The following is a 57671-nucleotide window of genomic DNA, read 5'->3' on the forward strand; positions in this document are numbered from 1 at the left end:
AAATTTCAAAGTCTTAAGGCGCCCACTTCATACAGACGTGGGCGTTTTTATTTGTATCATTTGTTGTTATTCTTTTTTAGTTCGAGTTGTTTGGCTATAGCGCCGGAAAGATGGTCTAATAAATGGGCGTGTTTTTTATGGATAACATGCACTAACTCGTGCTCTACAAGCGGGATATATTCTATTCCTGATTGCTCAAAAATAGCTTTTTCTGAATAGTCACTGGGTAAAATTGCGTAATCAAACCTGCCATTTAATAATAAATTGATGACATGATTAAAGTCATCGAACTCGAAGATATTAGCGCTAAGTTCATCTGGGTTCACATGCATATTGAAGAAAAAACGCGTGGTCACGGCTATTGCTTTATCTGGGGCTTGAATCACGCTTTTATCGCACTGTGCCCCTCTAATACACAGCAAAAAAGATGCACCATGGGAAAGAGCTGGTGGAACAATAATAATATTGTTGTCAGGCTGTGAGACGACGTCATAACGAATAACATCTGCATCCGTCATTCCTTCATTTAAAAGTCGAAGCCCTCGTTCACCACCAACTTTTTCAAATGTAACTTCTATACCAATATCACGATAAGCGCGTTGTATTAACGGTTTATAGAAAGCAGACACGCGAGGGTGGTTGAGTTCGCCTACGATGAAATTTTGTCCATTATCATGAGCTAAGGTACAAAACGGCAAAGATAACGATAAAACTAAAAAGAAAAAGAGAGAGGAAACGCTTTTATTTATTAAAACTAGCGCCTTTATCACAGCACAGATCCTTTCGTTAAGAGATGAGGTTAACTAAAGGATAGAGCACGAATTAAACAATGGAAAGAGAGCGAGCCAGTGATTTGAGTAAATACAAAAAAGCCCTGTCACTAAAAGTGGCAGGGCTTTTTATCAATATTACTGCACGGTTACGTTTTACGCAGCGTTCTGACCGCCATCAATCGCTTTAAGCGTTTGCGACGCTGGAACAAGCTCCATATCGAACGTGTATTCGTCTACACGAACTGCTAGCTTACGCTTCTCGTTGTAGTCGTGAAGCTTAGCTGCTTCATCAGCAGTTACCACACCTTTTTCTTGAAGCTTGTTAAGCGCGTGTTCAAAAGAGATGAACGGCACTACAGGCTCTTTGCGAAGTGCTTTTTGCACTTTACCAAGAAGGTGCGCTACTGCGTGTTTCGCTTTAAACGCTTGCTCGTTAATGTCGTTACCATCACCAGGGCTAACACGTACAAGGTGCGTAAGCTGGTCTTTCACGCTGTTATCTTGCATAGACGCAATTGATAGCTCACGTACTAAGTCGTCGCTAATACCCGCTACACTGTTTGTATAGGTATTGGTAAGAAGGCGCATTAGACCGCGTGTTGCTGTATTCGGGAAATTGTTGATGAAGTTAACAATTGCCTGATCAGCTTGTTGTAGAGACCATTGCATAGCGTACTCAAAGTACGGAAGTGCAAGCTTTCTATCTTCAATGCGCTGCTCGTAAAAACGAATTGCTGCCATTGCGCCGTATAGGTAGCTCATAACGTCACCTAGACGGGCTGATAAAAGCTCAGCTTTCTTAAGGTCACCGCCTAGTACCGCAAGCGATAGGTCAGCAAGTGGCGCTAGTTTTGCTGAGATGCTGTTCACACGCTTCTCGTACTTACGAACTTCTGGCAATGCCGACTCACTCTCACGTAGGAAAGGAAGGTAGCCCTTACCTAAGCTGCGGAACGCATTTTTAACACTGAAGCCTACAGTTTTACGAAGTACCTTGTTGAACTCTGCATCCGCTGAACTTTCGTTGCTGTGGATTAGGTCAACCATGTCTTTCAGGTAAGGGTGACAACGCATTGCACCTTGACCAAAGATCATTAGGTTACGAGTAAGAATGTTCGCGCCTTCAACCGTGATTGCAATTGGAAGTGCAGCATAACCGCCCGCCAATGTATTTTGAGGGCCACGTTGAATCGCCTTACCCGCCTGGATATCCATCGCAGAGTTCATAACGTCACGACCTAGCTCAGTCATGTGGTATTTAGCAATTGCTGTCACTACCGATGGCTTAACGCCTAGACCAAGACCTTCAGTTGTTAGAACACGCATCGCTTCAAGTAAGAATGTCTTACCCGCGATGTCAGCCATTTTTTCTTGAATACCTTCGAAGCGACCGATTGGAAGACCAAACTGCTCACGTACGAATGAATACTCTACTGTGCCTTTGAATGCAGATTGTGCTGTAGCCACACCCATTGCCGGAAGTGAAATACCACGACCTGCACCTAGACAGCTAACTAGCATCTGCCAGCCACGACCGATGTTCTTTTGACCACCAATGATAAAGTCCATAGGAATGAACACGTCTTGACCACGAGTAGTACCGTTGTAGAAACGTACGCCCATTGGGTCGTGACGGTTACCTAGCTCAACACCTGGGTGCGACTTAGGAAGAAGGGCACACGTAATGCCTAGCTCTAGTTTGTCGCCAAGTAGTTGGTCTGGGTCAAATACTTTAAATGCAAGACCAAGTACAGTTGCAATTGGCGCAAGCGTAATATAGCGCTTGTCCCAGCTTACACGAAGACCAAGAACTTCTTCACCGTTGTATTCGCCTTTAGTAACGATAGCTGCATCAGGAATAGCACCTGCATCTGAACCTGCTTCTGGGCTGGTTAGCGCGAAACAAGGAATGTCGCGACCATCCGCAAGGCGAGGTAGCCAATAGTCTTGCTGCTCGTTTGTGCCGTAGTGCATTAGAAGCTCACCCGGGCCTAACGAGTTAGGTACCATCACAGTTACCGCAATTGCACCGCTTTTCGCCGCGATTGTTGCAACAATAGTCGAGTTTGCATAAGGACTGAATTCAAGACCACCAAATTTCTTTGGAATGATCATAGAGAAGAAACGGTTCTTACCAAGGAAGTCTAAAACTTCTTGAGGAATGTGCTTACCGTTACCAAGCTCGAAATCATCGATCATATTTAATAATTCAGCTACTGGACCGTCCATGAATGCTTGTTCATCCGCACTCAGTTTTGCCTGAGGGATATCACGCAATGCCTGCATGTCAGGCTTACCCTGATAAATAGAGGATTCAATCCATACGTCACCCGCGTCTAGGGCTTCTTGCTCTGTGACTGAAATTGGGGGTAGTACTTTTTTTAAGCTAGTTCTGATACTCATAATAACTCATCCGCTCATCTGACCAGTTGTTTTAGATAATACTACACCTTATTCACAAAAGATCAAAAAAAATCGCTAATCTTAACGTTAATAAGTGTTAATGTTGCGGTTTATCATATATTTATCAGATAAACCGCTACGTGTTGCATCAACAAAATATACGTAGGTGCGGTTATTTTTGATGATTAAATTTTTGTGTGGGTTATGTTAATTGCTGTTTTCAATGTAAAATTTCGTTATACAAAATCAAGGATACTGTGATGAGTCACACACCTAGCAGCGCGCCAGTAGCAATAAGATTCCCTGTCATAACGCTAATTTTAGTCCTAGCGGTCACAGCCATTTCTCTTATCGGAGCTCAAAACTTATATTTCCGTGGGGACTATAAGGTATTTTTCGAATCTGACGATCCACAACGGCTTGCATTTGAAGAAATGCAGAACATTTTCAATAAAAGCGAAAATGTTGCATTTATGGTTGTGCCTAGCGACGGTCAAGTACTGAAGCCGTCCACGCTTACGCTAGTAAACGAATTAACAGAAGCTGCATGGCAACTACCTTTGTCTACAAGGGTTGAATCTATATCTAATTATCAAAATACCTTCGATGACGATGGCGATTTAATTGTTGAAGATTTAATTACTGCAGAGAAGCTCTCTAGAGAAGGTATTGCGAACATCGCTCAAGTACTTTCTCGCAGTCCAGAAGTCTTCGGTCGACTCATATCAAGAACAACAGATGTTACCGTTATCGATACGACAATTCAGCTACCTGATGGCGATCAAACCCAGCAAGTAATTGAAATAGCCGAAGCTGCAAAACAAATAAAATCTCACTTTGAGAGTAAATATCCCGACCATGACATTTACTTAAATGGCATGGTGATAATGAACGATGCGTTCGCCGTGGCTGCACAGCAAGATGCCGAAACATTAATACCCTTAATGTTTTTGTTAATTTTTATCGCGATTGCTTTGATCGTAAAGTCACTTTGGGCCGCGGTATTCACATTAGTGGTAGTGATTTTTTCCGTAGCGATTACTGTAGGTCTGACAGGCTGGCTTGGAGTTTATTTAAGCACTGCCACTGTAAATGCACCGACTATGATTACAACGCTTGCTGTTGCAGACTGTATTCATATCATAGTTGGAGTGAAGTACTACCTAAACCAAGGCTTCACTAATAAAGATGCTATTAGAAAGAGTATTGAGGTAAATAAAAAGCCTATATTCATTACCAGTATAACTACTGCTATAGGGTTTGTTATGCTAAATTTTTCTGCTGTACCGGTTCTTTCCCACTTAGGCAATATGACAGCGGTTGGTGTAATGCTGGCTTGTGTCTTTTCACTCACGGTATTACCGTCACTTCTAACCCTGCGACCTCTCAAGCCGTCTGTTTCGGTAAATAATTCAGTATTCTCGAAGTGGGCAACCTTAGTTAATCGGCACCATCGGATATTGCTGCCTATTTCGCTCCTCGTCATTGTGGTAATTAGCCTATTTGCTACAAATAATGTTTTAAACGATGTTGCGGTTAAATATTTCGATGAACGTAGTGCGTTTAGGCAAGCTGTAGAAGTAAACGAAGATAAGCTTGGTGGAATGTCAAATATTGACTTCGTAATTTACACGGACCAATCATACGGTGTCACAGACCCTGTCTTTTTAGCGCAGATAGAGGAGTTTTCTAAATGGTTACGGGCGCGAAGTGAAGTTAACCACGTTTTAACTTTTACTGATACGCTTAAACGCTTGAACCGAAACATGAATGGCGATGACCAAAGCTTTAATGTAATACCCGCCGACGGCGAGCTCGCATCCCAGTATTTATTATTATATGAAATGTCTCTGCCATTTGGGTTAGACCTTGGTAACCAAATTGATATAGATAAGTCAGCACTTCGAATAATTGCACTTACTAAAAACTTGGGAAGTCGCGATATAACGACGCTTGAGAGAGAGGCAAAAGATTATTTTGCGAGTCTGTCGGACGATTATAGAATTGAAGCGGCAAGCCCACCGTTGATGTTTGCCCACATCGGTGAGCGAAATATGAAAAACATGGTGTGGGGAAGTGTTTTCGCACTTGTCTTAATTTCCATACTCATTTTATTTGCTTTGAGGTCGATAAAGCTTGGTGGCATAAGTTTAATTACAAACCTACTGCCTGCCGCGATAGGATTTGGAGTATGGGGAATTATCTCAGGTGAAATAAATATGGCACTCTCTGTCGTTATAAGTATGACGATGGGAATAATAGTTGATGATACCGTTCACTTTTTGACGAAATATCAGACCGCTAGAGAGCAAGGTTTAAACGCAAAAGAAAGTGTCGTTTATGCCTTTGAAACTGTCGGAATGGCTTTAACGACGACTACAATTGTCCTTACCTTAGGGTTTGCCGTGTTAGCATCATCAAGCTTTGTCTTAAATGCACATATGGGGATGCTGACAATCATTATTATCGTAGCCGCATTAATTGTTGATTTTATCTTCCTGCCTGCGTTGCTTGCATGGCTAGAGGACACTAGAACGGCCCAGAAGGAGTCTTAATATGAATTTTCTCTCGCGAATAGTGTTGATTGCAACATTAGGTTGTACCGCTAGCTACGGTTTAGCTTCAGAGATAAAGGGTGATGAAAAGGCCATCGCTATAGCAAAGGAACGCAAGGCTAGGGATACTGGTTGGGGCGCTAACGAGGCAAAAGTTCTCATGCTTTTGAAAAACTCGCAGGGAAAAGAAGCGACGAGAAAACTTGAAGTTAAGTCTCTGGAAGTAAAAAATGACGGAGATAAAGCACTTACCGTTTTTGAGTCTCCTAGAGATGTAAAGGGGACGGCATTTTTAAGTTTCTCGCATGCGCTTGAAGCTGATGAACAATGGATATTCTTGCCAGCGTTGAAGCGTGTAAAGCGTATATCATCGCAAAGCAAAAGCGGCCCTTTCGTAGGTAGTGAGTTTGCATTTGAAGATATGACATCGTACGAAGTGGAAAAGTTTTCGTACACATTCTTGGGAGAAGAAGAAATAAACGGGGAGGCCTGTTTCGTTTTAAAGCAGGTTCCAGAATATGATTTTTCAGGATACTCTTATCAAAAAGTTTGGATAGATAAATCACATTATCGTGTTCAGAAAGTTGAGTTTTTTGACCGTAAAGAGTCGTTGTTAAAAACGCTTTATTTGTCTGATTACAAACAATACAAAAACAAATTTTGGCGTCCTATGAAAAGCTTGATGCGAAATGTACAAACTAAAAAGTCGACGTCTTTGATTACCGAAGAATTAACTTTCGACACAGATTTACAAGAAAGTGACTTCGACAAAAACAGATTAAAGAGAGTTCGATGATTAGAAAAGCGGTTGCACTGTTACTAATTATTAACTTTACCTCTTTCGCCAATTCTGCAGAATTCACCGGCTCTGCAGGCCTTGATTTGCGTTATTATTTGCAGGATTCGTTGTATCCGCAGCAAGAGCGTACGTATGCTTCAGCGTATCTCTCTCCCGAAATCTATGCTGAGTTCAACGATGGCCAAGATACGCTGATTTTCAATCCTTTTTATCGTGTGGATGAGCACGATAGTGAACGCACACATGGCGATATTAGAGAATTGCAGTGGGCGCATTACAGAGATACTTGGGAAACTAAGGTTGGCATAGGTAAGGTGTTTTGGGGGCAAACTGAGTCTGTGCACCTCGTGGACATTATCAACCAAACCGATTCGGTAGAGTCTGTAGATGGTGAAGCCAAGTTAGGCCAACCAATGGTGAACGTTTCATATTTTACGGAGTATGGGAATTTTTCAGTTTTCGTTTTGCCCTATTTCCGCGAGCGAACGTTTCAAAGTACTGAGGGAAGGCTTCGCCCGCCATTGGCGATTTCAGATGCTATTTACGAATCATCAAGTGAAGAGAGTAACCTTGATTACGCACTTAGGTGGCAATCTTCGATTGATGACTGGGAAGTAGGGCTTTCGTATTTTTCTGGTACCACAAGGGAGCCTGAATTAATTACGCAAATTTCCGATTCAGGAGAACTGTCCATAAACCCATATTATGCTCAGATAGAACAAGTAGGTGTAGATCTACTTAAGGTTAGCGGAGCATGGCTACTCAAACTGGAAAGTATTTACAGACAAGGGCAGTCTGAAGACTTTGCGGCACTGGTTACGGGGTTCGAGTACACTCAGGAAGGTGTATTTGGCAGCAGGTATGGGCTCGGTTATTTAGCAGAATATCAATATGATGAGCGGGACGATAATTTTTTTGCTATAGCTCAGAACGATATGATGCTTGGTTTGCGAATTATGGCTAACGATATTGCCGGTAGTGAAATACTTGTGGGGTTCGTAAAAGACTTAGATGCTACGTCAACGTACTCTGCCTATATCGAAGCAAGTAGTAGATTGTCAGCGAACTGGCGATGGTCGTTAGATGGGTATTTTTTCTCATCTGACGACCAAGATGACCCCTTCTTTTTCTTAAGAAGAGATGACCATATACAATTTTCACTAGAGTACTATTTTTGAGGGAAAAAAATAGATGAATCGTTTTCTATGGATGCTTGGTGCGGTGACGCTTGGAGTTTCTCAAGCGAATGCTGCACCTAAAACTTACGGATTAGCTACGGTAGCTTATAACGACTTCGAAACATCAACCACAAGCGAAAGCGAATTTGCTTATAGCCTCGCCTTTGGTAAACAAATACATAGGCAGTGGTACGCAGAAGCTGGCTATATCAGTCTTTTAGATTATGCAAAAAATGAGAACGAAAATAAAGGCGATGCCCTCTATCTCGCGCTCCTAGGTAAGGCAAGTGGTGGTACAGGGGAGTTATTCTACAAACTGGGTATTGCTAAAGTAGATGTGGATATTTCTTCAGAGTGTTCTGACGCTGGGGTTGTTACGCAATGCCGAACTTCGGAAAGCATTGCAGCTGGAATCGCTGGTTTAGGGTTTGACTATTATGTCGGCATTAGATCTATGGTTCGCTTAGAATATGTTCATATGACGGGTGAAGATAGCTTTTCTACAAATATGGTTAACGTCGGTTTCAGATATAACTTCAATTGATCTTTAGTATTTTAAATCCAAAACCCGCTTGTTGATGTAAAAGTAAGTAAATTCACAACTATGGATTTACAATGAAAAACGAATTAGACAGCAAGTTCTTACTTCAAGTTTTCGATAAGATTCGCCAACATGGTGCCAAAGAAAACGAGCAGTATAAGCTTAACGGGATAACTGCTTTTACTGACCATGACGGGTATACGCTGTACATTGAAGACGTTAACGTGAAGCTCCAGTTTGGTTTTCATAATCAGTATCACTTTGATTATGATTCAAAAGATCAGTACGAATCTTTTGAAAAAAAACTAAAGGAAATTGATAAAGAATACTGATCAAGGCTCCTTTTATTCTTGCTACAGCAAGTTAAAAACAGGCGGTTATGTAAACGCATAGGCAAGGTGGTGATATTTAGCGAATTGTATAATCCTGTCACTGCCTGCTTCATGTCTGTTTTCATCCCTTTTATCCTAAACATTCTATTGGTCAACTGGCCCAATTAGCCCAGCTAAAAACCTTCTGCTACAATGCCGCCCACTTCACTTAATAGGAAAGATACATTGGCGGCGGCAATTAAAGCTCCTAAGTTTAAATTGGCATTCCTTGGCCCTAAGTTCTGGCCCGTTTGGCTGGGTGTTTTTATTCTATACGCTATTACTTGGCTACCTTTACCTGTTATCCGCACTATAGGGGGCGGTGCAGGAAAGCTAATTGCTCTTGTAGTGCCTAAACGAGCGAAAGTTGCAAAACGAAATTTACAGCTTTGGAATCCGTCGTTGTCTGAAAGTGAAATTGAAGCACTTTATAAAGAAAACATACGCAGAACGGGTATGGCACTGTTCGAAACCGCTATGGGGTGGTGGTGGCCTGACTGGCGGGTTAAACGCGCTATTGAAATAGAGGGCACTGAACATGTTGAAGCTGCCCTTGCCGAGGGCAAAGGCGTTTTTGGTATGGCACTACATAATATGAACTTAGAGTTTGCGTGTCGTGGCATTGGTTTTTATCACCCGAGCATTGCCTTTTATAGGAAGCACAATAACCCGTTAGTGGATTACCTTCAGTATCACGGGCGCAACCGCTCCAATAAATACATGATTGATAAACGTAATGCTAAGGCGCTTATTGCAGCACTTGATGATAAAGAACTATGCCTGTATTTGCCTGACCAAGACTACGGCCCTAGACAAAGCATTTTCGTGCCATTTGGTGGCGTAAAAGAGACGGCTACAACAACGGCGACGCTTATGTTTATTAGGCGCACAAACTCTGAGCCTATGATCATAACGTCTCAATACACCAAACGCGGCTATAAGATAAAAATATATCCCCCACTTTCTGAACTTGGCGCAATGGAAGATGCAGAGGCTTTAACCCTCTTGAATCAGCACGTTGATAGCGCCGTGAAAGAGCAACCAGAGAGCTACTTATGGATGCACAAGCGTTTCAAGACTCGCCCTGAGAGTAATCCTGAATCGCTTTATAAATCATTATAAGCGCTAAACTGAAAGCCAATTTAACGAAGAAAGTGCGTGAAGTGATTGAGCGTAATTAGAGCGGGAGATTTGTCAACATTTGGCAGAGTGTTGAGTATTATAACCTGGCAGTAGGTGACTAATACGCATAAACATTGCTTATATCGTGACTGGCCGCAACCTGTTTGCTCTTACAAAAATAGATAAATAGAATAAAGGCGCATTAAAGCCAATTCGTCTAATATAAATAAACAGAGGTTGGTTCGAGCTGCGACAAAAAAGCGTCGAATTTCTTTTAGTTTATTCACAGATTGGTAGGTTATGGGACAGACGAGTTATTCAAGCTCTTCATTTTGGGCAAAGCAAATTGCTATCGCTGTGGTACTTGTTATCGCTGCGGGCGTTTTGATTTATATGTTACAGACACACGAGCAGTCACCCACACCCGCGTCACAGAAAGAAGAGAAGTCTGTATCGAAAGGCCTTAGCGAGTTTTACCGTGACTTTCGTATGTCTTCCACTGACCCATTAGAGGATGAACAGGGTGATTTCGTGCTCGATATTGCCGGAGTAGATCCTAATCTAGACAGCAAGTTAGCAAAGATGTCCAGTCAAACGCGTCCGGTAGAAAAGAACTGGACTGGCGAACACAAGTACCGAACCTTCAAAGAAGGCAACACGCTTCGCGAGGCTATATCACAGTATGCTCAAGCGGAAGGTATGCAGTTAATTTGGAATTTGGAACAAGACTTTGTTATTAAGCATCAATTTCAATTAGACAACACAGTCGCAGGTTCTTTAGCTAAGATCGCAAGCGCCATCGACAGTAGTTTCGAAGGCGAAGTTCAAGCTTATTTATGTGCAGAGCAGCGCTCTTTAGTTGTAACGGCTCATGAAACCGATTTCTTAAAAAATCAATGTCGCCGGGTTCGCGGGTAGCTCGTTACAGGCTCAGTCACTGAGCCTGCCAAATAATGTATCCCAATGCTGCCTCACTTGCTCGCGTATAATATCTAACTCTTCACTTTGATCAGCGTACTTTGTGTCTGCCAGAGTGAGGTGGTGATATTGCTCACGAAGCCGCAAGTAGGCCTTTTGGAGTTTTTGAGCTGTTGGCGTATCAATGATGTTCGCACTGGCTGCAACATCGAAAATTCTAAGATTATCTGGGTACTCAGTCATTGCTTTCACAGTACAAGCGTGTGCTAATACAAGGTATTGCGCAATAAACTCAATGTCAGTAATACCGCCTTCACACTGCTTCAAATCTACTTTTTCATTATTTTTAGCCAGCAGGTGTTCACGCATTTTCATGCGCATTTTGCATACATCTTGAGACAGTGTTTTAGGCTCTCTAGATTGACTGAGAATTGAATGCCTAACCTGCGAAAAGTCATCCAAAAGGGAAGCGTCGCCGCAGATAGCTCTTGCTCTCACCAATGCCTGGTGTTCCCATGTCCAAGCTTCCTCAACTTGATATTTCTCGAAACCGTTTATATGACAGCACAATAGCCCAGCGTTGCCAGAAGGGCGCAAACGTAAGTCAGTTTCGTAAAGCTGACCAAACAATGTTTTAGTATTGAGGAGGTGCATAATGCGTTGGGCCAATTTAATATAAAACTGTTGTGCCTCAATCGATTTTTTGCCGTCTGTACTGCTTGAACGGGGCGCATTGTGTATAAAAACCAAATCTAAATCTGAGCCGTACCCCAGCTCATACCCGCCTAATTTACCGTAGCCAATAACGGCAAAGCCCTTATCATTACCCTCAAGGTGCGAAGGAACGCCGAAGCGCTGTCGCATTTGCATCCATGCTGCGTTAACGACGTGCTCTAAGATAACTTCTGCTAGAACGGTGAGTTTATCGCTTACATTATTAATGGGGAGAGATTCACTAATATCACTGGCAGCGATACGAAGCTGTTGGCAAAGTTTGAACTGCCTAAGTCCATCCATCAACATTTCCACGTCGTCTTGCTCTATACGGAGCATAGTCTCGCGTAGCTCGGTCTGATATTCCTGCTTGCTGGTTCTAATGTCAGTATTCTGCTGTCCTAGATAGAGTGGGGTGAGCAGTTCATCTAACAATAGCGGGAATCGTCTAATTTCCTGGGCTATCCAATCGCTTCTCTCGCAAAGCCTTACCAACTGCTTAAGCACATCCGGGTTTTCAAGCAAAAGATCAAGATACGTTGTGCGGCCTGTAATTGCTTCAATCACGCCTAGTAATCGGCTCAAAACTTGTGCTGTGTAATTAGGGTGCTGCTTAATTAATACGTATAAAATTTCTGGAAGAAGTTTGTTAAGGGTATCTTCTCCTCTTTGACCTATGCGGTAGTTTCGTTGCTTGTCTTTAAAGGCGACGAGAATGGTGTAGATTTGACTACTTTCTTTACCGGAAAGATTGTCACTAAACGTTTCAGTAAACTCATCTTCTTGCAGTGAAAGGCGCCATGCATCTTGGCACGCAATAAAAAGCTGATCTTCGTCTGAATGTGTGTCATGGCATTCCTCAACTAATTCGTTGAAATGACCGTGAATGCGACTCATGACTTCGTCTAAATGAGTTAAAAAGTCGCTATAAGAAGCAAAATCCATAACATCAATCAGCGCATTTTGTTGCCAAGGCTCGTCGGGTAATGTTTGAGTTTGACGGTCTTGGCTTTGCTGTAATGTATGTTCTACTTTTCTTAAGAACAGATAGTCTTGTTTAAGCTGCTTTGTTACTTCGCTTTCTACAATATCTAATTCGCTCAAAACATCTAACGTGTGGAGCAAAGACTTACTTTGTAGCGCTGGCTCACGACCGCCATGGATAAGCTGAAAACTTTGGGCAAAAAACTCGACTTCTCGAATACCGCCAGCACCCAATTTAATATTGTTGCTTAAACTTCGCCTGCGAATTTCGGTAGCGATAAGCTTTTTCATATTGCGCAGCGCATCTAGCGTGGTGAAGTCTAAATAACGCCTAAACGTAAAGGGGTGAAGAATGCCTTTTAACCACTCAGAGTTATCTGAATGATCATCATTAATGACCCGTGCTTTGACCATGGCAAAGCGTTCCCAGTGCCTGCCCTGATCCTGATAGTAGTCCTCAAGTGCAGCGAAATGCATGACTAAGGGGCCGGAATCCCCGAACGGGCGTAAGCGCATATCAACGCGGTAGACCTGCCCATCGTTGGTTACTTTGTTCAGCGCTTGAATAAGCTTTTGGGCTAGCTTGGTAAAAAACTGTTGATGCTCTAGCGCTTTCTTGCCTCCGCTAGTTTCCCCTTTTTCCGGGTAAGCGAATATCAAGTCAATGTCGGACGAAAAGTTAAGTTCTCGCCCACCGAGCTTGCCCATACCAAGAATATACATGTGCATATCTTGGTTGTTGCTCTTCGGAGTTCCATAGCGGTGACCCAAGTGCTGGTAAATCCAATGGTAAGCGCTAGTTATCAGCGCATCCGCCAATGCCGAAACTTGAACGAGTGAATCTTCAATACTCTGTTTATTGAGCACATCTAAGAAGGTGATACGCGCCATTTCTTGATTGCGGTATTCACGAAGGACCTTTAGTAATTCGTCTTCGCTTTTGAGTGTTTCAAGCTTTGTTTTTAATTCAGTGCTGAAGTGAGTAATGGTTGATTCAGACACAGTTAAATCAGACACAGGCTCGACGACTCTGGAAATAAACGCAGGCTTTTGTACCAGTGTTTCAGCTATGAAAGCGGAGCGAGCAAAAGCGCTTAAAAGGGCTTCGCGATGGTTTTCTGCAATGACTTGGTCGGTTTCGGTTAAGGCGGGTGAATCTAGCAACTGCTGCCATAATTTTCCGGCTTGCTCTACGTTTGTCATGCTATTTTCGTTGTCTATTGGCATAATGCTCGCGTCTTAAGAGATAACATCTGTGTAAAATAATGAATACTCACATCTTTATTGCAAGTATTCATAGCCTGCTGAGTTTTACCGCCTTGGTTAATGACGGTGACTTTTTCAGGTCCTTATTAAAATAAATCTGAACAAGTTCGCTGTCATCCTTGTACCAATTTAGCAAGGATAGATACTGATGCCCTTATCGATATCACTACAACGATACCGATTGAAGAATAGCGATCAGGAAGGAACTTTGTATGTTCAAGGAGCAAAGATAACGTGGAAGCCTTACTAAAACTAGTACCTCTAACGCAGGAACTTTTAATTTACCTTGCCATGGATGTGGCAATAGCGTTAGTGCTACTGATGATTATGAAATGGCTGACTGGTGCATTTAGAAAGTACTCAGTAACTGAAGAACTTGGTGTTAAAGATAACTTTGCGTTTGGCATAAGCATTGCCGGGGGCATGTTGTCTTTATGTATTGTACTGAGTTCAGTAGTAGGACGGCATATAGGGGTAGGGTACCAAGAAGCGGCCATTGGCATGGTTACTTTTGGTTTTGTGGGGATCATGCTAGTGAAGTTTGGTCGCTTTGCTCACGATAAGCTGGTACTTAACAAATTAGACACTCACACAATGATTGCTGAAAGAAGCGTTAGCGTTGCACTTGTTGATGCTGCGAGCTTAGTAGCCAGTGCGATAGTACTTCGCAATATTATGATTTGGGTAGACGGTAGCGACATGAACGCGCTGATTGCCATAGTAACGGGCTTTACCGTAGTTCTGACCATGCTGCTAGTAATGACACGAATTTTAGAGTTCAGATACGCACGGGACAATCAAAATGACTCGTTTCAGGGGGCATTAGAAAAAGGCCAGTTAGCGCTCGCTATCGAGCATAGTGGTAATTTGCTTGGCACGGCTATGATAGTTTCAGCAGCGAAAAACTTACTTATCTACAATCCATCAGGCTATGTGAGTAATGTAACGGGATGGTTGATTGTGAGTGTGGGTTTGGCTATCGCACTTCACTTATTGGTTCTGGTGAATAAAAAAATCATACTTTTTGGCATGAACTTCCGCCGAGAAGTGGACCATCAACATAATGTAGGTGTAGCGGCGTTAGGTTTTACGTTAAGCATCGGTAACGCCATGATCATCAATGGTGTTTTAGGTGGTTAGATTAGCAACTTGGAAGCTATTCTCAGTCCTGGTTTTCAAGATACTCTACCTTTAGCGTTATCATGAAATGATATTTGGCGACAAATATGTCGCCAATTACTCAGTCCTCAAACGCTGACTTTACACATGGCAAATCGTTGAGCCGCTTCTTTTGAATAACGCTGTTCTTCTGAGTGCGGCTCATTTGCTTAACCGCATATTCAAGCTTTGCCGCTTGCGCTTTGTCGGCAACTTCAAATACAGCTCTAAAAATTAAAGGAGACTTGCCTTTAAGCGCCTTTGCGCCTCCTTTTAGTATTCCCCTATGCTGGGCAATACGACGTTTAGGATCGGTAGTAATACCCGTATAAATTTGCCCGAGCTTGTTCTCGACCATATAAAGATACCAAAGTGTATTTGCCTTTGGTTGGTGGGTATTGCCTGTCTTGGCTGTTATACTCTGTGCCAATGTACTCAATGTTTAAAAAATTACTCTCAGCATGATATTACCAGATTTTAGTAAAGCAAAAGTGCTTATTGTTGGCGACCTTATGTTAGATCGTTATTGGAGCGGTGGTACAGGGCGTATATCACCCGAGGCGCCTGTGCCAGTAGTGAATGTTAATAGTTCTGAAGACCGAGCTGGTGGTGCCGCGAACGTTGCAGTAAATGTAGCAACGTTAGGTGCAGAGGTAACCCTGCTGGGAATGTGCGGTAAAGACGAAAACGCCAACATATTAAAAGAGCGATTAGAGACTCACGACATTCGCTGTGAGTTCTTTGAAGTTGATGGCTTCGATACTATTACAAAGCTTCGAGTAATGAGCAGAAATCAGCAGCTTCTACGCTTAGATTTTGAGAAGAGCTTCGAGGAGACAGACAAATCAGCATTGGAACTAGCTTTCGATAAGGCGCTAGATAATGCTGACGTTGTTATTCTAAGCGACTACGCAAAAGGTTGTTTGAGCAATCCACAAGCATTAATTGAAAAAGCGCGCAGTAAGAACAAGCGCGTGGTAGTAGATCCTAAGGGCAGTGATTTTGGTAAATACGCTGGTGCCACATTAGTTACACCGAATATGGACGAGCTTCGCGGTATTGTCGGCGAGATAGATAGTGAGCAAGTGTTGGTAGAAAAAGCGCAGTCCTTAAAAGAGTCGTTGAATTTAAGCGCACTTCTTGTAACGCGTTCAGAAGACGGTATGACATTGTTTGATGGTGACAATACCGAATTCCACTTGCCAGCAAAAGCTAAAGAGGTGTACGACGTAACTGGGGCAGGGGATACGGTTGTCTCAACTTTAGCAGTTGCTATAGCCTGTAAGTTACCGCTGCAAGCAGCCTGTGTACTAGCTAATTTAGCAGCAAGCGTTGTGGTTGGAAAACTGGGTACCTCCACTGTAACTAACACAGAGCTAGCATTGGCGTTAGGCGAACAGTCGGTGCATTTAGATGGCGGTGTGATGAGTGAAGATCAGCTTGAAATAGCGCTTCAAGCAGCTAAAGCCCGCGGAGAGCGGATAGTAATGACCAACGGCTGTTTTGATATATTGCACTCTGGTCATGTTGCTTACCTTGAAGAAGCTGCACAGCTTGGTGACCGCTTAATTGTTGCAGTTAACACTGATGCATCTGTGACCAAGCTAAAAGGACCTGGCCGCCCTGTGAATAACGTTAGCAGGCGAATGGCGGTACTAGCAGGCTTAAGCGCAGTGGATTGGGTTGTGCCCTTTGAAGAAGACACACCTCAGCGAGTGATTGCCCGCTTACTACCAGATGTGCTTGTTAAAGGCGGCGACTACAAAATTGAAGAGATTGCAGGTGGCACTGAAGTGCTGGAAAACGGCGGTGAAGTTAAAGTGTTAACTTTTGAAGATGGTGTATCGACTACTGGTATCATCGAGCGCATTACTGAAAATAAGCTGCAATAATCCTTTAGTGGGAGCTATAAAGATAATACTTCGATAACGGCGCGTTGTTGGTTACCATATGGGTTAAAAGCATAGGTAAAGCACAACGCGCTGTTTAAAACCAACTTTACGCCTTGGTTTTGAACACACATTTCTAATGGAATAACGGTAAATAGCATGTACGAAAGTTACTATGGACTTAACTCGAAACCGTTTCAGTTAACCCCGGACCCTGAATTTTTCTTCGCAAGTAAATGGCACAAGCGCGCCATGTCTTACCTGCAGTATGGCCTGTCTCAAGCCGAGGGATTTATTGTTATTACAGGCGGAATTGGTACAGGAAAAACTACCGTAGCAAATAGCCTGCTTGAAGAAATTGAAGATGATATTGCGGCGGCGCAAATCGTTACGCCAAAGCTTTCTCCAGACGAACTGGTGAAAATGGTCGCGTCAAAATTTGATATCCCTACGGAAGGGCGTTCAAAAGCGGATATCCTTAAAGCGTTAGAAATTTTCTTGTATGACCTAAATAAAGCAGGACGCCGTGCTTTATTGCTTGTAGATGAAGCACAAAACCTTCCGTTAGAAACCATCGAAGAGCTTAGAATGCTGAGCAATTTTCAGCTTAACGGCAAGCCACTTATTCAAAGTTTCTTACTAGGGCAAGAAGAACTCCAGCCAATATTGCGTGCGCCGAATATGGAGCAGTTTAGGCAGCGTATTGTGGCGTCGTGCCATCTTGCACCACTTTCTTTAGAAGAGTGTAAAGAATATATCGAATACCGTTTGCATCACGCCGGATGGAACGGGTCTGCCTTATTTAGCGACGAGGCGTTAGAACGCATTCATATGTTCTCCCGCGGCATACCTCGTAAAATTAATACCCTTATGGATAGGATAATGCTTTATGGCTTTCTTGAAGAGCTAGAGAGCTTCAATGCTGATGCGGTAAACGAGGTTATTGAAGAAGTAAAAGCTGAAATGTTCGAGCCAGATAAAACCGGCGCGGAAGTCACCGAACATATGGGGTTTGCTGACCACCCCGAAAGCCAGACTATTATGACGCCGAAAGGCAATGTTGTTCGCGATACCAAATATTACTTGGATATGTTAGCTGAGTTGGTTGACGCTTTGGATGACGCAATTTCACAGAAAGTGAAAATGACCCAGTACGTAGATAAGCTTATGAAGAAGAAGTTTAAGACGTATGTGCGGTTAAAGAGTGATGACAAGAAAGAGTGATGGTTAGCATAGCTACTAGAGAGTATTTGTAACCTTACCGACGTAACTGAATCGCTAAAGCTAAGTTTATTCAGCCAAGTCATTTTAGAAACGCCCTGAATAGGGCGTTTTTTGCTGAACTTTCTCTCAATCAACGCCTTTGAAGAGCTTCCAGCATGTGATTGATGAGGCTCAAGTAGTGCAAGTCGGGTGGTAACACCTTGAACAATTAATCGTATGTATAGGTGACAGAAGCGCTAATACGTCGATCGGTATAGTTGTTACCAAATTGGCCACCAGCGTTTAAATTACCCTCTTGCTCAAGGTATCTAGCATCAATACTTGCCTTTAATCGACGACCGAACTCTCTTTCTAGACCAATAGAGGCGTTCCAGTTGTCACTCTCACCTCTAAAGGTTTCTTCCGCTCCTTGTCCTGTGATATTCGCATAGCTGATGCTGCTAGTAATATTAGTATAGCTACCAATTTTATAGGCTAGGTTAGTACCGAAAGAGTAAGTGCGTCTTAGTCTATCTTCATCTAAATAATCATCTTCAGAGTAGCGCCATGAAAAAGCGAGAGTTACGCGAGAAAAGTCGTAGCCTGCCTGAAAATTCGAACTTTTCCTTAAGATGATATTGTCGTCGAACTCTACGTTTTGAGACGTAAGTTGAACGAGTTGCTCGCCCGCATTTGGCGTATAGCTCAGGCTATTAGGCTGAAAGCAGTCGGCGATAGATGCAGTTGCCGTAGGGCAAACGAATACGCCTAAATTTTCTGGGTCGGCAAGAAGCCTAGAGGTATTAGTTACGTCCTCTGAATAACTAAACGACGTCCGCAAATATTTAGAATTATAGCCAATACTCGCTGAAGCCGATTCCCCGTAAAAACGACGCCCGTATGTGGCAGCTATACGAGTGCGGGGGCTTAATGCCCACTGAATGTCAAAACCAATGAATGTTTCTCCGTCATCGTCTTCGATATCTGAGTCGCTTTTATTTGCTGTTATCGAGATATAACGGTTTTCAGCCTGTCGATAAGTTAAACCTGCACCGTAAGAGTTAAACTCTCTAACTAAGCTATTGGTATCATCTCTGTCAGATATTTGGTTGGCTTCATGCCTTGCAGTTAAACGAAACGCCCAGTCGCCATAAATTCGAGTGTCTATATAACCATCGCCGGTTCTAGATTCAAAATCACCATTGTTCGTCTGGCTACGCTCAGTATTTTGATAAGTGCCGGTCACTGACCATATGAAGTACTTAGCTTTATCACCATTAACTAAGGTACCAGTAAGCTGATAGCTGTCATTGTTTAAAGCATTGTTATTCGTTAAAGAGCGTTCAGATGCTGTGTCTGAGTATGATGCTGTGCCTTGCCCTCTCACCCAATCACCGTGGTCCAAGGTAAGTGTAGATAAAAGCCTGTTAGAGCGCGTTTTTGCTAAACTGTCAGAGTTTGCAATGAAATCACTTAATAGAAAGTTAGCAGAATTAGTATTTTGGTAACTTAAAGCTCCAGCAGCTTGGAATGATAACAGATTTTTGAAAGGTACCCACTGGGCAGAATAGTTGTACTCTGCGTAGTTTTGGCGCTGACTAGTGTCGTCATTGTCGCGTTCAAGATGGGTATAGGTACCAGACCAAAGGCCCTGGAATGTTCGAGTTTGGTATACGGCATTTACCTGAGGTGCTATCGTAAATGTAGTAAGAGAGCGAGTGCCATCATCTTCCGTTTTCACGTTTTGATGAGTGGTGTCGGCTGACGCTAAAGCGCTTACTTCTAATTTAGCCTGTGAGGGTGTGCTTATTGAAACAGAGAAAGCAATAATCGATAGCTTTATTGCTCTCAGTTTATGCACAAAACTATGGTTAATCACTGCGCTCTGAGTAGTAGTACCCATAATATCCACTTCCATCTGTGTCGTGATGAACTGACTTGTTTACAACGAAACCTATTGCCATTTCAGGGTTTAGCCTTTCAACTGCCATTTTAATATCACTTACTTTAGCGCGACCCTCTTCAACTACAACAACCGCTTGTCCAGCAAAGTTGGCTAAAATTGCACTCTCATTTATTCCAATTAACGGTGGTGTATCGAAAATTACCACTCTATCGGGATACCTATTTGCGAACTCATTTACAGTTTCATGCATTTTCTTACTTGCTAGCATTTCGGTTGATAAGTGGTGTGATCTTCCTGCGGGAATTATCTTCAGCTTATCTATATTAGTACCGTAAAGAACATCGGAGATATCGTCAACATCTCCAACAAGGTACTCCATGAGTCCCTTTCGTCGTTCGAGCCCCAACGTGTTCAAAACATTAGGTTTAAGTACATCGGCATCTACTAACAACACAGTCTTGTCCTGCTCTGCAGCGATGCTTAACGCCAAATTTGTAGCCGTAAACGTTTTTCCTTCAGAAGGCCTGCTGCTTGAAACCATTATAATATTTGGGTTATGAAGCGTTTTAGCTAAGTTGCCGAAAGCGTTTGCCAATAGCTTCCTTTTTATTTCTCTGTACTCTTCGTTTATTTGCTTACGCTCACCTGACACAGATATATGTCCATTCGCACTCAGTCTTTGCAAGTCAATTTCGAATATGTCGTTAAATGAAGCGCTTGAAGAGTTGTTCGTAAGAGTTTTGTTTTCAACACTAAATTCGGGGGACGCCTTAGAGCTTGAGTCACTCTCTTTAACACTTGTCGATGATTGATTTTGGTTTTGACTAGCATGCTTTTTCTTCAACAACGCTTTTTCTATCGTATTGGACATTATAAATACCTCGTGACCAAGTTTACGTTCATTGTTTCAGCAGCTACAAGAATGCTATATAAGCCAAGTATTACCATACAAGAACAAGCAAAAATAAAAACTCTAGTTCTATTCTTTTTCTTAATTTGCTCTATGTCGAGATGACTCACTGTACCCCATATCGGATATTCAGAAAGAGATGATAACTGCTTAGGCCGGATCAAAATTGGTGATAATTGACTTAACAATAGAGCCAGCCCTACACCTGCCCCAAAACCGACCAGTAAAACGGCTGTGTACAGGATTAGCCTATTAGGACCAGAGGGAGTGTTTGCTACTAAGGGAGGCTCTATTATTCTAAATTGCAATTCTTCAGAAGAAACTTCGGCGCGTCTTGATAAGTCCGCAGACTCCCGTCGAGAAAGTAACTCTTCATACTTCTTTTTTGTTATTCCGTAATCTCTGTTTAAAGCAGTAGACTCTGCTTCAATCTGAGGAATTAAATCAACTTTCGATTCAAATTCCGCAATTTTAGTTACCAAATCTGTTTCTTTTACTTTTAAAGATGCCACTTCACCTTGTAACTTGCTCATTTCTAGACGAATTTCCTGAGTGAGCTCATTGAGTGGAAGCTGATCTTCCTCATCAACCGAAGCTAAAAATGCGTCTATTTCTTTTTTGCGATAATCTTCTAAGCTTTGTAGTAGCTGTCTAGCTTCCACTACATCAGGGTGCTTATCAGTGAAGCGTAATTGTAGCTTATCTAGCTCTTCCTCGAGGTTTCGAATCCTGTCATCATATCGTGTTTTTAAACTGGACTCTTCTTGACTAGAAACTGAGAAGCTATCCGACGCCGAAGATTTCTTTATTTGGGAGCGGAGCGTGTCTACCTGTTGCTGCGTCTGTTTAATACTTAGCCTAGTAAGTTCAAGTTCTGCATAAAGGTTTTGAAGGCTACTGTAGTAGGTGCCTGACATTGGCAAGATATTATTATATTGTCGTTTGAATTGAGCTAAGCGTTGCTCCGCTTCGGTTAGACGGTTCTCATACTCTGCAATCTGTTCTTCAAGAAAGCGCCCTGCGGTATCAGTATCTCGCCTGTTGTTCCCTAAGGAACCTTCAACAAATAGATCCAAAGTTTCTTGTACAACCCTCTGTGCTACAACAGGGTCTTCATGCGAGAAAGAAATGTTATAAATATTTGTTTTACCAGCTGACTTAAGATCAATTGAAGACGATAACTGTGTAACTAAGTCTTCGAACTCCCGGTCACTGGTTGTAGTAATATCTAGATCGCTTTCTCTTGCAATAATTTCAACGTTAGTGCGGCTCAAAAGGGTACGGGCCATCATCCTAACTTCTTCATCAGGATTAGACTGTATAGCCAAGCCCCGAAGAAGAGGTTGAAGCACTGAACGGGTATCTACATATACTTTTGCGTCAGAATTATATTGGTCGGGAAGGGTAGCCACAATAAAAAAACCAATTGGACATATTAACCATGACGCAATAATCACATATCGCTTTTTAATCCAAATACCCTTAACTAAATCCAATAATTGAATTAAGGTTTGTTGTAAATCCTGCATTTAAATGTTCCGTATACTGCTAAGAACTAAAACCAAGCTTCTGGTATGATTATGACATCGCCTGGAAGTATATCGATATTCTTTGTTATGTCACCTTCTCTAATTAAATCGTCGATATTTAAAGAGTAAGTAGTTTTATTATTATTTTCGACCCTAACTAACTTGGCACTATTGCCATCGGCAAATTCAGTCAATCCTCCAACGGCAATCATAAGATCTAGTAACGTCATGTGCTCAGTATAGTTAACTGCGCTGGGATTAGTCGCCTCTCCAATGACTCGTACTTGCTCGCTTAAGGGTCCTGAAAAACTATTGACGCTAACTGTGACCCTCGGATTATTTATATAAACCGAAAGTTGTTCTTCAATCTCTCTTGCAAGCATAGTTGGCGTTCGACCAGCTACATCAATATCCTCAACCAATGATGTTGTCACCTTTCCGTCAGGTCTAACAATGAATTGACCAGAGACTTCAGGGTTCCGCCAAACAAAGATAGTTAGTGAATCCCCTGGGCCGATAAGATATTGATAGTTATTAACGTCTGTAGTGAGGGAAGGTCGTGTTGTCGCTTCTGGTAACGACGAGGAACTATTACATCCAGTGATTAAAGAAATGATTATGCAGACTGTTGCGTTTCGTAACGAGCAGAAGCGGTTCATAAGAGATCATCCTACACTCAAATGGTTAAATTTTCACATTGTGGCGAGTACCCTACGGTAATTATCACTATAATGCCAATAACAATTCTAGTCTATTAGAAAAAATCCCTTTATGATACGTAAGATAAAGTAGTTTTGGGAGGCCAGGGGTGGCAGTTAACAAGCGAAATCAGAATAAACGCTCAAATATTTTAGTTATAACGGAAGCGTTACTTATTGCTTATATTGGGTACATTACCCATTTCATATTGACTCAGATAGGATTATCTTTTGAAGTTCCTGTAGAGAAGCTTTTAGTTAATACCGGCTTATTGACAGTGTCAATTTTGTTATGTTCTTTATCTGTAGGTCTCTACGAGGCCAAGCTTCGTGAAACGTTTAGAGGAATAATACGCCGGATTTTTGTTAGTGTAGGACTAAGCTACTTTTTAGTTGAAGTTGTCAGTCGAGTTTTGTTTGATGACTTACTTATGGATGGATATTTTCTACCCGCTTCAGTTTGCTCCATTATCATAACACTTGTTGTATTTAGGTACTTTACAAACCGACTAGGGTTACTTGGTCTGGGTAAAGTTAGGATCATAGTATTGGGCGCGGGTGAGCGTGCATCTATTATCGAAAAAAGAATGCGTCGCGATGTCGATCGCATAGGCTTCGAACTTGTAGGCTTTATCCCTATTCCGGGGGATAATAGAGAAGATGGGATTCACAAAGAAAAGATTATCCATGTAAAAGTGGACGAGAGTTTTCAAAAGTTCATAGCGGACAATGATATTGAAGAAATTGTTATAGCGTGTGACCAGCGTCGCGGTACTTTGCCTGTTGAAGTGCTCTTTGATTGCCGATTACGAGGCATTGAAGTAACTGAGCTGCTCGATTTTATGGAGCGAGAAACTGGCCAGATAGTTGTGAACCTCATGTATCCTAGCTGGGTCATTTACTCTAACGGTTTTAAAAGCCAAAACTACTTGAGGGACGCTTTAGACTATTCAGTTAATGCAATTCTAGCTTTCATCATATTTTTCTTTGTGTGGCCTGTAATGCTTGCTACCGCAATAATTATTTATCTTGACGATGGTCGACGAACTGGAGTATCCGTGCTTTATAAGCAAGAGCGGGTTGGTCTTAATGGACAACTTTTCAAGATACTTAAATTTAGAAGTATGCGTCCTGATGCAGAAAAAGATGGTGCTAAGTGGGCGAGCAAAAATGATGATAGAGTCACAAGAATAGGCCATTTCATTCGAAAGTACCGAATAGATGAACTTCCTCAATTGCTTAACGTGTTCAAAGGCGAAATGTCATTCATCGGCCCGCGTCCAGAAAGGCCTCAGTTTGTGGAGCAACTAGTTCGTGAAGTGCCTTACTATAATCAACGACACAATGTTAAACCTGGCCTAGCAGGATGGGCACAGCTCAATTACCCCTATGGCGCTAGCGTTGAAGACTCGATGGAAAAGTTAAAGTTTGACCTTTATTACGTGAAGCATCAAAGCTTGTTATTAGATATACTGATTCTGATAAGAACCGTTGAAATTGTGTTATTTGGAAAAGGAAGATAGTTTCCAGTTATAAAAAAGGGACAGGGTAGTATGTTGGCAAGGAGTAACTTAAAAAGCTTTAGCATCGCTTTAGTTATTGCATTATTGTGGGCTGTAGCTAATTACCATGTGATGCGAACACTTTGGGTGCATGGTTTCGATGACGGTACATATTCACATGCTTATCTCGTACCCTTTATCATAGTCTACCTGCTGTATTCATGCGCTCAGACAGGAAAATTTGAATTACGTACTTCCGTTAATCGCTATTGGCTAATTTTTGGTTGTTTAGTCGGCGCAATTTACATAGTTGCTCTTTTTTCACAAATCAGCTTACTATACTGGTGTTTATCATTGGCTATGCTAATAGTCGTAGTTTTCCAAGTATTCAAGTTTAGTTGGTTTTTAGTTTTCCCACTCGTATATCTGATATTAATTTATCCTTTTTGGGGAGCGTTTGCTTCATTCTTTCAAGACCTCTCTGTTTTTGTAGTAACACTTATAATGTCTTTTACAGATATTCCAGTTTTTGTAGAAAATGAGTTTGTTACAATTCCGGCGGGCGTTTTTGAAATTGCAAGGGGATGCAGTGGTTTAAGATATATTATCGTATCCTTAGCCATCAGTTCGTTGTATGTCTATTTGTATCTACGGACAGTTAAAAGTGCGTTAATCTTCGTAATTGTTGCCGTATTCGGCGCTTTAGTAACGAACTGGGTCAGAATAGTTTGCCTTATTCTTATTGGGCACTACACCAACATGGAAAGCTCCCTAATGACTGACCACAATAATTTTGGTTGGTATATTTACATTCCAGTCGTCTTAGTTCAGTTTTACATTGGCGCAAGGCTGGAACGTTCAGAAGAGATATTAGATCTTCATAACAAAAACGTTGTAAAAATTAGACCGTCCGCATCCGTTTCTATCAATAATCACGCGTTGATGGGCTCGATGGCACTTCTTTTTCTGGCATCTTCAGTTTCAGTTAATCTTTACACAACAGCCCACACAAAAAATCATCACGCACAGAGATTCGGTTGTGAGCTAGCCGTTACAGATAATATTTTTACTGTTTATAACTTCGACTCTGTATGTGAATTGGATAGCGATAAAGCTGAACAACGTCAATTTAAGTTTTTATATAGCGGAAGGTTACTCGATGGGAAAGCGAGTTACTACCTAAATACAGTTATACCTGAAACGCATCGACTGTTATCGGAACGTAATGATAAAGAATACAAGACTTTACTCACTAAAAACAATGTCGGTCAGACGTGGTTGTTAAAATATAACTATGAAATAGATGGGATGACGTACAGTACTCCCAAATTATTCAAATTTGCTCGTTTAAAAAATGCTTTAAAAGGAAATACAGAGCATTGGTTAAACGTTTCTATTGAGAAGTGCGAATTTACGTGCGTAAAGTCTTTTTCGAGTCAACTGGGCGATTAAAACGTGCAATTACAAATAATCCGCACAATAACCGACTTTAAAAGTTTAAAAGAGCATTGGCAATCACTTGACAGAAAAGCGTGTAATAAGAGCATTTTCCTGAGTTTCGATTGGATTGATGCGTGGGTAACTTCGTTTTCTAGCAGTATATCTGCTATGGCCGTGATCACTGTTTGGGAGGGCAATGAATTAGTTGGTTCACTGCCTTTGTATACTAAAAGTGGTGAATCTGAAGGTGTATTCTGGTTTCTCGGTAGCGGAGAACCAGAACTAGCTGAGGTCTGTAGTGAGGGGCTAGATGTTTTACTTCTATCTCCATCAAAAGCAAAATATGGCCATCTATTTAAGAAAGCTTTTATTAAAATTGGTTTAAAGAAGTTAATTGTAAGCAACAGCTTTGAAGATAGTTTTCTGGCTAGACAACTTCAAGAAAGTGGCTTTTTTAAGACTAAACAATTTATAGGCAATCGTTACTTCATTCGAGCGCATGAGGCCAGTACTAAACTTGAAAAGAGAACGGCTCGTTATTCTAGAGCTGCAGAAAAATTAGGTGTTAGCTTCCACGTACTCAAAACGGTTGACGAATTAGACAGTTATTTCGGCGAATTAAAATCACTTCACAACTTGAGATGGCGCAAGAGTCAACCAATAACTATTTTTGATAATGATAAATTTTGTTTATTCCACTTGAAACTTGCAGAGGAATTGATCAAAAAAGATAGTCTTTCATTAGTTTTGTTAAAAAAAGAAAATAAATCTATTGCTATCAACTACTCATTGGTATCAGGTAATGATCTGGTTTTTTATCAAAGTGGTGTTGATACATCGTTTAAACCTAATCTGTCTCCGGGAATGCTTCTGCATAGGTATCAGCTTGAGCTAGCGCGCGAGCGTAAACTAAACAAATATGACTTTTTACTTTCTATGCCTCCCTCCTATAAAGAAAGCATTACGGAATACGCTGAACCCGTTTACTGCTCTATCTATTATAAAAGCTTTTCCGCGTTTGTATTAGGTAGGGTTTCAATACTTGTCTCAAAAATTAAAAATAGACTATTTATTAAAAATAAAGAGGTAAGTTTTGCAGGTTAATACGTCTCACATTCCGGCTGCGAGTAGACAATCACAGGCGGGCTTCGCTTACTTTCTTCTTTGTGTATACACAATGCTGCTGCTAGCTCGACCTCATGAGTGGCCGGTATTTAACATAGAGTTTCCACTTTTAAGAACATTCTTAATCTTAACGTTTATGTTTTACTTAATTGGTCTCAAACCCAAGGTATGGAACGTACAGTGCACAATACTTATTTTATTACTTTTTTCGATGCTTCTCTCGGAGATTCGAGCGTATAGGTATTTTAGTGATTTAAGCAAATTAATTGAGTGGATTAATGCGAATATAATACCTTTTATTCTATATTTCAGCTTGTTAACTACCGTAAAACGACAAAATGTTGTCTTTTTTATTTCGTTATCAGCCGCGCTTATAATGGTGCATCACGCTTATAGTCAAATTCAAAGCCCTGTAGGGCAGGGGTGGGCTGAGTCTGTGGTATATCGTTCCGACGGGGGGGCGAAGTCTATTCAAGCTAGGTTCGTCGGTAATTTTAATGACCCAAATGATATGGGGATGTTCCTAGTAATGAATATCCCCGTAGCAGTCTATTTTTTATTGTCCAGTAAAAGCTTGTTTACTAAATTGTTCGCTCTAGTAACTGTATTTTTTCTTTGCCTTGGTATTTATTGGACCGGAAGTAGAGGCTCATTGTTAGGTGCGCTCAGCGTTTTCTTCTGCTTGTTTTACATAAAGTTCGGTAAAGTGAAAGCTATTATCTTAGCGTCGGTTAGTATTCCTGCAGTTTTTCTTGCTATGGGGGCTTTCAGAAAGATAAGTAAAGATGATGAAAGTGCTAGTCAGCGTCTAACTGCTTGGTACGAAGGCATACAAATGCTTAAACATAGACCATTGTTTGGTTTTGGAAAAGAACGTTTCTTGGAATACCACTCTAAAGTTGCTCATAACACCTATGTGACAGTTATGTCAGAATTAGGCATTATCGGTTACACATTGTGGGCTATGTTTATGTTAATCGCGCTTCACATGCTATTAAGCGTAATGAAAGTGCAAGACGCCAAAGAGGGACACGAGGAGTTGCTTAACAAAGAAAAGCATCTAAGCCAATATTTGCTTGTAGCTTTAATTGGTTATGCTGTGACGGCATTTTTCATCAGTAGAAGCTATATTATGGTGGTATATATTTTTGTCGCGATGGTCGCTGCCATGTTCTTTCGAGTGAGTAAGTTTACTTCGCTGTCGTTAACTTCTAAAGACCTCAAACGTATATTGTTGCTTTCGCTTTCAAGCCTCGGTTTTCTTTACGTCCTTATAAGAATTTTGCTTACTATTTAAGTTTTGAGAGATTAAACAAATTGAATGAATTAAAAGCCAGTGTCATCGTGGCGATGTTTAATGGCGAAGCAACCATTGAAAAAACATTGAATAGCTTATTGGCACAAACTTACAACAACTTTGAAATCATCGTGGTTGACGACGGTTCTACGGATTTATCAAGTAAAATAGTTGAACAATATCTAAAAGAAGACAGAGTAAAATATATATATAAACAGAATGGTGGGGTTGCAGCAGCAAGGAATACTGGAATCGAAAATGCTTGTGGCGACATCATTGGTTTTTGCGATCAAGATGACCTCTGGAAACCTGAAAAGCTAACGGAACAAATGAAGGTTTTCAATGATAATGCTCATATTGGCGTTGTTTATAGCTGGATAGAAGTCGACACAGAAGGGATGTTAAGTGAGAGTCACCCGTGTTTTGAAGGCGATTGCTTTAAAGCCTTATTAATGCAGAACTTTATCTCTTGTTGCACAGGCATGGCAAGACGCGACTTACTTTTAGCGATAGGAGGCTTTGATGAGAGTAGAGAGTTACATGGCGTAGATGACCGGCATGTTTGGCTTCGACTTGCAAAAGTAACGAACTTTGCAGTAGTTAAACAAGTTTTGGCTACTTATGTGATACACGGCGCGAACTATTCTCTCAATGAAGAGAAGATGCTAAAAGCTGACAAAGTATGTATTGAAAAAATATCGCAAGATGAAACATTGAGCGCGGTAGAAAAAAGCTGGTGCTCTGATGCTATGTTTAAAGTTTATCTTCATTACGCAAACAATTTTTTTTATATTAATGAAATAAGAAATTGTGCTCGGTGTTTATTAGATGCTTGGGGCATAAAAAAATATCGGCTGGACCTACTTATTGCTTCCTTGATATTAAGTGTTGCACCCTCCTCATTTATTAAAGGGTTAAAGCGAGTAAAGCAGTTATTAAAGGGAGTTGCTAAATGAGTCAGAAAGCGATTGTCGTCGTCGGAATGCATCGAAGCGGGACTTCAGCGATATCAGGTCTTTTAGCAGAACTTGGTGTTTTTATGGGAAGCTCGCTATTTGCACCTCAAGAAGGGGTTAATGAAAAGGGCTTTTTTGAAAATTCACTTTTGGTAGACATAAATGACAGACTTCTAGATGAAAGTTTGCTTTCCTGGGACCACCCCCTCGCTTTGACGCTAGCGGAGGAACAACAGCCTCATTTATCTGCCTACCAAAATGAAGCGAAACTTATAATAGAGAAAGATTATCGCGGAAAAGCACTTTGGGGAATGAAAGACCCTCGAACCTCGTTACTTTTGCCTTTTTGGCTCAAAACATTTAAAGACTTAAATGTCTCCGCCAACTTCATACTAATGCTCCGACACCCCATGGAAGTCTTTGGTTCTTTAAAAAAACGAGATGGTTTCTCTTTACAAAAAGCAATGCACCTTTGGCTAAATTATACACTATCTAGTTATTTTGGTTCGCTACAACAACCTTCACTGATTTTAAGGTATGAAGATTTATTAAATACCCCGGAAACTTGTGCAAAGAGAATTTTTGAAACTTTTTCGTTAGGCGAATTAGATAGTCTAGCTTCGCAAAGTTTCATTGATAAAAAACTTCAAAATCAACACTCGCTTAACGTGCCAAACGATAGACTGGTTAATTTGGCTATGACCGTTTATCTGGAATTAGGTAAATCGGTTATCGATCATAACGCTGTTGTTAAAGCCTCAGAAGAGTATCACGCTCATTTGCATTCGTTGTCCAGTGTACTAGTAGAACATTTAAACGCAGTGAAAAAAGAAGAAGTCTATTTCAAACAGCACTTTCTAAATGCTTATGAATCTATTTGGTGGAAATTAAGCTGGCCTTTGAAAAAAATTGAGTCTTTTTTTAGCTTAGGCAGGTATCGAGGTTAAAAAGTGGAGAAATTATTAATATCCGTAATAACATGCAGAAGGCCCGTATGGTTAGCAAGACTTCTAGATGCACTTCAAAATCAAAAGGTAGACGAAGACATAGGTGTATCAATTTTAGTAGTCGATAACGCAGCAGATACTGAAACTAAAAATGTGGTTAAACGCTACAACGATAGTCCTATAAATGTTGTCTACGAAGTTGAAAATAGACCTGGTATTGTGTTTGCTAGAAATAAGTGTATCGAGTTTGCAATAGGTGAAAGCTCAGATTACCTAATCTTTATCGATGACGATGAATGGCCTCAACAAAATTCGTGGGCTCAATCACTACTCAACGGGTGTAAAGAAGCTAATGCAGATATCGTTACAAGTCATGTTATTTCAGTTGATGAAGAGCTGAATCAAAATTGGGCGACAAAGGTTTTATACCCTCCTCCAAACTACATTAAAGGCGAACACTTAAAGGTTTTTTATACTAATAATGTCTTGTTGACCAAGCGTGTTTTTCAAAAACTTCACCCTTGTTTTGATGTCCGATTTGCCATGACAGGAGCGAGTGATTATCACTTTTCTCTTCGAGCTAGAAAAGCTGGTTTTGTCACGGTATACACGGACGCTCCTGTTATTGAAGAACTACCAGCATCAAGAACAAACGTTAAATGGTTTTGCAAAAGAGGATTCCGCTCCGGGATTGGTTATACAAGATCGCATTTATTTGAAGAGAAAATAACCTTAGTAATTCTCAAATGCTTTATTCTGGCTATCATTAGGTTGCTAAGAGGCGGGGCTATGATTTTAAAATCTATATTTACAATGAATAAAGGTATCTACGTAGACGGGCTATTCCGAATGAGCTCCGCTGTAGGCACAATTGTAGGGTTGTTCGGTGTGAAGCATAATGAATATAAACAGATTCATGGTCAGTGATGCTAGCTATTTAATGTGAGTTAACAGTTATGATTCTTTCTGCGTTAAAACTCGCCAGTCTACTAATATTTATAATAGGTGTAATACTTTGTTCGATACTTGCCTTCCAGCTTCCAGTATTAGATCAATTTTATTTTATCGACTTTATCCCAGACTATGTAGCCTTGTTTCTTTTTTTACCAGCCATAATTTTCATTAGTAAAAAAAGACTTTATTTATTTCTTACTGGTTGTGTCTTTTTCGTTATGGCATCTCCGTTTCAGGTCAATATTACTCACAATTTAGTCGAAGAAGACAGTATTATTCATAATAGATTCAAAGTCGCATCGTTTAACGTAGCCCAAAGAGTTAATGCTGAAAAACTCTATCAATTTTTTGAGCAAAAAAATTTAGATGTGTTGTTTGTGCAAGAAGGGAGTTACGACATGTTTAAAGACGCTTTTCGATATAACTTGTACGGAGAATGTGTGAAGCGACTATGTGTTTTATCTAAATACGCTCTTACTCAGTTAGAAAGTTTAAATAGACGACCGTTAGGAGGCTGGGGGCAATATGTTTCTCTCCACAAAATAAACGTGGGAGGAAACGTTGTTTTGCTGGCAAACGTGCATTTTGCATCGATTTCTAATTTTGGCTATCGCTTCAATACATTTGCAGGATTTCTATCAAAAATTTCGCTTTTCAAAGATACAAAGGCGATAGAATTCGGTTTAGTTAAAGCGCTGATAGAAAAATGGAGCGATGATGACGCTATTGTTATAGCCGGGGACTTTAATTTAACCGATAGGAATCAGCAGTTTACGCAGTATTGGGGTGAATTTAGAAACGCCTTTAATGAAAGCGGCTTTGGCTATGGAACTACAAGAAAAAGTTGGTTTCTCTCGCCTCGTATAGATCATATTCTTTCCAATAAGCGGCTTTCACCTGTCGCTACATCGGTTTGGCGTGATATGGAAAGTGACCATTATCCTGTTGTTTCAACTTTACAATTCATAGGACAAACTGAGTGAAAAATGCAAAGTGCATTGTTTATGCTGATAGCAACTCTAACCATCTTCAGCAAGTTTATACAGGCTTGACTATGCTACATCGCCAAGGTGTACTTAACGTTGACATGAGGGTAAGTAAAGAAGCAAGAAAAACGAAAACGCCCTTTAGCGTACAAAGCAATATATTGCACCTTGAGTTAGAGAGGAAAAAACTCTGCTTTGACACTTCTGACAGTGCTTTAATAGATTCAGAGGCATTAGAACGGTGTGATTTTTTATTTAAACGTAGTTTTAACCCGACTATTGACCAAGTTAACTATAGTAAAAATGTGCTTCCATACGGCCTAAACTATTTAGTTTATGCGGACAGTTTTGACCGTTTCGCATTTAAACGATGTGCACTTTTTTATCACACGAAAGACTGGAAAAAAGAACTCATCAAGCAGGCCGACTTCTTAGGTAAGCTTCATTATAAAGTATCTACATCAGCATTGTACTCTCGCCCAGTTCTAAGAGAAAATCCTAAAATATTATTTTTAGCTAGGTTATGGGACACCAATACAGATAGCTTTTTTACTGTTACCGAAGAGCAAAGGCTGCAACGAGAACAAATAAATAAACAAAGAGTTGAGTGCATAGCATTGTTGCAGGAAACATTTAAAGATAAATTTACCGGAGGGCTTATAGCTACTGACTTTGCTTTAAAAGAGAAGCCGAAATTCGTACTAAAAAATACTGATTTAACAAGTAAAAAGAATTATATCAATACTGTTAAATCACACGATATTTGTATCGCTTCAACGGGGCTTCATGGTTCTATCGGGTGGAAGTTCGGTGAATATATCGCAATGTCCAAAGCAATCGTTAGCGAAAAAAATGAAAACACAGTTAGAGGTTTAGAGCCTAACATTCATTTTCAAGAGTTCGACTCGGCTACAGATTGTGTTGAACGTGTCAAAGGGCTTGTGGAACGCCGTGATGATAGATTTGAAATGATGAAGCAAAATCACCTTTTTTACGAATCACACTTGCGTCCGGACAAGCTATTGATGCGATGTTTTAAACAGGTTTTATAAAACGTCAAAAGCTGTTTTAGCAGTAATCTAAACCATTGGGCTTTATCATAATTAAGGCAAGATAACTAGGAAACAAATTTAGTGAGCAATATACCAAGAACCAACCACTTTATATGGATAAGATATCTTGCTGCGTTTTCAATTGTTTTTTCGCATTCAAAGCAATTTGATACAGCCCCTCAAACTTATATAGATGTCGTTTCAAAACTAACTTGGTTAGTTCCAGGTGTGCCTATTTTGTTCTTTATAAGCGGCTTCCTAATTTCGCTTAGCTCATCCAACAGTTCTACGCTAAGTGAGTTTTTCGTAAAGAGAGTTTTAAGAGTTTACCCTCCGTTATGGGCCGCATTTGGTGTCAGCATAGTACTTATTTTCAGCTTAGGTATGGTGGATTTGACGGGGAATGACTGGCTCAAGTTTTTCGCGTGGTGTTTAGGGCAGGTTACTGTCGTATTTTTTTATCACCCAGAGTTCCTGAGTCACGTTGGAACTGGAGTTTTAAATGGGAGTCTCTGGGTAATTCCCGTTATACTTCAGTTTTACTTAGGGGTACCCTTATTAAGAAGGCTAGATGCATATTGGGTAACTAAAGGGAAAAGCCATTTTGTATACTACTTATTGCTTTGTTGTGCGTTGTTTAATATGGTATTTCACTATGTGAATAACTTTAATCCCAATGTACTAACCAAGGTTATCCACTTTCTTACACTTCTACCGTGGTTGTTCTTTTTTCTGTTGGGTTACATATTTAGTCGCGATTACGATAAGTTAAAAAACCTAACAAAATATGCGAGCCCTTGGCTGCTTTTACACCTATCTCTCTTTTTAAGCTTAGGTGCAATAGGCTTGAAATGGGGAAGAAATGATATTAATCCTATTCTGTTTACTGTTTTAGCTTTTTTTATAATTAGTATAGCCTTTAAAGCTCCTTCCGATTTTGCTTGGTTCACGCGCTTAGAAAAAGCTATTGCTAGAAACGACATATCCTTTGGCCTATTTGTTTATCAGATGGTTATCTTAAATACAATGATGTTTTTAGGTATATTTAGCGACAACTGGACTGCTAGATTGTTTACCTTTTTAATAGCTACAGTAGCGATATCTTCGATAAGCCTACTATTTCTAGAAAAGCCTATTAGGAATAGAAGGGACTGGTTCATTCAGGTTTTTTCTAAAGAAAAAAAATAGAAACTATTGGGCTTATAGCGTGCAGGCCCAAGGCCATTTTTCTAATACTGTAAATCTTTACTCAACTGATAATATAGCTATCAGTTGAGTCTTGTACAATATGAATCTACCAGACTTCACTAGAAGGCACTAGCTTTTAACTACAGTATTGTCTGGTTGTAAGTAACATTATTTACTTTCTAGAAGCTGTTAACCCCAAATTTAAAGAGAATGGATTGCTTCAATCGAATCTTTAATTTTTGCTTCGGGAAACATTTTGTCGTTTAGCTCAATACAGTATTGTGAAGCGACATCGAACAGGAATCCTTTATCTAACTTTTTAAGAATATTCAGTTTTTTCTTTGCTTTGAAACTGTGTGATTGTTCAGTAATAATTCGAGACTCATTTATGTTCAAAAAATTACATAGCTTAGAACTTGAATTAGCTAGTTCCTTTGTTTTTAAGATTAGTAGTCTATTTGAGGGAACATTATGTAATACGTTGTTATTGTGCTCGCTCCAAAAGTCAAAATATGCGGCAAGTGGGTATAATCCAAGTTTTTCTAATGGCTCGTCGTATTTAGTGTAAGAAAAGCCACGATCGTAATAGTTCCTTCTGCCTCAATCATAGAGAGAGTTTTTCTTTTGTACATTTCTAGCAAGTTGATGATTAAACCAAGAGTCAATCCAAGATACACAGTCACGAATGGTCAAGACAAACTTTGCTTCTTCAAAGGTCTCGACAAGAAGCTGAGCAAACTGACCGTAATAGTGAGAAGAATCCATCTCGAGCCAGTTATATTTATCTCTCTGTTTCAACTCCTTTTTAATGTCTTGGTCTGACAGTAGTCCAGAGTTTCGCAGGTATATCATGGCAATAACGAAGGTGTCATTTATTTCGTGATAGGATCTAAAGTTATTTAGTATGTTGGCTATAGAGTGGGTACCTGATTTAGGCGTACCTAGGCAAAAAGCTTGAAAATTTCTCTTTTGTAAAACTCTTCGAAGTGGTGCTTTGTACTTTTGAGTGCGCGTGAGCCGAGAATACTTTTCAAATTCGCTTCTGCATACAACTACAGGGTCTAGTGTCATTTTTATCGTGTTCCTGAAAGCAAAAAGAGTGTTAAGAAACTATCAATATCTTACATAAAGCAGAGTTTTTTGTTAGCAAAAAATAGAGCAATGAATCGACAAGGCTTTACCAGACACTTTTTCATTACAATTTTCTCTTTATTGTTGAAAACATTAAGCTCATTATTTCTTTTGGTATAAAAAAGTAAGCAAGTGTGGGGACAAAAAATGCATTGAAGATAATAGTAGAAAGAATCAACGAGGCCCATGTGGTAGGCAAAATAAGCTGCTCTCTCGCTACTAACCATAGTACAAAAAAAACAGACGCAGACGCAGCGAAGCAGATATCAAGTTTTGCTAATCCTATTTTGTTATGTCGTTTAAAGGCAATGCGGTAGAGCATGAAATTTACCAAATATGATACCAATACGAAGGCTAAAGCGACGCCAATGACACCATAAATTTTTCCAAGAGCAATACTTAACAATATTGTAAATATTGAACCTATCAAGGAAGCATACATAAGGTTTTTATGATTGGCTTGTGCGATAAGAATATTTCTAAATATCATAGCATATGGCCGAACGAGTAGACCTAAGGCCATTATAGATATGAGAGCAGATGCTTTATTAAATGAGTTCCCCAGCCAAATTCTGATGAAAGGGTCGCTGAAAACAATAAGATTTATAGCTAAAGTTAAGCAGCATAAGAAGCACATTCTCGCGATCGTATCTATGTGATTTTTAAGTTCTCCTCCACGAGCTACCAATTTAGTAAAATATGCTGAAAAAGATTGAAAGATAGAGTTGTTCAATGTTTCAGCATGGTTTATGAGGTTTTGCGCAACTCCAAATATTGCCACTGAATTAACAGTCATAATATTACTGATTAAAATCGGAGCTGAGCGTTGGTTAATCATTTTGGCAAAAGCCATAATGATTATATATTTAGAAAAGTTAAATAGCTCAAGAAATCCATTATAAGAAATGTACTTTCTTTTCAAACACCAGTAAGGATAAATTTTCCTAGCAGCGATAATCTTTAATAAATTTATAAAAATATCGGTAAAAACAGCACATAAAGCCATAGTAACAATACCAAAGTGCCTACCGACAAAATAAATTAAAGTAGATTTCACAATGACGTTTAACGTGGCGAGGGCGGCATCAATATCTACCCTCAAGTGAGCAGCGTATATCGCGTTAATAGGGTTCATCGTGAAATCAACAACTATTTTAACAGCAAAGATAGCTGCCACTTTTGTTAATAGCTGACCCATATCAGCTTCTAAACCGAGTAAGTGTGGGAATTGGAATACCAATAATGCAACGAAGGCTGATATAACTCCAAGTGATAAAAATAAAAATAGGGATGTAGTCAGGTATAGATTAGCGGTATCTCTATCTCCTTTTTCTAAATACAAGGTAACAAACCTTTGAACAGCAGCGGGAAAGCCCAGTTCAATTATATTAAAGAAAGCTAACACAGAGAGGATTAGAAGCCATAAGCCATACCCTTCGCTACCAATACTTTCAATAATACTGGGGGTAAGAATTAGCATTGCTAAAACAGTAATGACTTTTTCAATAAGCGAGAATAGTCCTGAGGATAGTAGTCGTTTTTTACTCAAAATTTATACCTGATCGTGTAGTCCACTATGCGAACTTAGCCATGCCTATTTTTAAATACTTGACGCAGTCTAGCTGCATTCTCTTTTGTCATTTTGAGTTCATCAGGTAGTCTTTTTTTACCTAATAGTGTTTTTTTAACGGTAAAACGAGATTCTATTACTTTAGGTCTGCTATAGCGCCCATCCCAACAATCGATCAACGCACCTATATCTAAAGCAATACCGCCTTGTTGCTGTATTTCAGCACAGTAACCTTTTCCTATTAGGCCTGCTGCTACTAAGTATGGCATTCCGTGATACTCTACGTTTATACTGTTTTTGATTCTTTCGAAATGTTCTGGATAGTGTGGGACAAAGTGTCCCACCTGTCTGGCCGACTTATCTGGGGTGATGTGTTCAGTGACTTTTATACTAAGGCATTCTCTAAGTTTTTGTGGTATGTCGGTCCTCGCAGTTATTACGCCAATATGGCCGGCACGTTCTAACAAATTGGTCATTGCCCCTGATAAAAAGTAATCAAAAGAAATCCACTGCGTACAAAACTGCTGCGTCTGAAACTTTCTATGCTTTAGCGTTTTGTAAAGTTTTGCGATTCTAACTGCATCGGCAAAAGAAATATTTCTTTCTGTCTCTCTTAATCTAAATGATTTTTTGAAGGTGTCTAAAAATAATTCGGTGTTGTTACTACTGATAAGCGCGTCGTTAAATGAAACACCCAAAACATCATCTCTGACTCCGATAATATCTGCGGTATTTATTAGGTTTGATAGGTTTCTTTTTAAGTCATAGAGCTGGTTTAGAGAAGCTTGTTTGCCAACGTGCTCAGATAGGTACAAAGTATCGTGAATAGTACACTCTTCGTCAAAATCTAAAAGAGCTCCCTCACCATCTCCGAGCCTAATAAAGCTGAACGAAGACTTGTCTTCAAAGGCTTTATTGATAGCTGATTCAAACTGTTTAATAGTTAGTTGTTTAATATCTTTATAACTAGTCATTTTTTTCTAATAAGCCGCGTATCTGGTCCGCCGTATTGCTCCAAGTGAATTGTGAGATAGAAGACCGTATAAATTCTGGATTCCAATGACGCTGTGTCAATTTATATATGGCTTCAACAATTCCCTGGCTATTTAAATCGTCAATGAATACGCCATTACTACAGTCGGTTACTACTTCCGGAATACCCCCAACTTTTGTAACTATGACAGGAGTTCCAGTTGCTAATGATTCCATCACAACATTTGGCACACCTTCCCTGTAACTAGGAAGTATTAACGCATCAGCGTTGTGTAAATAGGGCAATAGCTGATCGTGTGCTACCGAGCCAAGAATATTTATATTCTCGTTTAGTTTGTTGACTTTCACTTCATTGCGTATTTTTTGTATTAGCTCCCCATCACCGATGATGTCTAAAACAATCGAAGTCACGTTTGTTTTCATTAGCGCCATAGCACCAATTAACTCTTCAATACCTTTAGTCTTAATCAACGAGCCAATAAAGAGTAACCGTATTTGTTGCTCTCGAAAAATGGGATGTGGGCGCAAAGAAAAAGTACTAAAGTCCACACCGTTATAGACAACGCTTGTGTTTGTATCTGGAGCATGTTTAGCTATCGCATTAACTAAAGCAATGCTTTTTCCGGTCACTACATCCGCGTTGTTAAAAGCCCATCTCATTTGGGGCCTATGAAAAGGTTTTTCCATAAGGGCGTTAACATCACTGCCTAATGTTTCTATGATTAATTTTCCCTTGCTAACTTTTTTAAAGAAAGCCGCAGTGACACCTTCCGCATAAGACCAACTTGCTATCACTCTATCAGCTTTTATCAGCCACATTAGAGGCTTTACCGATACAATTATTGAGATAAGCATCATTAGAGGGTGTAGTGAAGTTAGTACTTTGGGAACATATAGAAAAGGAAAAATACAGGTGTTATCAGGTACACGGTGTTTGTTTAAAACAATTTTTTTCAGCCAGACGAACCAAGGCACTGGAATTAACTTTTTTATTTCATAATGTTCGCTTAAAAACTTGGTCTCTTCTCCATTGTATGTAGCTCGTGTTGGCTGCCAAGGCAGAGGATGCAAATTGGTGAAAAAAAGTAGAGATGGCTTTCCAGTCATGAGTAGTATTTCTGATAAATAGCTGAAACTGATTCGATAGAAAATTGTTTAGAAATAAATTGGTGTGCACTTTTTCCCATTTCTTCTAAAAATTTACGATCTTCGTGTAATCTAAAAAGACATTTTTTCCATGTTACCATGTCGTTAATTTCGTAAATATACCCATTCTCACCATGTGAAATGACAGAGCTAATGTTGCCGACATTGGTTGAAACTGCCGGTATGCCCCTAGCCATAGCTTCTACTAATGACATGGGAAGGCCCTCAGTAGTTGAATTAATTAGCAACACATCTTCATTCTCATAGATAAAGTCTTCATCTAGCTGGTTCCCGTGAAATGTGATGTACTTTGATAGTTTTAACTGATCAACTTTAGCTTCTAATTTGGTTCTTTCCGGGCCGTCACCATATATATCAAGAAGAAACATTTCAAACAGTTCATATTTATTGAAAGCATCAATAACTTGAGAAACGTTTTTAAGCGGGACGAGGCGACAAACCATACATAAATTCAGTTTCTTTTCACCACCGATTTCAGCGGGAGAGTTAGGAACTGCGACACCATTTTGTATTACAGAAACGCACTGTTCCGACCAGCTATACCTTTCCTTAATTCCGCGTTTGATAGGCTCTGAAACAGCAAAGATAGTATTTATATATACAGAACTTAATTTATGAGCAAATTTCAAATACTTCAGAGGAGGTTCAACCTCACCATGAATTGTATATATCACATTTTTAAGCATTAAAAGCAGAAACAGCGGAGTAAAGGCTCTAATTACGGCGGGAGAATGAATATGTATTGTCGAGTATTTTAATAGAACAGAAATTGTTCTAAGCGATCTAACGAATACATTCCCATTTATATTAAAAACCTTTATTCCAGCCTTCTCGATATCACTTTGAAATGCATCACTTGGTTTACCAAAGGAGAGTATCCCGACACTTAAATGCTGTGACTTTTGTTCAAGTGACAGGTTTCTAACGCATTTTTCCGCCCCCCCGACTTGGAGACTACTTACACAATGTAAAACTTTCATTATTAAAACCTTTTTGCATACCCGAATAGTTTCATTAAATCTTCATTCGATACGCCAGGCGCAATAGGGAACCTATGTAAATCGTAGGGCGATGCTAAAGGCAGACGATTTATGCCAGGTTGGAAATTGAACGCTAATTCATACCCATTATTTTTGAGACCTATTATCACTTTTTCGTTATAAGTTGAGCGATTTCCAACAGGGTATGAAAAAGCCGTTATATTTGTTTTAAGCTTCGATTCAAGTAGAGCTTTAGAGTGGCTTAATTCGTAAAATAACTCATCTTCGGATAATTTTGTTAGTATATCGTGATTGTGAGAGTGAGCACCAATCTCCATCCCTTCTTCTAATAAATATCGAAGGTGGTCCCAATTCATAAATTCAGCTTCTGGATAGCTATGCTCGAACCCCAACTGTTTCTCTAATTGATATATTTGATTTTGAGCAGAAGTCTTACAACATTTTATTTGAGTAAGTACATCACGTATGAATATTTTTTCATTATGAGTATTTAAAACGGGTTTCTTCCAATTCGACAACTTAACTTGTGTTGGACGATATGTTTTAAGTAGGTAAGCAACTTTGTCCCACCACGGTACAGTGTTACTCCCTATCAACGCTGTCGCAATAAAAAAGCTAGCAGATATTTTATGCTTTTTGAGAACAGGTAGTGCGTTGGTGAAATTATCAATATAACCATCGTCGAAGGTAACACACATTAGGCGCTCTTCGATAGGTTGATTTAAACTGAGTAAATTATTTAGTTCAGCAATACTAATAACTCTAAAGTTTTTCTTGAAAAAGGTTATATGCTCATCGAGTTCTTTAGTTGTACAAGAAAACACGCAAGGATCAAACGAAGTATCGTCACTATTTCCTATTCGATGAAAATTGACGCTGTATAGACCTGCAGGGCGATTGCTCCAAAAGTAGTGGTCAAGTCCTAACCAGCTACCTATTTTCTTTTTTATACGCGACATTAGCGGTCTCAAAGGCGTTTAAAAGAAGGAGCGCCAAGGATATAGTTTCTATACGAATTTGGGTTTCCTTCTTCACCTGCTTCAGCTGCTTTTATGATGTTATACATCTCTCTAGCAGAGACGTAATGTAGAGCGTAATTCTTTCCATCGTTATATTTAGAGGTTAAATGTCGATGCATTTCCTTTACAGGCTCGCCAAGTAATGTCTCCATATCTCCATCCTGAGCTCCGTGGGTGTGTACTTTTATAAATATCCATTCAGGTTTTCCTTCGACATGAATAGCTTGATTGACCCAAAAATCAACACGATTGGGTGTCGGAGGAAACGTTTTTCTAACATCTGAGTTTTCGATTTGAGGGAAAATTCCTTTCTTTCGCACTTTCCAATTTAAACCCAAAATTCCTTGAATAAGCAGTAGGTCACCCCAAGCCTTGCCACCTTTTACGATAGGTCGTCCGGTTTCATACGACTTTGGTTTCTCTGGATCGTCTTTCGCATAGTAAATGGTATTTAACATAGCGGGTTGCGATTCATCGGGGGATGGAAACGTGAAATCGGCGTAACACCCGGTTTCTCGAAGTACAATAAGCTCATCGTTTACACCGCACCATTTTCCTTCAGGGTGAGAGTTATCTAACACCCAGTTTCCATGTATAAAGGCGTAAACGGGTTTGCCTGTCTCCGGGTCAACGCTTAATGCATTATGTTCTTCGTGAAGACATTGGGCAAAGCCAGAGAGGGTTTTTCTTAAGTTATCGCTAGTATCATCTTCATGATGTAGGTGTATCTCTATCTCGCCAAAACCTTTAGCGCATAAATCGGAAATTTTATCTAAATGTTCTTTTCGATACTCCTCTTCGGGAAAGAAAAAGCTATGCTTTGGATGATTTCCGTCTGCATCAAGAAATTGTGAGGCCATTTTAGGGTAATCAACCATCCATCGGTCCACACGTTGCCGCTCCAATTCAATGTTATCTTTATTTTTCCACTGAGGCTCATAGTGGTCTACGAAGCAAAACATGAGATGCTGCGTACCAAATACAGTAGGCTTTTGTGTAAATTGACTTTTCGTGTAGTTCCAAAGCCAACTCTGCATTTTCTTTTTCTTTACAATGGCAATGAATGCTACTGAGAGTAATACTAAGAGTGCTAGTGTAAGCGCGATCATCTAGATGTCCTTTGCCATGTCGCTGATAGGTTAGAGGATAGAAACTTAATGTAACCTCTGAAAAGGGATATATTCATTGATACAAAAAATGTTATTAGACTAATAATGTTTCCAACTACCGGAACGTTTTTAAATATTCTCAACTCGCCTAGCATCCAGAATGAATAGAACGCTAGCTGTCCAAATAACATTACCGTATATAGATAATTAGTGTGCCACAAGAGTACAATGTTTAGAAGCAAGGTAACTATCATTAAATGAGGAACAAACCAGCGTATTACCTTATGGCTTAAATAAGAGAACCAGCGCCACTTATAGCGAGGATTAAGCAACCAAGTTAGGCGAGACAATGATTGATAATTGCCAGCACCTATGCGAATGCGTCTGCCTGCTTCTTCCTTCAGGGTCGGTGCGATCTCTTCTGTCGCCAAGGCCTGTTTATTATAGATAATTTGATATTTTCTTTTGGCTACGTTCATCACAATGCAGAAATCATCTATTATTGTGTTGTCCGGTAATGGTTCGTAAAGCGAGGTTCTAATCGCGTAAATCCCACCGTTAGCACCAAGGAGAGCATCAATTTTCGATTCGTGTTTTTTCAAAAATTGTTCATATTTCCAATAAATGCCATCTTTATTGTCGCCTGAAAAAGCGTCTACAAGGTTAAGCTCGCCACATACGGCACCAACTTTTGCATTTTCAAAAGGTGCAACCAAGTTTAGTACAGCATCATTTGCAAACATGGTATTAGCATCAGAGAATACAGTTATGTCACTTTTAACACGGTCAAGCAAATCGTTGAGTACATTGATTTTTCCCCGGTTTTCTTCAAAACAAAAAACGCAAAGACGGGGATCGTGAAAACTGCTGATTATACTGTCGGTTTTGTCGGAGCTACCATCTGAGGCAATGAAAAATCGTATTTTTTCATGGGGGTAATCAAGTGATAACAGGTTCTCTATGCGCTCACCTATACAGCTTTCTTCATTATACGCGGATATCACGACTGACACCGAAGGTAATTCATTACCCTCAGTAATCACGTTTTTCTTGACTTGCTCGCGTTTAGAAAATGCTCTGCTGAAAGAATATAGTACAACCGGATATAATAAGTAGCTGTAAAGAATGAGGAAGATGGCCAACCAAAATAAGAATTCTATGTACTTCATGATATTTATCTAGCTTTTGCTGGTATTCCCAATGCTGTAGTATTTGAAGGGACATCCTTCACTACCACTGCATTAGCGCCAACTTTCACGTTACTTCCTATGTTAATGCCGCCAAATGCCTTGGCTCCAGCTCCAAAAAAAATATCATCGTTGAGTACCGGTGATTTGCCTTTCTCGTCTCCAATCACTACAGCACTTTCGAGAGTAATGTTCTTGCCGCCAATAACTTTTGAATTAATAACAACCCCAATAGGATGCATGATAACAAAACCTGGGCCAAATTCAGCTTTAACACCAATCATACAGCCGTTATAAACTCTGTTCAGGTGTTGTAGGAGTAGAGCAATTGGAGCTAAGAGCTTGGATTTAGAACAGCGAAAAGCTAGTCTATACAAGATGTTAGCGCTAGTGCCATCTGTTATGCAAGCTCTTAGTAATGATATTTTAGAGCCATCTTCTAAAAAGATCTGCTGTTTCCTTTTTAGATCAGACTTAATTAGGCGGATGGTGTTATACATTTAAACGTATTACTCTTATAGGAATGCTACTTGTATTACTTCAAGTAATTTACTTAAGCCGGTTGTAGATACTGCTCCCCGCTAGCTTAAAGTCTATAGGGGAGCACAAATATTACGTAGTATAAACTAGTCTACAAGCTAGTTGATAAAAGATCCTTCATACGTCTATAGTCGTTTTGCTGCTTTCGAGTATTTGGACTAAGTAATTTAAGTGCCTTCTCTGCAGAAACTACTTCGCCAATGTCATAAAGAATCTTGATATATATTAGGCCAATTTCAAAGCTTTTACGGTTCTCAGAATACAGCGATTCAGCAAGTCTAAGGGCTTCTTCATTTTCAGCATTGGCAACTAAGCTTTTTAAATAGGTATCAAGAACTGATATTTCACTAGGCGCACCTTTGTATGCCCTTTTTGAGAGCTCTAGTGCTCTTGCGTTCTCTCCCATTTTTAACAAAAGCCAAGCTTGATTGTTGAGTGAGCCAACGGTTGCCAGTTGGTTATCATCAAGGTACTCATAATGTCGCAATGCTTCAGTCGGAGAGTGGTTAAATAAAAGCTCAGCTAAGCGCATTCTTACAGCACTGTCTTTTGGGTAAAGCTCCAAATGCTGCAGCGCAAAATTTTCTGCTAACTTTCTCTGATTACTTGCGTAATAACTTTGCATCAAATACAGCGCGATCTCTGTAGAGTTATTTAGTTTGTAGGCATCTAGGAAGTACACGCTAGCTTGTTTATAGTCTTTATCCAGAGCAAACGTTTGACCTTTGAGCTTTTTCCACAAAGGTTTTTTCTTAGTTGAATAAGAACAAGAGTTTAAAGTGCTGATAGCGTCGGCCAATCGTTCTAACTTTAATAAATACCTTGTTTTCAATAGACTGAAGTTATCTGACTCTTCTTCGGGAAGCGTAGTTTTTGTTTCTTCTATAGAGAGCAACGCAAATTGTGGATCGTTATTTAGGTCTGCTAGTGTGAGTGCTCTAATAAGGTACTCTTTCGATACTCCCAGACTAGATTTCCATTCAAATAAAGCATTTTTAGCCTTGTCGTATTGTTTTAAAGATAAATGTAGAACGGTTTTTAGTTCGTATACAGCTCTACTCTCCACCTCTTTATTACTTGATTCCTTCTGCCACCGTTCAACAGTTGCTATCGCGTCTTCAAACATATCTGCTGAAGCCTGAGCAAACGCTAAGTCTAAAGTTGGTGCTAAGTGCTTATGCCCTTGATTGTCGTTGTAGACAGATGCGAGAAATTCAACATTTCCTACTAATTCTTTTTTGCTATTTGAGTTATTGATAAGTAATTCTACAGCCCAAGGCGAATAAAACTCGTCAGTTATAATCCTTTTCAAAAGACTATGAGAAGCTAGTTTATCTCCCTGCTTCAACAACATAACGGCTCGATATGAATTGATAAGGGGATGGTCTGGAGATATTGCTTCTACTTGACTAATAGTTTCGTTGACTTCTTTCTCATTTCCTAACTTTGCTAACGTCGCCACTTTGAGTAACAGCAACTCTACACTGTTAGGATCATTAAGCAGCCATTCATCTAAATACTTGAGTGCGGTTTCTTCGTCGTCACCTGATAACAGTGTTGTAATCAGTATTGCTTTTTGCTGAATATCCTGTGACGCTTGTGCAAAGGAAGATTCTAAAGAATGAGTATCGACTCGCCCTGTAGATTTGAGGAAACTATCTAAAGCGAATTTGACATTGCCATCAGTAAACTCTTTACTTTTCATTGAATCCAGCAACTCATTTGCTTGCTTTTTCTTACCATCTTCGTCAAGTTTAGAAGCTAGACTGAGTAGTAGAGGAAGGGTGGTATCATTTACTTGAAGCTCCTTCGAAGAATTGTATGCCTCAATGGGTTCCGCAACCATAAGTTTAGTAGCAGTTACATATCGATATATTGGATGTGAGCGTGGAATCCGATCCTCTATTTTTTCAAAGTGATTATACGCTTTTTCAAAATTGCCTAACTGATAGCTTACTAATGCTGCTGTCAATCTAGCTTCAAAAGATTCGATACCTCTAGACAAAGCGATATCTATCTCTTGTTCTGCCAGTAAGTATTTACCTAACTTGAAGTTACCACTGGCCTTTATAAGCATTGCAATTGGATTATCTTTATTAGCTTTGAGAATTAGATTGGCAAAATACTCGGCTTCTTCCAGCGATTGAGATTTATAATATGAAATTGCGGCTAAAACTATAACTCTTGTGTCATTGGGCCTCACTTTGTGTAAACCATCAAGAACCGCAGACGCAGAATTGAATTCATTAATAGAAAAGTAAAACTTCGAAGCAATGTATCGCTGAACATAAGAGCTTTGCTCCAACGGTAATGTATTAAGAAAGGACCTCAGCTCTTTAGTTTTACCTTTCCTTAAAAGGGGATACATATCTTTATATATTTTAGTTTGAAGGTTTGAAGAGGAGTCGTTGCCTGCTAAAACTAATAAATCGTTTGCTAAGCCAGCTTCTTCAGATATTGGTTCAAGCGTCTTTGCAAATTCTTGAAGAGAGACAAAGTTTTCAGAAAGGAAATAGATTTCCAAGACCGTTGTGTTCTCATGACTAGACCGCTCCAAATTAACGAAGTCTAAAAATCTATTTATTTCTTTTTCAGCGAAGTCATATTTACCTTGATATAAATAAGCTTTTGCTAAGAGATATCTATACTTAGCGTTTTCAGGTGATGATGCAATAGCACTTCGGAGTTGAACAATAGATGTTGATAGTTCGGAATAAGTGGACTCTGAGGATAGAGAATCGAAAGAGGTTTTTTCGCTGTTCGGCGAACATGCAAAAAGACTGAAAAGAGTGATGGTTAAAACGATGTTTCTCATATTCTACCCTGAATATTAATCTGAATAACTTGAGTTTAAAGGCTATCCTTAGCAATAACCACTTTTCATTTAATGGTAAGCAAAAAAAGCGACCTATCGGTCGCTTTTTATCTTTAAAATTTTACGGCTTGTTACTAAGAATTTCTGAATCTACGAAAACCGCCTAAACCAAGTAGACCAAGCCCCATAACAGCGATAGTAGCTGGTGCAGAAACTTGAATTTCAAGGTTAGCACTAGGAAGCGTGGTTGTTCTGCTTAGGAAGACTTCGTTGTCGAAATCGTCCAGGTCTATACCTAGCGAAGCAAGAACCTGGTTGTTAAAAGCGGTCGGAGAGTAGCCGTTATCCGTTGGCGCTTGTTCAGCATTGGTAATTTCCGCTGTAATCTCAGCGCCGTATTGACTTGGATCATTATTCGCTACGATTTCAGCTAGATCTGAGTCACCATTAAATGAAGGATCCATGAAGAAAAGGTTAGAGAGTACCGATTCAATCTCGGCGAATAACGTTAGATTGATACCGCCTCCGTCATTGAAAGTGCTACCGCTTAGTGAAAGCGAAAGAGCTGGGACAGAATCATTAGGCGTAGACACGTCATCATCGAAGTACATATTGAAGTAACCGCCTACGAAGTCAGCTACCAAAGCGTCACCGTCGTCAAACTGGCCGTTTGCGACTCCATTGTCGATTACACCCGCGTAACCCCATAATTCATAATCGAACGTGAGGTTCCATGAGTCTGTAAAGAACTCGCTAGAACCTGTATCAGGGTTTAAAAAGCCCACTTCACCTTCTGCACTATCAAAAACCAGAGTTCCGTTTTGAATACCATCCCCTTCAAGGTCAAGGTATGCAGAAGTAGGTGTTAAGTTGTTAAACGTAAACATGTCGAAAGTGTATGTAAAGCCGTCGGCATCACCGAATGGAACACCGCTATCATTGTCGCCAGGGTTCATAAATAGCGGTGATGCTCCCGCCGTTGCCGTGCATCCTGCAAAAACTACAGCAGTAAAAATTTTTGTAAGCTTGTTCATGTCGCCTCCGTATGAACTATACATTTGTGAGTACTCCTAGTGGGTAGCTTAAAATGTGCCAACTATTTAAGTTCATGAATAACAGTGATTTTTATAATTCTATAGGGGTGAAACTTTTGTTTCTGTAAAAAAAATCGACACTATTTTGATAGCACTAACTTCCTTGCAACTTTTAACTTCAACTTCTGTACAAAACTTTTGTTACCCTTTCGTAGGTGAGTTATTTTAAATTTGTTTCGATATGCATCAAAGTGGATTCCCTTAGGAGCAGTAAGAACATCACCTCTTTTAAGTAGCAGTTTAAGTGCGTTTGTAGCGGCTATACCGGCACAAAGCTTGACGGCCATCGGAGTAGATGGGCCGCGTTTTTCGTTGAAATTAGCTGCTTCTGGAACGACTAGATATTTTCTCTGTAACATCTTGGGAGAAAGCCCGACTAAAAACTTCAAACACTTACTTTCTTCATCATCTTCTTTCTGGATATCAAAATAATCTGAGAAAGTCATACTGGAATCTGTAAAGCAAAGTACAGAAGTTCCCATTCCTAAGGGCGCTGCTGTGATCGCGGGTATACTTTGTAAACGACAATGTTTGAATACTTGTTCTCTAATATCAATAACGAAAAAGTCTAGACTATCTATGTATATGTCTACATTGGCGAGGAATTCAGAAATGTTTGTCGAATTTATTCCGTCAGGAAAAACTTTTATAGAACAATTAGGGTTAATATCTTTCAGCACTCTCTCTAAAACAGAGATTTTTGGCATTTCCAACGTTGAAAGAAAAGCTCCAGCTTGGCGATTTAAGTTATGGACTTCAAAAATATCAAAATCTGAAATAGAGAATTTCTCGATTCCAAGTCTTGCTAGAGTTACAGCGTGTTCAAAGCCCACTCCGCCAGCACCTGCGATAGCAACACGCTTGGCCCTGATGCTCTGCTGTTCATCTTCGGTCAACCATCCAATATTTCTAGAGAAAGCTTTAGTATAGTCAAACATAACTTACACTAATCCTTTTGGGTACTTACCAACCGTTTCTTGGATGTCATTTAACATCACTCTAAAACTAGGTCTGAGGTTATGGAATAGCAATGTAGGGTTGATATAAAACGGCGCTCTTTTACCGTGATAATTTACAACAGGCCCAATTTGTTCAAATTGGATTCCGATGAACCGCATGCTGCGAGCTAGCCTAGGCTCCATCATAACGTATGTATGCTTGATATCATTGTGAATTACTAGGGCTGCTGCAGAAAAGTATAAGCCTATAGCTATGAACGGAAAACAGCGTAGCTCGTTTTCCGAGTAAGTGTGCTCGTTGATAACACCAATGGCGGCCCCAGAGAACTTATCCATCTGACGTTTTCGAAATTCTAGCGGAACTGCCAAGCGGGATATTTCACAAATATCTTGTCTTGCAAAATTGCGTGGATTTAGCGTTTCATGAGTAATGGAGTCTAAACAAAATTTCTCTATAGGAAGAAGTTGCTCTTCTGATTGAGGCCTAACTAGTCGCACTGTGCCCGCATAGTGACCTGACTTCCTATGCTTTATTAAACAAGGGCTGGAAAACGTATCGAATTCATCTTTCTCAAATTTGTCACTCCGAAGCGGTTCGAATCCTAGTTCTTCACAATATACCTTGTGTCGTATTGTATAGCTTTGATCTCGAACCGACTGAGATTGTGCAACCACCGGCTCTAGAAAGTCTGAGAAGTGTTTAGAGATAAATTTAGCTTCTTGAAGTTTCTCTAATCCGCCAAGTGCTTTTCCTAGTTTACTGTCTCGGCCGACGATAGACTTCATGCGCGCTATTATTGTTTTATTAGCCACTAAACTTCGTTCCACAAAAATCATCCTTCAAGAGAGTTTAGCAAATATTTTTCATAAATTACTTAATCCTTTTATACTATTTTTCTTAGTAATTGATAATTTATGTTTGCCTAACATTCATATTTTTGCTCGTAGCTTCGTAAATAGGCAGTGATTTATGTAGTACAGGCGCGAAAATATCTGTTTCGTAAAAGATAACTTAGTTTATCTAAACCATTTCGGTAGCCATATACAAATGACGTTTTTGCTAAATATCTATAGGCGGAAATAATATGAGAATTTTTAATATCACAGCTTTACTAATGCTCACTATCTTCAGTGCAGGGCTTAAAGCACAATCTAATCGAAGTGATGACTTTGTTGATATGGTCAAAATGGTTTCAGAAGGTACAGTAGCAATTGCTATCGATGCGCCAATCAAACATTCGTCTCCCCGCGTTCTAGGAACTGGTTTTGTTGTTACCAATGGTCACTTCGCAATAACGAATTATCATGTAGTATCAGAAGATCTAGATCCAACTATAGTTGAAAATTATGTCGTTCTTAGCGGGGTGGGAAGTGTCGTTAAAAAAATAAGAGCGGAAGTCGTTGAAATAGATCCCAAACATGACTTGGCTCTATTGAAGTTGAGTTCTCCATTGAAGCCCTTAGAGCTTGGGAGTCAAGAATTACTACTTCCTGGAACTGAAATAGCGTTTACAGGTTTTCCAATCGGTGCTGTTTTAGGGCTATACCCAGCTACCCATAGGGGTTACATTTCAGCTATAACCCCAGATGCAATCCCTGCATCAAACAGTGACCAGTTAAATTTGGTAATGATGAAGCGCCTTCAAAATGTTAGTCTAATTTATCAACTCGACGCTATAGCGTATCCTGGTAACAGTGGTAGCCCATTATATAATCCAGAAACGGGAGAGGTTATTGGAGTGATAAATAAGGTTTTAGTTAAAGATACTAAGGAAAGTGCTCTGGCTTCGCCGACGGGAATTTCTTATGCTATTCCTGTAAAGTTTGTTATTAAGTTAATTGGGAAATATAATGAAGAAAGTTAATATTGGGCTTGTAAAGTCATCTGTGGCCTAATACTTGCAGACTTCGTTTAAGATTACAGAAATTCTAGAGTAACTTCTATGTCGTTCAAGAGACTTAATGAAAAACGCGTTATTGCTTAGATGACTAACTATAAGCTTAAGCTTACCCTTTCAGAACTCAATGACAATTTTACATCAGTTAGGACGTGACGGATGTACCTCAAAATGACTGAACAATACCCTAGGGATAAATAAATGAAAATCTTAGTCACCGGAGCAGCTGGTTTTATTGGCGCAGCTGTATCGCAATATCTTATCAATCGTGGTGACCAAGTTGTCGGGATTGACAACATAAACGATTATTACGATGTAAATTTAAAGCACGCGCGTTTAAGTGAAATTAAATCATCATCTGCTGCTGACCTGTTCTCATTCACAGAAATGGGCGTCGAAGAGCGCGATAAAATGGCTGCGCTTTTTGAAGAACATAAGTTCGACAGGGTAGTGCACTTAGCAGCCCAAGCTGGAGTGCGTTATTCTCTTGAAAACCCTAACGCTTACGTCGATTCCAATATCGTTGGCTTTGTAAATATTTTAGAAGGGTGTCGTCATAATAAAGTCGAGCACTTAGTTTATGCGTCATCTAGCTCAGTTTACGGTGCGAATGAAACAATGCCGTTTTCAGAGCAGCATAACGTCGATCACCAAGTCAGCTTGTATGCCGCTTCTAAAAAAGCGAACGAGCTAATGGCTCATACTTATAGCCACCTGTATAGCTTGCCTACAACGGGGCTGCGCTTTTTCACTGTTTACGGGCCTTGGGGCCGTCCAGATATGGCGCTTTTCAAGTTCACTAAAGCTATTCTGGAAGGTAAAACAATACAGGTTTACAACTACGGTAACCACCGTCGTGATTTTACCTATATTGATGATATTGTAGAGGGCGTAATTCGCTCACTAGATAATGTAGCGAAACCCAATGAGAGCTGGGATGGCAGTAACCCAGACCCAAGCACCAGTAAAGCGCCTTATAAGGTATACAACATAGGTGCGCAAACGCCTGTTCACCTTTTGAAGTTCATTGAAACGTTGGAAAGTGCGCTGGGTGTTGAGGCTAAAAAAGAACTTCTTCCTATTCAGCCTGGCGATGTGCCAGATACCTATGCTGATGTGTCGTCGCTGGTCGAAGATACTGGGTACCAACCGTCTACCGATGTTGAAACAGGCGTTAAAGCGTTTGTTGACTGGTATCGTGACTTTTACAAGGTGTAAGACCTAGCACGTTAAACGTACTCTGAAAGTCAGTTAAATTGCACCGATTTTCATAAATCCCGCACACTTTTTGGGCAAAAACTCTTTTGTGGTTGAATAACCTAGCTCAAAAAGTGTGTTTTTAATTTCTGGTGTGAGCGAAAAATCTACCGCAGAAATCTCCCCGGTATTCACTACCACTGTATTGTGCCAGTACTTCGCATTAACGTACTCTCTGGATATCGCCGTCATAAACGTACGAATAAGCATGCTGACGTATTGCGGTAGTTGAAGTAAATTTTTCTTAATGGCTTTACGTTTTTGATTGGTACTTTGTAGCCTGAAGCACACGGATGGCGTGCCATCACCTCGCCAGTCTTCAAACAATGCATCTTCAGACAATATCGCCCCGTCTACTAATAAGTGCTCTTTAAAGGGCTTAAACGAAAAGATAAGCGGTATCGACATAGAGTACCGTACTGCCTCTGATACTTTCATATCAGGAGAGGTCTGCTTATTAAATAAAACTGGCCCGCCGCCATTTACGTCGGTAGCGAGTATATGCAGGTCCAGGGGGAGGTCGGCAAAGACTGCACCCTCTAACTGTTCGTCAATCCATCGCTGAAACACATCGCCAGATGACAGCCCTCCTTCTCGAAGCAATCTCACGATAGAAAACTCTGTGAATTGCTTGAAATCGGTAACGAGTGCTAGCTCTCGCATTTGCTCGACAGTGTACCCTTTGGCATAAAGGGATGCGATAATTGAGCCGCCAGATACGCCAACCAAAGTATCGAAACCAATATTCATATCGTGCAGCGCTTTTATGATGCCAATATGGGCACTTAAGCGCGTACCCCCACCTGAAAAGATAGGAACTATTTGTGTGACGTTCGCATTTAAAAGTTTATTCGGTATCGCCGCCGAGGCTATCTGCATGTGCATACTCCAAACTAGGGAGGCGTCGCGAACAAGGTTTTATATACAGCTGTAAAACGAAACGCACTGCCTCACAGTAAAAGCGTAGTTTAATGGCGCACAATCAGTAAAGTTTAAAAGGGAAGAAGAGCGATATCTTTAGTCTAAGGTGTTGCGATATTGCTACATAATGCGACGCTCAGTACTTTTGTCAGTGGGTTCGACTGACACATAAAAAAGTGCAAATGATTGAATATTATGCGAACGATACATAAAAAGGCTCACTTCTGAATTAACAAAAGTGAGCCTAGTTAGTATGCGATTGTGTTTCTAACGTGCTTTACGGTCGAGGTTATAAACCTCAGATTCTAACTTATAAATACACGTAAGAAATTAACTCGCAGCAAGCTTCGCTTTCATCTCCCGTCGACGAGCGTGCAATAAAGGTTCAGTATAACCGCTAGGTTGCTCTTTCCCTTTGAAGATAAGGTCACTTGCAGCTAAGAAGCCGATTGAGCTGTCTAAATCAGGCGCCATAGGAATGTACTCAGGGTCGCCGGCGTTTTGCTCATCTACCAGCACTGCCATACGAGCCAAAGACTCTTTTACCTGATCTACACTTACAATGCCGTGCTCTAGCCAGTTAGCGATATGCTGCGATGAAATACGCAAGGTTGCGCGGTCTTCCATTAAGCCTACATTGTTGATGTCTGGCACTTTAGAGCAGCCTACACCTTGGTGAACCCAGCGCACTACGTAGCCCAATATACCCTGAACGTTATTGTCTATTTCACGCTTGATGCCTTCACGCGTAAGTGTAGATGCATCTTCTAACAATGGAATGGTAAGTATGTCAGCAAGGCCATCAAAATCTTCATCTAATGACTTCTGAACGTCAAACACATTCACATCATGATAATGAAGTGCGTGCAGTGTTGCTGCAGTGGGTGAGGGTACCCAAGCGGTATTAGCACCAGCTTTAGGATGGCCAATTTTAGCGGTCATCATATTTTGCATTTCATCAGGTATCGGCCACATGCCTTTACCAATTTGCGCTTTGCCAGAAAGGCCGCAGCGAAGGCCTACAGCCACATTTGCGGTTTCATAAGCCTTAATCCAGGCCATCGACTTAAGCGCGGCTTTTTCTGCGAAAGGACCTGCAAGCATTGAGGTATGAATTTCATCACCGGTTCTGTCTAAGAAACCCGTGTTGATAAACACAACGCGTGAGGTGGCCTCAGCAATACAAGCCTGAAGGTTGATACTTGTGCGGCGTTCTTCATCCATTATACCCATCTTAAGGGTGTTGGCTGGAACATCGATAATTGCTTCAATAGCACCAAACAATGCGTTAGAGAATGCCACTTCTTCAGGTCCATGCATTTTAGGTTTAACAATATAAATACTGCCTTCGCGGCTGTTTTTAAATTTGCTGTTTCTTAAAAGATCATGCTTAGCAATAAGAGACGTCACTAAACCGTCCATGATCCCTTCTGGTACTTCTTCTCCGTCAAAGAGCATGGCATTGTTAGTCATAAGATGGCCTACGTTTCTAACAAACATCAGGCTTCGACCAGAAAGCACTAGCTCGCCGTCTTTTAGCTTGTCTTGTGAAGCGTGTTTAGACGGCTGATAGCTTCTATCATCATGCATAGCGCGAACAAGCTGTTTACCGCCCTTTGTCATTTCAATGCTTAGCGAGCCTTTCATAAGGCCTAACCAGTTGCTGTACACCAAAGTTTTGTCTTCGGCATCTACCGCGGCAACGGAATCTTCGCAATCCATAATGGTAGTTAGTGCGGCTTCAACCAGCACGTCTTTTACGTTCGCAGCATCGCTCTCACCAATAGGGTGAGTAGGGTCTAGTTGAATTTCAAAATGCAGACCATTGTGGGCAAAAAGCAAGCTTGAAGGTGCGTTAATGTCACCCTGGTAACCCTGCCACTGTTCGGTATTCGCTAGGGTTGTCTCGTCGCCGTCGGCAAGGGTAATAGCCAGCTTGCCTGATTCGATTTTGTATTTAGTAACGTCAGCGTGGCTGCCTTTTGCTAGCGGTATCATGCTATCTAGGTAGTCTTTCGCTTTAGCGACAACTTTGGCACCGCGTACAGGGTTGTAGCTCTTGCCAGGCTCGGCGCCACCGTCATTGCTTATAACGTCAGTGCCGTAAAGTGCGTCGTACAGGCTTCCCCAACGTGCGTTTACCGCATTAAGTGCGTAGCGCGCATTATTGATTGGTACTACTAACTGCGGGCCTGCCATTGTCGCTATTTCAGCATCTACATTTTGTGTTTGTGCGCTTACTTGTGATGGTTGTTCAACAAGGTACCCAATGCTTTTTAGGAAGTCGGTATATTCGTTTCCGTTTACCGGGTTGCCGGCTTTATGATAATCGTCGATAGCACGCTGAAGCTGTTCTCGCTTTTCCAATAGTGCGCGATTTTGAGGAATGAATTTTTCGAAGAGGGTTTCTGCACCTTGCCAAAAGGTGTCTTTATCTACGCCTGTACCAGGAAGTGCCTGTTCATTTATAAAATTATCTAGCTGTTCGGCAACCTGTAGTCGGCCTCTGGTGATATATCCTTGCATAACTACCTCTATACATTTGTCTGTTAACCCAGTGTAGTGTGTATAGAGATAGTTTTTTAATTTATGGTTTGTATTTTTGCCATATATTTTGTGAATGTTTAGCCCGCGTTCATTTCGCTGGCAACGTCGCTGATTAATCGACGCAACCAAATGTGGCCAGCGTCGTGGTGAAGTAGAGCACTCCACGCCATTTTTAGCGCAATAGGTGGTATGTCAAAAGGCGGTTCTTTAATCACTACATCTGGATCGTGTTTAAACAAACGCGCTGCTTTACTTGGCAAGGTAGCAATAAGCTTTTGCTTTTTGGCAATTTGAAGCGCTGCGTGGTAATGACGCGTAAACACACGAATAGCCCGCTGTTTGCCAATTTTTGTTAGTTCAGCGTCTACCCATCCCAACTTTTGAACTTCATTCGGGTCAATACCTACGCCCACACCAAAACCCGTTTTACTCACCCAGATATGCTGAGCGCTCAAGTAGCCTTCTAGATTGCATTTTTCTACTAGCGGGTGGTCCGCACTCATTACGCAGCTAAAGGTGTCATACCAAATAACTTTTTGGTGAAACGACAAGGGTAGTTCATCGAAACGGTTGATCGCCATATCCACTTTACCTTGCTCGACATCGTGAAACGTCACGTCACTAGGCGTAATAAGGTCAAGGGTAATATTGGGCGCTAAATCGGCCAGTCTTCCAACTAACTCAAGTAACAAAGTACTTTCTGCATAGTCACTGGTCATGATGCGGAAGGTTCTGTCGCTGGTTAAAGGGTCGAAGTCAGTTTCGGGCTGAATAGAGCTTTCTAATCGGCTAAGTACATCGCGAATAATGGGTTGCAACTCAAGGGCGCGCTTCGTAGGCGTCATTCCATCACTAGTACGCACTAAAAGCGGATCTTTAAATAGATCGCGAAGGCGTTTCAAGCCGTTACTCATTGCTGGCTGAGTAATACTTAGCTGGTTTGCAGCTTTTGTAACACTGCCTTCGCGCAACAGCACATCTAAATAAACCAATAAATTCAGGTCGACCTTCGCTATATTCATTATTCTAATGCTCTTATTAAACCTAATTAAACACACCTATTATAAAGCTTTTTTATTCGATTGTCAGATAAGCGTTTGGTCTTAAAGCCTTCACAAAATTATTTGTAAGCTATTGAAAGTAAGTGTGTATATGGATTGGTTATGGGTGAGGGAGAAATATGGCTTCTTTTATTTTTTCTAGAAAGTATAAATTAAATGAATGGGGTGCACAAAAAAGGGCACCCGAAGGTGCCCTGTAGGAAAGGTTGGGATGCTTTCCGTTTAACTTATTGCCTGTTCGCGTTATACGTCGAACTGATTCATGGTGTTATCTTCACCAGACGCTTTAAGTGCACCTTCACCTGAGAAGTACTCTTTGTGCGTATCACCTAGGTCAGAACCAGCCATTGCTTGGTGCTTAACGCAAGCCAGGCCTTGGCGAATTTCTTGACGCTGAACACCGCGTACATAAGCAAGCATACCTTCTTCACCGAAGTAGCCTTTTGCAAGGTTGTCTGTAGACAGTGCCGCAGTGTGGTAAGTCGGTAGCGTGATAAGGTGGTGGAAGATACCCGCTTCTCGTGATGCATCAGCTTGGAAGCTCTTGATCTTCTCGTCCGCCGCTGCTGCAAGTTCGCTGTCGTCATAGTCAGCAGACATAAGTTTCGCGCGGTCATAACCAGAAACGTCTTTACCTTCTTCTGTCCAAGCATCGAATACTTGCTGACGGAAGTTAAGCGTCCAGTTGAATGATGGAGAGTTGTTGTAAACTAGCTTTGCGTTTGGAACTTGCTCGCGAATAGCGTTAACCATTTCAGCAATTTGACCAACGTGCGGCTTTTCAGTCTCAATCCAAAGTAGATCAGCGCCGTGTTTAAGTGACGTTACACAGTCAAGTACTACACGGTCAAAACCAGTGTTGTCTTTAAAGCGGAACAAGCCGTTTGGTAAGCGCTCAGGCTTAACAAGTTTGCCACCTTGTTTAAGAACTAGGTCACCTTCAGTTAGGTCGTCTGCGCCTGCAACTTCAGTAGTTTTAAGGAATGCATTGTACTGTGCAGCCAAGTCGCCTTCTGATGTAGATACAGGAATCTTTTG

General features: G+C 40.5%; 47 protein-coding genes (1 of these 47 cut by a window edge). 22 read left to right on the forward strand and 25 right to left on the reverse strand.

All coding sequences use genetic code 11. The features are described from left to right. Positions 1 to 56: 56 nt before the first annotated feature. Positions 57 to 770 carry a hypothetical protein gene (locus tag ACYX4N_RS07555; protein ID WP_476056148.1) on the reverse strand — a complete coding sequence of 238 codons (714 nt, stop codon included), beginning with the start codon at positions 768 to 770 and terminating at the stop codon, positions 57 to 59. Between the two features lie 156 nt (positions 771 to 926). Continuing rightward, positions 927 to 3176, reverse strand: coding sequence for an acyl-CoA dehydrogenase (locus ACYX4N_RS07560; protein WP_269917480.1), 2250 nt, complete (start codon positions 3174 to 3176; stop codon positions 927 to 929). 260 nt (positions 3177 to 3436) lie between these two features. Between ACYX4N_RS07560 and ACYX4N_RS07565 the strand changes: the two genes are divergently transcribed. From ACYX4N_RS07565 to ACYX4N_RS07595, 7 genes are all read left to right on the forward strand, one after another. Beyond that, positions 3437 to 5731 (forward strand): efflux RND transporter permease subunit, encoded by a 2295-nt coding sequence (locus ACYX4N_RS07565; protein ID WP_474805586.1) that lies wholly within the window; start codon positions 3437 to 3439, stop codon positions 5729 to 5731. A 1-nt stretch (position 5732) separates the two neighbouring features. Further along, a complete protein-coding gene (locus tag ACYX4N_RS07570; protein WP_474805588.1) occupies positions 5733 to 6527 on the forward strand; it encodes an outer membrane lipoprotein-sorting protein in 795 nt (264 codons plus the stop codon). Continuing rightward, the gene (locus ACYX4N_RS07575; RefSeq protein WP_476056149.1) at positions 6524 to 7708 is read left to right on the forward strand and encodes a hypothetical protein; all 1185 of its coding nucleotides are present in this window, start codon (positions 6524 to 6526) and stop codon (positions 7706 to 7708) included. Before ACYX4N_RS07570 ends, ACYX4N_RS07575 begins: the two co-directional genes overlap by 4 nt. 13 nt (positions 7709 to 7721) lie before the next feature. Next, positions 7722 to 8252 (forward strand): porin family protein, encoded by a 531-nt coding sequence (locus tag ACYX4N_RS07580; RefSeq protein ID WP_476056150.1) that lies wholly within the window; start codon positions 7722 to 7724, stop codon positions 8250 to 8252. A 71-nt stretch (positions 8253 to 8323) separates the two neighbouring features. Then, positions 8324 to 8581 (forward strand): DUF3081 family protein, encoded by a 258-nt coding sequence (locus ACYX4N_RS07585; protein ID WP_474805594.1) that lies wholly within the window; start codon positions 8324 to 8326, stop codon positions 8579 to 8581. A gap of 225 nt (positions 8582 to 8806) precedes the next feature. Next, entirely contained in the window at positions 8807 to 9742 is a 936-nt protein-coding gene (gene lpxL, locus ACYX4N_RS07590; protein ID WP_269917475.1) for an LpxL/LpxP family Kdo(2)-lipid IV(A) lauroyl/palmitoleoyl acyltransferase, read from the forward strand. A gap of 300 nt (positions 9743 to 10042) precedes the next feature. Next, a complete protein-coding gene (locus tag ACYX4N_RS07595) occupies positions 10043 to 10660 on the forward strand; it encodes a TcpQ domain-containing protein (RefSeq protein ID WP_474805596.1) in 618 nt (205 codons plus the stop codon). Positions 10661 to 10672: 12 nt separating this feature from the next. On the opposite strand, the gene glnE is transcribed toward ACYX4N_RS07595, so the two are convergent. Next, positions 10673 to 13585 (reverse strand): bifunctional [glutamate--ammonia ligase]-adenylyl-L-tyrosine phosphorylase/[glutamate--ammonia-ligase] adenylyltransferase, encoded by a 2913-nt coding sequence (gene glnE, locus ACYX4N_RS07600; RefSeq protein ID WP_474805598.1) that lies wholly within the window; start codon positions 13583 to 13585, stop codon positions 10673 to 10675. 273 nt (positions 13586 to 13858) lie between these two features. On the opposite strand from glnE, the gene ACYX4N_RS07605 reads away from it, so the two are divergent. Continuing rightward, positions 13859 to 14764: a DUF350 domain-containing protein gene (locus tag ACYX4N_RS07605; RefSeq protein ID WP_269917472.1), complete on the forward strand. Its 906-nt coding sequence runs from the start codon at positions 13859 to 13861 to the stop codon at positions 14762 to 14764. Between the two features lie 100 nt (positions 14765 to 14864). Here ACYX4N_RS07605 and ACYX4N_RS07610 read toward each other — a convergent pair whose 3' ends face one another. Further along, positions 14865 to 15212: a GIY-YIG nuclease family protein gene (locus tag ACYX4N_RS07610; RefSeq protein ID WP_476056151.1), complete on the reverse strand. Its 348-nt coding sequence runs from the start codon at positions 15210 to 15212 to the stop codon at positions 14865 to 14867. Between the two features lie 31 nt (positions 15213 to 15243). Between ACYX4N_RS07610 and hldE the strand changes: the two genes are divergently transcribed. Then, positions 15244 to 16674: a bifunctional D-glycero-beta-D-manno-heptose-7-phosphate kinase/D-glycero-beta-D-manno-heptose 1-phosphate adenylyltransferase HldE gene (gene hldE / locus ACYX4N_RS07615; protein WP_474805602.1), complete on the forward strand. Its 1431-nt coding sequence runs from the start codon at positions 15244 to 15246 to the stop codon at positions 16672 to 16674. Positions 16675 to 16830: 156 nt separating this feature from the next. Beyond that, positions 16831 to 17895: an XrtA/PEP-CTERM system-associated ATPase gene (locus tag ACYX4N_RS07620; protein WP_474805604.1), complete on the forward strand. Its 1065-nt coding sequence runs from the start codon at positions 16831 to 16833 to the stop codon at positions 17893 to 17895. A 208-nt stretch (positions 17896 to 18103) separates the two neighbouring features. On the opposite strand, the gene ACYX4N_RS07625 is transcribed toward ACYX4N_RS07620, so the two are convergent. The 4 genes from ACYX4N_RS07625 to ACYX4N_RS07640 are packed head-to-tail and all read right to left on the reverse strand — an operon-like array spanning position 18104 to position 22878. Continuing rightward, positions 18104 to 19777: a porin family protein gene (locus tag ACYX4N_RS07625; protein WP_476056152.1), complete on the reverse strand. Its 1674-nt coding sequence runs from the start codon at positions 19775 to 19777 to the stop codon at positions 18104 to 18106. Continuing rightward, positions 19746 to 20651, reverse strand: coding sequence for an XrtA-associated tyrosine autokinase (locus ACYX4N_RS07630; RefSeq protein WP_474805608.1), 906 nt, complete (start codon positions 20649 to 20651; stop codon positions 19746 to 19748). Before ACYX4N_RS07630 ends, ACYX4N_RS07625 begins: the two co-directional genes overlap by 32 nt. After that, on the reverse strand, positions 20651 to 22219 hold the full coding sequence (locus ACYX4N_RS07635) for an XrtA system polysaccharide chain length determinant (RefSeq protein WP_474805610.1): 1569 nt from the start codon (positions 22217 to 22219) through the stop codon (positions 20651 to 20653). The genes ACYX4N_RS07630 and ACYX4N_RS07635 overlap by 1 nt, the downstream gene beginning before the upstream one ends. A gap of 26 nt (positions 22220 to 22245) precedes the next feature. Further along, positions 22246 to 22878 carry an XrtA/PEP-CTERM system exopolysaccharide export protein gene (locus ACYX4N_RS07640; protein WP_474805611.1) on the reverse strand — a complete coding sequence of 211 codons (633 nt, stop codon included), beginning with the start codon at positions 22876 to 22878 and terminating at the stop codon, positions 22246 to 22248. A 149-nt stretch (positions 22879 to 23027) separates the two neighbouring features. Here ACYX4N_RS07640 and ACYX4N_RS07645 point away from each other — a divergent pair, with 149 nt between their 5' ends. The 10 genes from ACYX4N_RS07645 (at position 23028) to ACYX4N_RS07690 (ending at position 34364) form a co-directional block, all read left to right on the forward strand. Beyond that, a complete protein-coding gene (locus ACYX4N_RS07645; protein ID WP_474805612.1) occupies positions 23028 to 24440 on the forward strand; it encodes a TIGR03013 family XrtA/PEP-CTERM system glycosyltransferase in 1413 nt (470 codons plus the stop codon). A 30-nt stretch (positions 24441 to 24470) separates the two neighbouring features. Next, complete coding sequence (gene xrt, locus ACYX4N_RS07650) at positions 24471 to 25871, forward strand: exosortase (RefSeq protein WP_476056153.1); 1401 nt, start codon at positions 24471 to 24473, stop codon at positions 25869 to 25871. Positions 25872 to 25874: 3 nt separating this feature from the next. After that, positions 25875 to 26963 carry a GNAT family N-acetyltransferase gene (locus tag ACYX4N_RS07655; protein ID WP_476056154.1) on the forward strand — a complete coding sequence of 363 codons (1089 nt, stop codon included), beginning with the start codon at positions 25875 to 25877 and terminating at the stop codon, positions 26961 to 26963. Positions 26964 to 27360: 397 nt separating this feature from the next. Continuing rightward, positions 27361 to 28281 carry an O-antigen ligase family protein gene (locus ACYX4N_RS07660; RefSeq protein ID WP_476056155.1) on the forward strand — a complete coding sequence of 307 codons (921 nt, stop codon included), beginning with the start codon at positions 27361 to 27363 and terminating at the stop codon, positions 28279 to 28281. A 20-nt stretch (positions 28282 to 28301) separates the two neighbouring features. Then, positions 28302 to 29237 carry a glycosyltransferase family 2 protein gene (locus ACYX4N_RS07665; protein ID WP_476056156.1) on the forward strand — a complete coding sequence of 312 codons (936 nt, stop codon included), beginning with the start codon at positions 28302 to 28304 and terminating at the stop codon, positions 29235 to 29237. After that, positions 29234 to 30184, forward strand: coding sequence for a sulfotransferase family protein (locus ACYX4N_RS07670; RefSeq protein ID WP_476056157.1), 951 nt, complete (start codon positions 29234 to 29236; stop codon positions 30182 to 30184). The genes ACYX4N_RS07665 and ACYX4N_RS07670 overlap by 4 nt, the downstream gene beginning before the upstream one ends. Before the next feature lie 3 nt (positions 30185 to 30187). Next, on the forward strand, positions 30188 to 31111 hold the full coding sequence (locus tag ACYX4N_RS07675) for a glycosyltransferase family 2 protein (protein WP_476056158.1): 924 nt from the start codon (positions 30188 to 30190) through the stop codon (positions 31109 to 31111). Positions 31112 to 31140: 29 nt separating this feature from the next. Then, positions 31141 to 32121: an endonuclease/exonuclease/phosphatase family protein gene (locus ACYX4N_RS07680; protein WP_476056159.1), complete on the forward strand. Its 981-nt coding sequence runs from the start codon at positions 31141 to 31143 to the stop codon at positions 32119 to 32121. Then, positions 32118 to 33176 (forward strand): hypothetical protein, encoded by a 1059-nt coding sequence (locus ACYX4N_RS07685; protein WP_476056160.1) that lies wholly within the window; start codon positions 32118 to 32120, stop codon positions 33174 to 33176. Before ACYX4N_RS07680 ends, ACYX4N_RS07685 begins: the two co-directional genes overlap by 4 nt. 81 nt (positions 33177 to 33257) lie before the next feature. Beyond that, a complete protein-coding gene (locus tag ACYX4N_RS07690; RefSeq protein ID WP_476056161.1) occupies positions 33258 to 34364 on the forward strand; it encodes an acyltransferase family protein in 1107 nt (368 codons plus the stop codon). 600 nt (positions 34365 to 34964) lie between these two features. On the opposite strand, the gene ACYX4N_RS07695 is transcribed toward ACYX4N_RS07690, so the two are convergent. From ACYX4N_RS07695 to ACYX4N_RS07755, 13 genes are all read right to left on the reverse strand, one after another. Further along, positions 34965 to 35435, reverse strand: a complete 471-nt coding sequence (locus ACYX4N_RS07695; RefSeq protein ID WP_476056162.1) for a sulfotransferase — start codon at positions 35433 to 35435, stop codon at positions 34965 to 34967. A gap of 124 nt (positions 35436 to 35559) precedes the next feature. Further along, positions 35560 to 37044 (reverse strand): oligosaccharide flippase family protein, encoded by a 1485-nt coding sequence (locus tag ACYX4N_RS07700; RefSeq protein WP_474805629.1) that lies wholly within the window; start codon positions 37042 to 37044, stop codon positions 35560 to 35562. Positions 37045 to 37079: 35 nt separating this feature from the next. Beyond that, complete coding sequence (locus ACYX4N_RS07705; RefSeq protein WP_476056163.1) at positions 37080 to 38039, reverse strand: GT-D fold domain-containing protein; 960 nt, start codon at positions 38037 to 38039, stop codon at positions 37080 to 37082. Continuing rightward, a complete protein-coding gene (locus ACYX4N_RS07710; protein WP_476056164.1) occupies positions 38032 to 39165 on the reverse strand; it encodes a glycosyltransferase in 1134 nt (377 codons plus the stop codon). The genes ACYX4N_RS07705 and ACYX4N_RS07710 overlap by 8 nt, the downstream gene beginning before the upstream one ends. Further along, on the reverse strand, positions 39162 to 40205 hold the full coding sequence (locus ACYX4N_RS07715) for a glycosyltransferase (RefSeq protein ID WP_476056165.1): 1044 nt from the start codon (positions 40203 to 40205) through the stop codon (positions 39162 to 39164). Before ACYX4N_RS07715 ends, ACYX4N_RS07710 begins: the two co-directional genes overlap by 4 nt. 2 nt (positions 40206 to 40207) lie before the next feature. After that, positions 40208 to 41185, reverse strand: coding sequence for a polysaccharide deacetylase family protein (locus ACYX4N_RS07720; RefSeq protein WP_476056166.1), 978 nt, complete (start codon positions 41183 to 41185; stop codon positions 40208 to 40210). Positions 41186 to 41193: 8 nt separating this feature from the next. Beyond that, positions 41194 to 42354 (reverse strand): hypothetical protein, encoded by a 1161-nt coding sequence (locus ACYX4N_RS07725; protein ID WP_476056167.1) that lies wholly within the window; start codon positions 42352 to 42354, stop codon positions 41194 to 41196. Continuing rightward, positions 42351 to 43523: a glycosyltransferase family 2 protein gene (locus ACYX4N_RS07730; protein ID WP_476056168.1), complete on the reverse strand. Its 1173-nt coding sequence runs from the start codon at positions 43521 to 43523 to the stop codon at positions 42351 to 42353. The genes ACYX4N_RS07725 and ACYX4N_RS07730 overlap by 4 nt, the downstream gene beginning before the upstream one ends. A 5-nt stretch (positions 43524 to 43528) precedes the next feature. Next, positions 43529 to 44041 carry a serine O-acetyltransferase gene (locus ACYX4N_RS07735; RefSeq protein WP_476056169.1) on the reverse strand — a complete coding sequence of 171 codons (513 nt, stop codon included), beginning with the start codon at positions 44039 to 44041 and terminating at the stop codon, positions 43529 to 43531. A gap of 131 nt (positions 44042 to 44172) precedes the next feature. Beyond that, on the reverse strand, positions 44173 to 46896 hold the full coding sequence (locus ACYX4N_RS07740; RefSeq protein ID WP_476056170.1) for a tetratricopeptide repeat protein: 2724 nt from the start codon (positions 46894 to 46896) through the stop codon (positions 44173 to 44175). 134 nt (positions 46897 to 47030) lie between these two features. Continuing rightward, complete coding sequence (locus tag ACYX4N_RS07745; protein WP_474805645.1) at positions 47031 to 47930, reverse strand: hypothetical protein; 900 nt, start codon at positions 47928 to 47930, stop codon at positions 47031 to 47033. A 140-nt stretch (positions 47931 to 48070) separates the two neighbouring features. Then, on the reverse strand, positions 48071 to 48928 hold the full coding sequence (locus ACYX4N_RS07750) for a ThiF family adenylyltransferase (protein ID WP_474805647.1): 858 nt from the start codon (positions 48926 to 48928) through the stop codon (positions 48071 to 48073). Between the two features lie 3 nt (positions 48929 to 48931). Further along, positions 48932 to 49735: a PEP-CTERM/exosortase system-associated acyltransferase gene (locus tag ACYX4N_RS07755; RefSeq protein ID WP_474809230.1), complete on the reverse strand. Its 804-nt coding sequence runs from the start codon at positions 49733 to 49735 to the stop codon at positions 48932 to 48934. 299 nt (positions 49736 to 50034) lie between these two features. Between ACYX4N_RS07755 and ACYX4N_RS07760 the strand changes: the two genes are divergently transcribed. Both ACYX4N_RS07760 and ACYX4N_RS07765 read left to right on the forward strand, forming a co-directional pair. Beyond that, the gene (locus ACYX4N_RS07760; RefSeq protein WP_476056171.1) at positions 50035 to 50814 is read left to right on the forward strand and encodes a S1 family peptidase; all 780 of its coding nucleotides are present in this window, start codon (positions 50035 to 50037) and stop codon (positions 50812 to 50814) included. A 234-nt stretch (positions 50815 to 51048) separates the two neighbouring features. Further along, positions 51049 to 52065 carry an NAD-dependent epimerase gene (locus ACYX4N_RS07765; RefSeq protein ID WP_476056172.1) on the forward strand — a complete coding sequence of 339 codons (1017 nt, stop codon included), beginning with the start codon at positions 51049 to 51051 and terminating at the stop codon, positions 52063 to 52065. A gap of 33 nt (positions 52066 to 52098) precedes the next feature. On the opposite strand, the gene ACYX4N_RS07770 is transcribed toward ACYX4N_RS07765, so the two are convergent. The 4 genes from ACYX4N_RS07770 to ACYX4N_RS07785 form a co-directional block, all read right to left on the reverse strand. Continuing rightward, positions 52099 to 52983: a patatin-like phospholipase family protein gene (locus tag ACYX4N_RS07770; RefSeq protein ID WP_476056173.1), complete on the reverse strand. Its 885-nt coding sequence runs from the start codon at positions 52981 to 52983 to the stop codon at positions 52099 to 52101. A 372-nt stretch (positions 52984 to 53355) separates the two neighbouring features. Further along, positions 53356 to 55551 (reverse strand): malate synthase G, encoded by a 2196-nt coding sequence (locus ACYX4N_RS07775; RefSeq protein WP_476056174.1) that lies wholly within the window; start codon positions 55549 to 55551, stop codon positions 53356 to 53358. 98 nt (positions 55552 to 55649) lie between these two features. Continuing rightward, complete coding sequence (locus tag ACYX4N_RS07780; protein WP_071959609.1) at positions 55650 to 56594, reverse strand: LysR family transcriptional regulator; 945 nt, start codon at positions 56592 to 56594, stop codon at positions 55650 to 55652. Between the two features lie 282 nt (positions 56595 to 56876). Further along, positions 56877 to 57671, reverse strand: partial view of an isocitrate lyase gene (locus tag ACYX4N_RS07785; protein ID WP_476056175.1) — the end only. It continues 801 nt past the right edge of the window; the window shows 795 of its 1596 coding nt (coding positions 802-1596); the start codon falls outside the window, past its right edge; its stop codon occupies positions 56877 to 56879.

Source organism: Alteromonas sp. ABH4_452 (genome assembly GCF_056311825.1).

What these genes read in the sequence shown, in the direction of transcription:
- ACYX4N_RS07560 (WP_269917480.1), bottom strand. Translation starts at nt 3,176, where the DNA reads ATGAGTATCAGAACTAGCTTAAAAAAAGTACTACCCCCAATTTCAGTC.
- ACYX4N_RS07565 (WP_474805586.1), top strand. Translation starts at nt 3,437, where the DNA reads ATGAGTCACACACCTAGCAGCGCGCCAGTAGCAATAAGATTCCCTGTC.
- ACYX4N_RS07570 (WP_474805588.1), top strand. Translation starts at nt 5,733, where the DNA reads ATGAATTTTCTCTCGCGAATAGTGTTGATTGCAACATTAGGTTGTACC.
- ACYX4N_RS07575 (WP_476056149.1), top strand. Translation starts at nt 6,524, where the DNA reads ATGATTAGAAAAGCGGTTGCACTGTTACTAATTATTAACTTTACCTCT.
- ACYX4N_RS07580 (WP_476056150.1), top strand. Translation starts at nt 7,722, where the DNA reads ATGAATCGTTTTCTATGGATGCTTGGTGCGGTGACGCTTGGAGTTTCT.
- ACYX4N_RS07585 (WP_474805594.1), top strand. Translation starts at nt 8,324, where the DNA reads ATGAAAAACGAATTAGACAGCAAGTTCTTACTTCAAGTTTTCGATAAG.
- ACYX4N_RS07595 (WP_474805596.1), top strand. Translation starts at nt 10,043, where the DNA reads ATGGGACAGACGAGTTATTCAAGCTCTTCATTTTGGGCAAAGCAAATT.
- glnE (WP_474805598.1), bottom strand. Translation starts at nt 13,585, where the DNA reads ATGCCAATAGACAACGAAAATAGCATGACAAACGTAGAGCAAGCCGGA.
- hldE (WP_474805602.1), top strand. Translation starts at nt 15,244, where the DNA reads ATGATATTACCAGATTTTAGTAAAGCAAAAGTGCTTATTGTTGGCGAC.
- ACYX4N_RS07620 (WP_474805604.1), top strand. Translation starts at nt 16,831, where the DNA reads ATGTACGAAAGTTACTATGGACTTAACTCGAAACCGTTTCAGTTAACC.
- ACYX4N_RS07625 (WP_476056152.1), bottom strand. Translation starts at nt 19,777, where the DNA reads ATGGGTACTACTACTCAGAGCGCAGTGATTAACCATAGTTTTGTGCAT.
- ACYX4N_RS07630 (WP_474805608.1), bottom strand. Translation starts at nt 20,651, where the DNA reads ATGTCCAATACGATAGAAAAAGCGTTGTTGAAGAAAAAGCATGCTAGT.
- ACYX4N_RS07635 (WP_474805610.1), bottom strand. Translation starts at nt 22,219, where the DNA reads ATGCAGGATTTACAACAAACCTTAATTCAATTATTGGATTTAGTTAAG.
- ACYX4N_RS07640 (WP_474805611.1), bottom strand. Translation starts at nt 22,878, where the DNA reads ATGAACCGCTTCTGCTCGTTACGAAACGCAACAGTCTGCATAATCATT.
- xrt (WP_476056153.1), top strand. Translation starts at nt 24,471, where the DNA reads ATGTTGGCAAGGAGTAACTTAAAAAGCTTTAGCATCGCTTTAGTTATT.
- ACYX4N_RS07660 (WP_476056155.1), top strand. Translation starts at nt 27,361, where the DNA reads ATGGTGCATCACGCTTATAGTCAAATTCAAAGCCCTGTAGGGCAGGGG.
- ACYX4N_RS07670 (WP_476056157.1), top strand. Translation starts at nt 29,234, where the DNA reads ATGAGTCAGAAAGCGATTGTCGTCGTCGGAATGCATCGAAGCGGGACT.
- ACYX4N_RS07680 (WP_476056159.1), top strand. Translation starts at nt 31,141, where the DNA reads ATGATTCTTTCTGCGTTAAAACTCGCCAGTCTACTAATATTTATAATA.
- ACYX4N_RS07695 (WP_476056162.1), bottom strand. Translation starts at nt 35,435, where the DNA reads ATGACACTAGACCCTGTAGTTGTATGCAGAAGCGAATTTGAAAAGTAT.
- ACYX4N_RS07705 (WP_476056163.1), bottom strand. Translation starts at nt 38,039, where the DNA reads ATGACTAGTTATAAAGATATTAAACAACTAACTATTAAACAGTTTGAA.
- ACYX4N_RS07710 (WP_476056164.1), bottom strand. Translation starts at nt 39,165, where the DNA reads ATGACTGGAAAGCCATCTCTACTTTTTTTCACCAATTTGCATCCTCTG.
- ACYX4N_RS07715 (WP_476056165.1), bottom strand. Translation starts at nt 40,205, where the DNA reads ATGAAAGTTTTACATTGTGTAAGTAGTCTCCAAGTCGGGGGGGCGGAA.
- ACYX4N_RS07720 (WP_476056166.1), bottom strand. Translation starts at nt 41,185, where the DNA reads ATGTCGCGTATAAAAAAGAAAATAGGTAGCTGGTTAGGACTTGACCAC.
- ACYX4N_RS07725 (WP_476056167.1), bottom strand. Translation starts at nt 42,354, where the DNA reads ATGATCGCGCTTACACTAGCACTCTTAGTATTACTCTCAGTAGCATTC.
- ACYX4N_RS07730 (WP_476056168.1), bottom strand. Translation starts at nt 43,523, where the DNA reads ATGAAGTACATAGAATTCTTATTTTGGTTGGCCATCTTCCTCATTCTT.
- ACYX4N_RS07735 (WP_476056169.1), bottom strand. Translation starts at nt 44,041, where the DNA reads ATGTATAACACCATCCGCCTAATTAAGTCTGATCTAAAAAGGAAACAG.
- ACYX4N_RS07740 (WP_476056170.1), bottom strand. Translation starts at nt 46,896, where the DNA reads ATGAGAAACATCGTTTTAACCATCACTCTTTTCAGTCTTTTTGCATGT.
- ACYX4N_RS07745 (WP_474805645.1), bottom strand. Translation starts at nt 47,930, where the DNA reads ATGAACAAGCTTACAAAAATTTTTACTGCTGTAGTTTTTGCAGGATGC.
- ACYX4N_RS07750 (WP_474805647.1), bottom strand. Translation starts at nt 48,928, where the DNA reads ATGTTTGACTATACTAAAGCTTTCTCTAGAAATATTGGATGGTTGACC.
- ACYX4N_RS07755 (WP_474809230.1), bottom strand. Translation starts at nt 49,735, where the DNA reads ATGAAGTCTATCGTCGGCCGAGACAGTAAACTAGGAAAAGCACTTGGC.
- ACYX4N_RS07760 (WP_476056171.1), top strand. Translation starts at nt 50,035, where the DNA reads ATGAGAATTTTTAATATCACAGCTTTACTAATGCTCACTATCTTCAGT.
- ACYX4N_RS07765 (WP_476056172.1), top strand. Translation starts at nt 51,049, where the DNA reads ATGAAAATCTTAGTCACCGGAGCAGCTGGTTTTATTGGCGCAGCTGTA.
- ACYX4N_RS07770 (WP_476056173.1), bottom strand. Translation starts at nt 52,983, where the DNA reads ATGCAGATAGCCTCGGCGGCGATACCGAATAAACTTTTAAATGCGAAC.
- ACYX4N_RS07775 (WP_476056174.1), bottom strand. Translation starts at nt 55,551, where the DNA reads ATGCAAGGATATATCACCAGAGGCCGACTACAGGTTGCCGAACAGCTA.
- ACYX4N_RS07780 (WP_071959609.1), bottom strand. Translation starts at nt 56,594, where the DNA reads ATGAATATAGCGAAGGTCGACCTGAATTTATTGGTTTATTTAGATGTG.